This window comes from Paenibacillus xinjiangensis, assembly GCF_059686975.1.
This window is the reverse complement of the sequence record NZ_JCAALS010000027.1, coordinates 1-57,671: the sequence shown is the minus strand read 5'-3', so window position 1 is coordinate 57,671 and position 57,671 is coordinate 1. Positions and strand designations below refer to the sequence as shown.

Annotated in this window: 54 protein-coding genes and 1 pseudogene; 41 read left to right on the top strand and 14 right to left on the bottom strand. The window is 47.5% G+C overall.

Annotation, left to right across the window (positions count from 1 at the left end; translation table 11 throughout):
* The first annotated feature begins 10 nt into the window (after positions 1-10).
* Positions 11-775 (top strand): DUF4184 family protein, encoded by a 765-nt coding sequence (locus AC6ESP_RS23130; RefSeq protein ID WP_497099102.1) that lies wholly within the window; start codon positions 11-13, stop codon positions 773-775.
* A 154-nt stretch (positions 776-929) separates the two neighbouring features.
* Positions 930-1,460, top strand: coding sequence for a hypothetical protein (locus AC6ESP_RS23125; protein ID WP_497099101.1), 531 nt, complete (start codon positions 930-932; stop codon positions 1,458-1,460).
* Between the two features lie 392 nt (positions 1,461-1,852).
* On the opposite strand, the gene AC6ESP_RS23120 is transcribed toward AC6ESP_RS23125, so the two are convergent.
* Positions 1,853-2,773 carry a J domain-containing protein gene (locus AC6ESP_RS23120; RefSeq protein ID WP_497099100.1) on the bottom strand — a complete coding sequence of 307 codons (921 nt, stop codon included), beginning with the start codon at positions 2,771-2,773 and terminating at the stop codon, positions 1,853-1,855.
* A 207-nt stretch (positions 2,774-2,980) separates the two neighbouring features.
* Between AC6ESP_RS23120 and coaBC the strand changes: the two genes are divergently transcribed.
* From coaBC to spoVM, 12 genes are all read left to right on the top strand, one after another.
* Entirely contained in the window at positions 2,981-4,195 is a 1,215-nt protein-coding gene (gene coaBC, locus AC6ESP_RS23115; RefSeq protein ID WP_497099099.1) for a bifunctional phosphopantothenoylcysteine decarboxylase/phosphopantothenate--cysteine ligase CoaBC, read from the top strand.
* Entirely contained in the window at positions 4,192-6,687 is a 2,496-nt protein-coding gene (priA, locus tag AC6ESP_RS23110; protein WP_497099098.1) for a primosomal protein N', read from the top strand. The genes coaBC and priA overlap by 4 nt, the downstream gene beginning before the upstream one ends.
* Positions 6,688-6,720: 33 nt before the next feature.
* On the top strand, positions 6,721-7,206 hold the full coding sequence (gene def / locus AC6ESP_RS23105) for a peptide deformylase (RefSeq protein ID WP_497099097.1): 486 nt from the start codon (positions 6,721-6,723) through the stop codon (positions 7,204-7,206).
* A gap of 4 nt (positions 7,207-7,210) precedes the next feature.
* Positions 7,211-8,161, top strand: a complete 951-nt coding sequence (gene fmt / locus AC6ESP_RS23100; RefSeq protein WP_497099096.1) for a methionyl-tRNA formyltransferase — start codon at positions 7,211-7,213, stop codon at positions 8,159-8,161.
* On the top strand, positions 8,158-9,684 hold the full coding sequence (gene rsmB, locus AC6ESP_RS23095; protein WP_497099095.1) for a 16S rRNA (cytosine(967)-C(5))-methyltransferase RsmB: 1,527 nt from the start codon (positions 8,158-8,160) through the stop codon (positions 9,682-9,684). The genes fmt and rsmB overlap by 4 nt, the downstream gene beginning before the upstream one ends.
* A gap of 99 nt (positions 9,685-9,783) precedes the next feature.
* Positions 9,784-10,830 carry a dual-specificity RNA methyltransferase RlmN gene (gene rlmN / locus AC6ESP_RS23090; RefSeq protein ID WP_497099094.1) on the top strand — a complete coding sequence of 349 codons (1,047 nt, stop codon included), beginning with the start codon at positions 9,784-9,786 and terminating at the stop codon, positions 10,828-10,830.
* A gap of 6 nt (positions 10,831-10,836) precedes the next feature.
* Positions 10,837-11,607 (top strand): Stp1/IreP family PP2C-type Ser/Thr phosphatase, encoded by a 771-nt coding sequence (locus tag AC6ESP_RS23085; RefSeq protein ID WP_497099093.1) that lies wholly within the window; start codon positions 10,837-10,839, stop codon positions 11,605-11,607.
* Entirely contained in the window at positions 11,604-13,730 is a 2,127-nt protein-coding gene (gene pknB, locus AC6ESP_RS23080; RefSeq protein ID WP_497099092.1) for a Stk1 family PASTA domain-containing Ser/Thr kinase, read from the top strand. The genes AC6ESP_RS23085 and pknB overlap by 4 nt, the downstream gene beginning before the upstream one ends.
* Positions 13,720-14,643, top strand: a complete 924-nt coding sequence (gene rsgA / locus AC6ESP_RS23075) for a ribosome small subunit-dependent GTPase A (protein WP_497099091.1) — start codon at positions 13,720-13,722, stop codon at positions 14,641-14,643. Before pknB ends, rsgA begins: the two co-directional genes overlap by 11 nt.
* 5 nt (positions 14,644-14,648) lie before the next feature.
* Complete coding sequence (gene rpe / locus AC6ESP_RS23070; protein ID WP_497099090.1) at positions 14,649-15,293, top strand: ribulose-phosphate 3-epimerase; 645 nt, start codon at positions 14,649-14,651, stop codon at positions 15,291-15,293.
* A gap of 4 nt (positions 15,294-15,297) precedes the next feature.
* Positions 15,298-15,585 carry a hypothetical protein gene (locus AC6ESP_RS23065; protein ID WP_497099089.1) on the top strand — a complete coding sequence of 96 codons (288 nt, stop codon included), beginning with the start codon at positions 15,298-15,300 and terminating at the stop codon, positions 15,583-15,585.
* A 298-nt stretch (positions 15,586-15,883) separates the two neighbouring features.
* Entirely contained in the window at positions 15,884-15,964 is an 81-nt protein-coding gene (gene spoVM, locus AC6ESP_RS23060) for a stage V sporulation protein SpoVM (protein WP_010345573.1), read from the top strand.
* A 97-nt stretch (positions 15,965-16,061) separates the two neighbouring features.
* Here spoVM and rpmB read toward each other — a convergent pair whose 3' ends face one another.
* On the bottom strand, positions 16,062-16,250 hold the full coding sequence (gene rpmB / locus AC6ESP_RS23055) for a 50S ribosomal protein L28 (RefSeq protein ID WP_497099087.1): 189 nt from the start codon (positions 16,248-16,250) through the stop codon (positions 16,062-16,064).
* 128 nt (positions 16,251-16,378) lie between these two features.
* Here rpmB and AC6ESP_RS23050 point away from each other — a divergent pair, with 128 nt between their 5' ends.
* The 6 genes from AC6ESP_RS23050 to AC6ESP_RS23025 all read left to right on the top strand — a co-directional run bounded on the left by AC6ESP_RS23050 (position 16,379) and on the right by AC6ESP_RS23025 (position 22,163).
* Positions 16,379-16,576 (top strand): hypothetical protein, encoded by a 198-nt coding sequence (locus tag AC6ESP_RS23050; RefSeq protein ID WP_497099086.1) that lies wholly within the window; start codon positions 16,379-16,381, stop codon positions 16,574-16,576.
* Positions 16,577-16,679: 103 nt separating this feature from the next.
* Positions 16,680-17,039: an Asp23/Gls24 family envelope stress response protein gene (locus tag AC6ESP_RS23045; RefSeq protein WP_497099085.1), complete on the top strand. Its 360-nt coding sequence runs from the start codon at positions 16,680-16,682 to the stop codon at positions 17,037-17,039.
* An 18-nt stretch (positions 17,040-17,057) separates the two neighbouring features.
* Positions 17,058-18,848, top strand: coding sequence for a DAK2 domain-containing protein (locus tag AC6ESP_RS23040; protein WP_497099084.1), 1,791 nt, complete (start codon positions 17,058-17,060; stop codon positions 18,846-18,848).
* Between the two features lie 35 nt (positions 18,849-18,883).
* Positions 18,884-19,738, top strand: coding sequence for a DegV family protein (locus AC6ESP_RS23035; RefSeq protein ID WP_497099083.1), 855 nt, complete (start codon positions 18,884-18,886; stop codon positions 19,736-19,738).
* A gap of 11 nt (positions 19,739-19,749) precedes the next feature.
* A complete protein-coding gene (recG, locus tag AC6ESP_RS23030) occupies positions 19,750-21,801 on the top strand; it encodes an ATP-dependent DNA helicase RecG (RefSeq protein ID WP_497099082.1) in 2,052 nt (683 codons plus the stop codon).
* A gap of 74 nt (positions 21,802-21,875) precedes the next feature.
* The gene (locus AC6ESP_RS23025) at positions 21,876-22,163 is read left to right on the top strand and encodes a stage VI sporulation protein F (protein WP_497099081.1); all 288 of its coding nucleotides are present in this window, start codon (positions 21,876-21,878) and stop codon (positions 22,161-22,163) included.
* A 270-nt stretch (positions 22,164-22,433) separates the two neighbouring features.
* On the opposite strand, the gene AC6ESP_RS23020 is transcribed toward AC6ESP_RS23025, so the two are convergent.
* Positions 22,434-23,129, bottom strand: a complete 696-nt coding sequence (locus AC6ESP_RS23020) for an SOS response-associated peptidase (protein ID WP_497099080.1) — start codon at positions 23,127-23,129, stop codon at positions 22,434-22,436.
* Between the two features lie 131 nt (positions 23,130-23,260).
* Here AC6ESP_RS23020 and AC6ESP_RS23015 point away from each other — a divergent pair, with 131 nt between their 5' ends.
* From AC6ESP_RS23015 to AC6ESP_RS22985, 7 genes are all read left to right on the top strand, one after another.
* Entirely contained in the window at positions 23,261-24,730 is a 1,470-nt protein-coding gene (locus AC6ESP_RS23015) for a DUF2515 domain-containing protein (RefSeq protein ID WP_497099079.1), read from the top strand.
* Between the two features lie 69 nt (positions 24,731-24,799).
* Entirely contained in the window at positions 24,800-25,264 is a 465-nt protein-coding gene (locus tag AC6ESP_RS23010) for a RidA family protein (RefSeq protein ID WP_497099078.1), read from the top strand.
* 224 nt (positions 25,265-25,488) lie between these two features.
* On the top strand, positions 25,489-26,994 hold the full coding sequence (locus tag AC6ESP_RS23005) for an alpha/beta hydrolase family protein (RefSeq protein ID WP_497099077.1): 1,506 nt from the start codon (positions 25,489-25,491) through the stop codon (positions 26,992-26,994).
* A gap of 365 nt (positions 26,995-27,359) precedes the next feature.
* Positions 27,360-29,453 carry a GMC family oxidoreductase gene (locus AC6ESP_RS23000; RefSeq protein WP_497099076.1) on the top strand — a complete coding sequence of 698 codons (2,094 nt, stop codon included), beginning with the start codon at positions 27,360-27,362 and terminating at the stop codon, positions 29,451-29,453.
* 118 nt (positions 29,454-29,571) lie between these two features.
* Positions 29,572-30,063: an HIT family protein gene (locus tag AC6ESP_RS22995; protein WP_497099075.1), complete on the top strand. Its 492-nt coding sequence runs from the start codon at positions 29,572-29,574 to the stop codon at positions 30,061-30,063.
* Between the two features lie 235 nt (positions 30,064-30,298).
* Entirely contained in the window at positions 30,299-30,688 is a 390-nt protein-coding gene (locus AC6ESP_RS22990) for a MarR family winged helix-turn-helix transcriptional regulator (protein WP_497099074.1), read from the top strand.
* Between the two features lie 84 nt (positions 30,689-30,772).
* Positions 30,773-31,141, top strand: a complete 369-nt coding sequence (locus AC6ESP_RS22985; RefSeq protein WP_497099073.1) for a VOC family protein — start codon at positions 30,773-30,775, stop codon at positions 31,139-31,141.
* 341 nt (positions 31,142-31,482) lie between these two features.
* Here AC6ESP_RS22985 and hmpA read toward each other — a convergent pair whose 3' ends face one another.
* Together hmpA and AC6ESP_RS22975 are read right to left on the bottom strand one after the other, a co-directional pair.
* Positions 31,483-32,718, bottom strand: coding sequence for an NO-inducible flavohemoprotein (hmpA, locus tag AC6ESP_RS22980; protein WP_497099072.1), 1,236 nt, complete (start codon positions 32,716-32,718; stop codon positions 31,483-31,485).
* A 309-nt stretch (positions 32,719-33,027) separates the two neighbouring features.
* The gene (locus tag AC6ESP_RS22975) at positions 33,028-33,510 is read right to left on the bottom strand and encodes a hypothetical protein (RefSeq protein WP_497099071.1); all 483 of its coding nucleotides are present in this window, start codon (positions 33,508-33,510) and stop codon (positions 33,028-33,030) included.
* Between the two features lie 153 nt (positions 33,511-33,663).
* On the opposite strand from AC6ESP_RS22975, the gene AC6ESP_RS22970 reads away from it, so the two are divergent.
* On the top strand, positions 33,664-34,170 hold the full coding sequence (locus tag AC6ESP_RS22970) for a Crp/Fnr family transcriptional regulator (RefSeq protein WP_497099070.1): 507 nt from the start codon (positions 33,664-33,666) through the stop codon (positions 34,168-34,170).
* A 349-nt stretch (positions 34,171-34,519) separates the two neighbouring features.
* Here the strand turns inward: AC6ESP_RS22970 and AC6ESP_RS22965 are convergent, their stop codons facing one another.
* The 4 genes from AC6ESP_RS22965 to AC6ESP_RS22950 form a co-directional block, all read right to left on the bottom strand.
* On the bottom strand, positions 34,520-35,224 hold the full coding sequence (locus AC6ESP_RS22965) for a DUF4386 domain-containing protein (protein ID WP_497099069.1): 705 nt from the start codon (positions 35,222-35,224) through the stop codon (positions 34,520-34,522).
* Between the two features lie 2 nt (positions 35,225-35,226).
* The gene (locus tag AC6ESP_RS22960) at positions 35,227-35,466 is read right to left on the bottom strand and encodes a helix-turn-helix transcriptional regulator (RefSeq protein ID WP_497099068.1); all 240 of its coding nucleotides are present in this window, start codon (positions 35,464-35,466) and stop codon (positions 35,227-35,229) included.
* Position 35,467: 1 nt separating this feature from the next.
* Positions 35,468-35,914: a hypothetical protein gene (locus tag AC6ESP_RS22955; protein ID WP_497099067.1), complete on the bottom strand. Its 447-nt coding sequence runs from the start codon at positions 35,912-35,914 to the stop codon at positions 35,468-35,470.
* Positions 35,915-36,410: 496 nt separating this feature from the next.
* Positions 36,411-37,424 (bottom strand): zinc-dependent alcohol dehydrogenase family protein, encoded by a 1,014-nt coding sequence (locus tag AC6ESP_RS22950; protein ID WP_497099066.1) that lies wholly within the window; start codon positions 37,422-37,424, stop codon positions 36,411-36,413.
* 116 nt (positions 37,425-37,540) lie between these two features.
* Here AC6ESP_RS22950 and AC6ESP_RS22945 point away from each other — a divergent pair, with 116 nt between their 5' ends.
* Complete coding sequence (locus AC6ESP_RS22945; protein WP_497099065.1) at positions 37,541-37,927, top strand: winged helix-turn-helix transcriptional regulator; 387 nt, start codon at positions 37,541-37,543, stop codon at positions 37,925-37,927.
* A gap of 301 nt (positions 37,928-38,228) precedes the next feature.
* On the opposite strand, the gene AC6ESP_RS22940 is transcribed toward AC6ESP_RS22945, so the two are convergent.
* Both AC6ESP_RS22940 and AC6ESP_RS22935 read right to left on the bottom strand, forming a co-directional pair.
* Complete coding sequence (locus tag AC6ESP_RS22940; protein ID WP_497099064.1) at positions 38,229-38,705, bottom strand: YhjD family protein; 477 nt, start codon at positions 38,703-38,705, stop codon at positions 38,229-38,231.
* On the bottom strand, positions 38,702-39,955 hold the full coding sequence (locus AC6ESP_RS22935) for a DNA polymerase IV (RefSeq protein ID WP_497099063.1): 1,254 nt from the start codon (positions 39,953-39,955) through the stop codon (positions 38,702-38,704). The genes AC6ESP_RS22940 and AC6ESP_RS22935 overlap by 4 nt, the downstream gene beginning before the upstream one ends.
* Positions 39,956-40,254: 299 nt before the next feature.
* Between AC6ESP_RS22935 and AC6ESP_RS22930 the strand changes: the two genes are divergently transcribed.
* The 9 genes and pseudogenes from AC6ESP_RS22930 (at position 40,255) to AC6ESP_RS22890 (ending at position 49,988) form a co-directional block, all read left to right on the top strand.
* Positions 40,255-40,833, top strand: a complete 579-nt coding sequence (locus tag AC6ESP_RS22930; RefSeq protein WP_497099062.1) for a TetR/AcrR family transcriptional regulator — start codon at positions 40,255-40,257, stop codon at positions 40,831-40,833.
* 466 nt (positions 40,834-41,299) lie between these two features.
* A pseudogene (locus tag AC6ESP_RS22925) lies at positions 41,300-42,040 on the top strand (SDR family oxidoreductase).
* A 94-nt stretch (positions 42,041-42,134) separates the two neighbouring features.
* Complete coding sequence (locus AC6ESP_RS22920) at positions 42,135-42,836, top strand: SDR family oxidoreductase (protein ID WP_497099061.1); 702 nt, start codon at positions 42,135-42,137, stop codon at positions 42,834-42,836.
* Between the two features lie 709 nt (positions 42,837-43,545).
* A complete protein-coding gene (locus tag AC6ESP_RS22915) occupies positions 43,546-45,396 on the top strand; it encodes an ABC transporter ATP-binding protein (protein WP_497099060.1) in 1,851 nt (616 codons plus the stop codon).
* Positions 45,397-45,710: 314 nt separating this feature from the next.
* Positions 45,711-47,213 carry an ABC transporter ATP-binding protein gene (locus tag AC6ESP_RS22910; RefSeq protein WP_497099059.1) on the top strand — a complete coding sequence of 501 codons (1,503 nt, stop codon included), beginning with the start codon at positions 45,711-45,713 and terminating at the stop codon, positions 47,211-47,213.
* 97 nt (positions 47,214-47,310) lie between these two features.
* Positions 47,311-47,787 (top strand): GNAT family N-acetyltransferase, encoded by a 477-nt coding sequence (locus AC6ESP_RS22905; protein ID WP_497099058.1) that lies wholly within the window; start codon positions 47,311-47,313, stop codon positions 47,785-47,787.
* 120 nt (positions 47,788-47,907) lie between these two features.
* Complete coding sequence (locus AC6ESP_RS22900) at positions 47,908-48,588, top strand: HAD family hydrolase (RefSeq protein WP_497099057.1); 681 nt, start codon at positions 47,908-47,910, stop codon at positions 48,586-48,588.
* Positions 48,589-48,599: 11 nt separating this feature from the next.
* Positions 48,600-48,917 carry an rRNA adenine N-6-methyltransferase family protein gene (locus tag AC6ESP_RS22895; RefSeq protein ID WP_497099056.1) on the top strand — a complete coding sequence of 106 codons (318 nt, stop codon included), beginning with the start codon at positions 48,600-48,602 and terminating at the stop codon, positions 48,915-48,917.
* 312 nt (positions 48,918-49,229) lie between these two features.
* The gene (locus AC6ESP_RS22890; protein ID WP_497099055.1) at positions 49,230-49,988 is read left to right on the top strand and encodes a helix-turn-helix domain-containing protein; all 759 of its coding nucleotides are present in this window, start codon (positions 49,230-49,232) and stop codon (positions 49,986-49,988) included.
* Positions 49,989-50,121: 133 nt separating this feature from the next.
* Here AC6ESP_RS22890 and AC6ESP_RS22885 read toward each other — a convergent pair whose 3' ends face one another.
* Both AC6ESP_RS22885 and AC6ESP_RS22880 read right to left on the bottom strand, forming a co-directional pair.
* On the bottom strand, positions 50,122-50,877 hold the full coding sequence (locus AC6ESP_RS22885) for a hypothetical protein (protein ID WP_497099054.1): 756 nt from the start codon (positions 50,875-50,877) through the stop codon (positions 50,122-50,124).
* Positions 50,874-51,767: an RNA polymerase sigma factor gene (locus AC6ESP_RS22880; RefSeq protein ID WP_497099053.1), complete on the bottom strand. Its 894-nt coding sequence runs from the start codon at positions 51,765-51,767 to the stop codon at positions 50,874-50,876. Before AC6ESP_RS22880 ends, AC6ESP_RS22885 begins: the two co-directional genes overlap by 4 nt.
* 270 nt (positions 51,768-52,037) lie before the next feature.
* Between AC6ESP_RS22880 and AC6ESP_RS22875 the strand changes: the two genes are divergently transcribed.
* Both AC6ESP_RS22875 and AC6ESP_RS22870 read left to right on the top strand, forming a co-directional pair.
* Complete coding sequence (locus tag AC6ESP_RS22875) at positions 52,038-52,823, top strand: class I SAM-dependent methyltransferase (protein WP_497099052.1); 786 nt, start codon at positions 52,038-52,040, stop codon at positions 52,821-52,823.
* A 28-nt stretch (positions 52,824-52,851) separates the two neighbouring features.
* Complete coding sequence (locus AC6ESP_RS22870; protein ID WP_497099051.1) at positions 52,852-53,502, top strand: hypothetical protein; 651 nt, start codon at positions 52,852-52,854, stop codon at positions 53,500-53,502.
* Between the two features lie 114 nt (positions 53,503-53,616).
* Here AC6ESP_RS22870 and AC6ESP_RS22865 read toward each other — a convergent pair whose 3' ends face one another.
* Positions 53,617-55,329, bottom strand: coding sequence for an RICIN domain-containing protein (locus AC6ESP_RS22865; protein WP_497099050.1), 1,713 nt, complete (start codon positions 55,327-55,329; stop codon positions 53,617-53,619).
* 467 nt (positions 55,330-55,796) lie between these two features.
* Here AC6ESP_RS22865 and AC6ESP_RS22860 point away from each other — a divergent pair, with 467 nt between their 5' ends.
* The gene (locus AC6ESP_RS22860) at positions 55,797-57,278 is read left to right on the top strand and encodes a glycoside hydrolase family 43 protein (protein ID WP_497099049.1); all 1,482 of its coding nucleotides are present in this window, start codon (positions 55,797-55,799) and stop codon (positions 57,276-57,278) included.
* The last annotated feature ends 393 nt before the right edge of the window (positions 57,279-57,671 follow it).

Below are 57,671 nucleotides of genomic sequence, written 5' to 3'. Positions count from 1 at the left end.
GGATCAGCCGATGCCTTTTACTTTTGCCCATCCGCTGTATGCTGCTCCACTTGCTCTAGTCCGACCTAGATATGTGAGTCTAACGGGCTTAATTCTCGGCAGCATGTCACCCGACTTCGAATATTTCATCTGGCTGGAGCCTTATCAGAGTATTGGACATACGACGAAGGGACTGTTTTTGCAGGCTATTCCACTCTGCATTTTATTTGCTTTTCTTTTTCACTATTGGATTAAGCAGGCTGTGGCCGATAATCTGCCAAGTTACGCTCAGCTTGATGCGAGAGCTCAGTCCCTTGTTGGTCGATGGGGGCTGAACAGCGAGCGATCATGGATCGTATTCCTGCTGTCTGTCATAATAGGCTTTTATTCGCATGTTCTAATAGATGGATTCACCCATGCGTCCGGTATGTCCGTAGGTAAGTTTGCTATGCTGAGGGAGGAGCTGCTAGGCATCCCTATATTCAAGTGGCTGCAGCACTCCTTGTCTTTGACGGGACTAGCCGTGCAAGCGGTATGGTTAGGACTGCTTCTGAAGAGGAGCCGCCCTGCGGTGGATGCTGTGCAGCTTCATTGGAAGCACAAATTCCGGTATTGGCTTATCGTTCTAGTAATTGCCGTGCTAACTGTCCTTCTGAAGCTCCTATTTACCTCAAGCACGAATATCATTGGCATTCTTGTCGTTTCATCTCTATCGGGCCTGCTGCTTGGAATCTGTCTCTCCTCGATTATTTATCGAATAGGAAGGACCCACATAGGTGGATTTGGTATAAAATAGGATTCCGGATGCTGCACAATTCTAATATAAAGAGGGTTGAATGAATGCCTGAACAGAGCACTAGGAAGGTAAAGTGGAGAGATGCTAGTGAATGGCTGGGGAGCACAATGAGGTATGGGCCTCATGACTAATAAATAATGAACGTGGTGATTACATGGAAGACAACACAGAGATAGCCAAGGAGCTGTTCATGCAGCATAAGGGCAGTGTCGTTCAGATGCACCGTGAAGGTGTGTTTGCGCAATATAAGAGTTATGAGATCGCACCAGATACAGAAGCGCAGTGGTATAACGAGATGATAGAACAGTATAGCAAAGAATTATCGATTATGAATTGGAATGCAGTAGTAGGCTTGGAAGCGATAGCGAAGTATCATCAGAATCCTCTCATTCTGGATAATATAATGGTATTTGCATCAAGGCATATTATGGGGGCAGACAGCTTGGTCAAGCTGATGTATGCGGAGTCGATGCTGAGCGTGATCACAATGTTCAAAAAAACGGCGTCTAGGGAGCTTTTGTACAGCTATCTCCAACAAACGCTGCAGCTGCTGGACAATATTATGATTAAGCCTCTCGTTCTCGATCCTGGTCATGAGCTGCAGCAATTCGAGCTGAGAGATAAAAAAGCACTGAACAACAGAGCTCGAAAAAGCATGGATGAGATTGAAGACTTCTTTAACTGAGCGGAGAGTGTATGTTAGCTTGTGTGAGAAGCGTTCGGTGGGATTGGATGAGCTGTCACTTAAGGATGATTGGTTCATTCGAGTGAAGTGCTATGCTGCATAAATTTCTCTATTAGAGAACCTGTTTTCCTTGTAGTTGGGTCTGGAGCTGTATAGTAGAGGGATTGGAGCGATAGCGCAATAATGTCAGGAGCAGCGGCAGCAGATTACCGTATAAGGAAAAAAAGGCCTTAAGACTTGCGGGCATTGCCCACATCTTGAATTCTCTTGGTGAATAAGGAATTAAAGTCCTTATTGAAGGGTCATTTTTTTCTGATACAGCATGACAAAAGCTCGCCCTGCTCGCAGACGCTTAGTGCGCTGCTTGCAGGGCGAGCTTGTTGGGTTATTGACTATTCATTTTGCAAAAATTTATCGATGAAATACAAGCCGTTGTCCACTTTCTCTGAAGTGACACGGATGCCTACAATGTAATTGTTCTTCGCAAGGGCAGGGAGCTTGCCGATAATTGAGCTTTTGGAAATATCAATGCCGTATACATGCTCAGTAGGATCATCCTCTGTCTTCTGCTTGAAGGCTTTGTCTGTGTCTATAGCTTCTTTCACTTTGCCTGTCGCAATATCATCAAGGCTCATTAGAACACCTTGTGGTGCGATCCAGTTAAACGTAGCCGTATCCAGAATATAGACATCCGGCTTCTCAGTAGCGAGAACAATCATTGCTTTTTGCTGGGAAGCCATATCCATCTGATCCTTGGTTTCGAGAGGCACATAGGTTAGATTAAGGTTAAACCGCTTCCATTCCGGGAATTGCTCGAGAAGCGCTGCTTCCAATAGCTCATTATCGCCAGTGCCGCCTTGACCGTCATCTATGAAATATTCTCCGAAATACATAACGGACAGATCAATGGGAGGAAGACTTGCAAGCCTTGCTTGTTCTGCGCGATGATCGATGAAGCTGTTGATGCCGTAAATGATGAGAGCCAAGACTAGAATGCCGCCAAATACATGCAGCTTATAGTACCGCCAGAAATGATCGAGCTTTGCGGCAGGACCCGCCATTTTTTTGTATTTTCCATATTCCTTTTGATTAAATTCCTCTACTGCGACGCGGTCCTCATATTCCAGGATGAACCGGTAAGCGCGAGTAACCTCATCGAAATCAGCTGCTGGATCACCTTGATCCTGTACGCTTGGCTGCTGCTGCCTTGACCTTGTCTGACGCATAAGAGTCGTATAGCGTTTGTCCAGTTCTTCCTTTGAAGCATTCTCCGGAAGGCCCATCCTTTTATAGGCTTGTTTTAAATCGTCCATGGATTCACCTCTGTTAGTATTAGGGAGAGCAAAGATTCCTATTCTCTAGTATACGTATTTAGTTGAGAGATTTCCAATCATTCAGGTTGTGAGCGCCGGATTGGGCTACAAATCAGATAATCGTATGGTATGATAGGAAAAAGTACGAATGGTATGGGACTAATCAGTCAATACATAGATTAACAGCATCATAACGGGGGACAACCAATGCTAACTGGTAAAATAATCATCTTAGGCATTACTGGCGGAATCGCAGCTTATAAGGGAGCAGCGCTGTGCAGCAAGCTTGTCCAGGCAGGGGCTGAGGTTCATGTCATCATGACAGAATCAGCTGCCAAGTTCATTACGCCCTTAACGCTTCAAATATTATCACGTCATCCGGTGCATATCGATACGTTCGATGAGAGGGACCCTGCGGTCGTATCTCATATTGACTTGGCAGATCGTGCAGATCTGATCGTCATCGCTCCTGCAACAGCTAATGCCATTGGCAAGATGGCAGCAGGGCTTGCAGATGACATGCTTACGACAACGCTGCTCGCTGCGACATCTCCTATTATAGTAGCTCCAGCGATGAATGTTCATATGTACGAGCACCCCGCGGTCGTTCACAATCTGGAGCTGCTCGCTTCACGCGGCGTCATGTTCGTTGAGCCGGGTACAGGACAGCTCGCCTGCGGCTACGTGGCCAAAGGCAGGCTTGCTGAGCCTGAGGACATTGTCATGGCGATTCACTCCTTCTTTAGTAGGCAGGGGAAGCTGTCTGGCAAGCGAGTGCTTGTTACGGCTGGAGGAACGGTAGAACGACTAGACCCTGTAAGATATTTGACGAATGATTCCTCGGGCAAAATGGGATTCGCTATCGCTGAAGCTGCTAAGGTAATGGGCGCAGAGGTAACGGTTATAGCCGGCAGAACGACGGTGGAGCCGCCTGCGGGTGTGACAGTCGTGCGAATTGAATCGGCACAGCAGATGCTGGAGGCTGTGACGGAGCGATTCGAGCAGTCGGATATCGTTATTAAGGCAGCGGCTGTTGCTGATTATCGGCCTGCGGTTAAGCATAGCCGGAAGCAGAAAAAGAACGGTGAGAGCCTTACTCTAGAGCTGGAGAAGACGACTGATATTCTGCAGACGCTGGGTGAGCGCAAAACACATCAGGTGCTGATCGGTTTTGCAGCAGAGACCGAGGATGTAGAGCGTTATGCGATGGATAAGCTGCATCGTAAGAACTGCGATTTCATCGTAGCTAATGATGTTAGCCAAGAGGGTGCAGGGTTCAACGGTGATACGAATATTGTGCAGCTGTACGGTCCAGCTGGATTGATTAAGGCGATGCCTATTCAGTCCAAGAGGGAGATTGCGAGGCGTATTCTTGAGCTTGCAGCAGGGCGAATGGCAGCAGTCGGAGGTCATGGCGAATGATAGCCAGAGTCATCGTCGACGTTCCGAGCCGCCAGACGGATCGGCCGTTTGATTATGAGGTTCCTGCCGAGATGGCCAGCTGGATTGAGGTCGGCAGCCGTGTCGGCGTACCCTTTGGCGGACGCGTGCTGCAGGGCTTTGTCACCGAGCTTGCCGAGACAGCTGCTATTGATCCGAAGCGACTCAAGAAGGTGTCCGAGCTGCTAGATCCCCTTCCTCCACTGCTGCCTGATCTCGTAGAGCTGGCAAGATGGATGAGCGACAAATATTGCTGCTCCTGGACGACAGCTCTTCAGGCGATGATCCCTGCGGCGCTTAAAGGCAAGGCAGAACGCAACATTAGCCTTAATACGGACAGTCCGGAAGCAGGAAGCGGGCTAACGGCGCTCCTGCCCCCAGAGCTAAGCGAATTTATCGGGAAGCAGAAGCAGGTTAAGCTGGATACGCTGCTGGAGCGCTATCCACAGTATTCCGCAGCAATGAAAGAGGCGCTGGAGGAGGGCATACTGCTCGAGCATACCTCAATTAAAGACCGGCATGGCGTTCGTAAGGTGATGACTGTATTCCCGCCTGACGATGTTGCTGCAGCTCGTGAAGCGCTTGATGCGTTCCCTGCTCGAGCAGGAAAGCAGCGTGAGCTGCTCGCGTTCATGCTGGAGCATGGCAAGCCGATTGCTCAGCAAGCGCTGTTCGCTGAAGCAGGAGGCTCTGCGGCAAGTGTGCGTGCCCTTGCTGACAAAGGGCTGCTGCTGCTGCAGGAGGTCGAGCAGCAGCGTGATCCTTATGCTGGGCGCGAATTCGTGCGGACGGAGCCGCTGCCGCTGACGGAAGAGCAGCAGGGTGTCTATGAACGGATTGCGGCGACGGTAAGCAGAGGAGAATCACAAGCGATGCTGCTGCATGGTGTGACGGGCAGCGGCAAAACCGAGGTCTATTTGCAGTCGATTCAGCATTGTCTAGAGCAAGGCAAGCAAGCGATAGTGCTGGTGCCCGAGATTTCATTGACCCCGCAAATGGTCGAAAGATTCAAAGGCCGCTTCGGTGACGCCGTCGCTGTGCTGCATAGCCGGCTGTCCAATGGCGAGCGCTATGATGAGTGGCGCAAAATCCGCCGTCGCCAGGTTCAGGTGGCGATCGGGGCAAGGTCAGCGATATTCGCTCCATTCGAACGGATCGGGCTCATTATTATTGATGAAGAGCATGAGTCTTCCTATAAGCAGGAAGAGAGTCCGAAGTATCACGCTCGTGATGTAGCTGTGAAGCGTGCAAGGCTTCACGGCGCAGCCGTTGTATTAGGCTCGGCGACACCTTCGCTGGAGTCGTTCGCTGCGGCTAGCCGGCCTCCTGCGCCGGGAAGGGAGTCCTCGCTCCTGCCGATGCCGCATCGGGTCGGCGGCCGTCCGCTGCCGCCGGTTGCTGTTATTGATATGCGAATCGAGCTGCTGGAGGGCAATCGATCGATGTTCAGCCGCAGGCTGCACGCGGCGCTTGCCGAGAGGCTGGAGCGCGGCGAGCAGTCGGTGCTCCTGCTCAATCGGAGAGGCTATTCGACATTCGTCATGTGCCGCTCCTGCGGGTATACAGCAGCTTGTCCGCACTGCGATATCTCGCTCACCTATCATCAGAAATCGCGTGCACTGCGCTGCCACTATTGCGGCCACGCAGAGCTGGCTCCGAAGGAATGCCCTTCCTGCGCTAGTGAGCATATCCGCTACTTCGGTACTGGAACGCAGCGGGTTGAGGAGGAGCTGGCGAAGCTGTTCCCGGGAATCCGCGTCATTCGGATGGATGTCGATACGACGACCGAGAAGAACTCGCATGAGAAGCTGCTCAAGCAGTTCGGCGACCGTCAGGCCGATGTGCTGCTCGGTACCCAGATGGTAGCGAAGGGACTGGATTTCCCCTTTGTTACCCTTGTCGGCGTCATCGCAGCCGATACCTCGCTGAACCTGCCGGACTTCCGGGCAGGCGAGCGCACCTTCCAGCTATTGACTCAAGTGGCCGGAAGGGCGGGCAGACATCATTTGCCGGGAGAGGTTGTTGTACAGACCTATTCGCCAGAGCATTATGCGGTGGTTACGGCACAGCATCATGATTATGCGGCTTTTGTTCGGGAAGAACTGAAGCATAGAGGGGTGATGGGATATCCGCCTTTCTGCAGACTGGTGCTCGTTACGATGTCGCATGAGCAGCTCCCGCTGCTATCCTCTGTTGGGGAGAAGTTCGCATTGCGGCTAAGAGAACTGGCTGCGGCAGAAGGTGTATTAGGCCCGCTAGATGGAGGTTTGCCAAGGGCGCTTGACGTGCTTGGACCGGTTGCATCGCCTATTTCAAGAATGAAAGATCGCTACCGTTTTCAATGTGTGATAAAATATCGTGGAAACATCGACGTACCGCTGCTGCTTCGCCAAGCGCTCGTACCTTTTACCGAAGGGCCTCCGCAGAAGCAGGTGCTGTTCAGTATCGATGTAGATCCGCAAGTTATTTTATAAATTAGATCTTGTATGTAAAGGAAGGGAACGGCAATGGCTATTCGTATAATTGTAAAAGATCCAGATCCCGTATTGCGGGAGCCTGCTAAAGAGGTAACTAAATTTAACTCTAACCTGCAGAAGCTGCTTAAAGATATGGCGGAGACGATGTATGATGCTGATGGAGTAGGTCTCGCAGCTCCACAGATTGGCATATCGAAGAGGGTTATTGTTGTTGATATTGGCGATGAGAGCGGCTTGATCGAGATGGTGAATCCGGTCATCGTGGAAGAGGAAGGCGAACAGCTTGGTCCAGAAGGCTGCCTTAGCATCCCGAACCTGAACGGAGATGTGCTTCGGGCAGAGCGAATCGTTGTGAATGGCCTGACGGCAGAAGGCACACCGTTCTCGGTTGAAGCGACAGGCTTCCTCGCGCGCGCTTTCCAGCATGAGGTTGATCACCTGAATGGCATTCTGTTCACGGATTTGGCCGAAAGCGTCTATGATATCTCGGAACGCTCCAAAAAAGGCGGCGAATAAAGCCATGCGCATTGTATTTATGGGAACACCTGAGTTCGCAGTCTCTTCGCTCCGGCTTCTGCTGGAGCAGGGCTATAATGTTGTTGCCGTTGTGAGCCAGCCGGATCGTCCGAAGGGCCGCAAGCGGACCCTTACGCCGCCTCCTGTTAAGGAAGCGGCGCTTTCCTTCGGACTTCCGGTCATTCAGCCTGAGCGGATGCGCAGCAGTGAAGCCATTGCTGCAGTAGCTGAGCTGAAGCCGGATCTGATCGTAACAGCTGCATATGGACAAATTCTGCCTAAGGCTGTGCTGGAGCTGGCACCGCTTGGCTGTATTAACGTACACGGCTCGCTTCTGCCGAAGTATCGCGGCGGAGCTCCGATACAGCGTGCCATTATCAATGGCGAGAAGGTGACGGGCGTTACGATCATGTATATGGCAGAGGGCTTGGACACAGGCGATATGATTAGCCGAGTGGAAGTACCGATTACGGATGAGGATACATCAGGTACCCTATTCGAGAAACTGAGCATCGCGGGCTCCGAGCTGCTCGGACGAACGCTGCCTGCTCTTATCGCTGGAGAGATTGAGGCTGTTCCTCAACAGGACGAGCTGGCCACTTATGCACCTAATCTTTCCCGCGAAGACGAACGGATTGATTGGAGTAAATCAGCGCTGCAGATCTACAATCAGGTTCGCGGACTATCGCCAATGGCAGGCGCCTTTACTTTACTGAATGATGAAGTGTTCAAGGTGTGGGCGTGCGAGAAGCCAGATGGCTCCGCAGGCAGAAGTGCTGTGGCTCCAGGAACCGTTCTTGCAGCAACGGACAAAGGCATTGAAGTACAGACTGGCGAGGGCGCTCTGCGCATTCTTGATATTCAGCCGGCAGGCAAGCGGGTTATGACTGTTGCTGATTGGCTGAAGGGCTCCAAGCTATCTGAGGGCACTGTGTTCGGCGGAGGACAGTCATGACGGATAGAGATCTGCAGAAGCAGCAATCGAAACCAGCAGCGACAGGTCAAGGCAGCGGCAGCAAGCAGTCTAACAAGCCAACTGCTGCTGGTGGATCTGGCGGACAGCAGTCCCGTAAGAACGGGAACAACAATGGAGCTCGTCAGGGACGCGCTCCGCGTACCCCCAGGGAGCTGGCGCTTGATACGCTAGTGAAAGTAGCAGAGACCGGAGCATACAGCAATCTGCAGCTCAATCGCGCCCTTCAAGAGGCACAGCTGCAGCGAGCAGATGCTGGACTTGTAACGGAGCTTGTGTACGGAACGATTCAGCGGCAGCTTACGCTCGATCATTGGCTGAGCAGGTTCGCCTCCAAAGGCTTGAAGAAGCTTGAGCCATGGGTTCACCAGCTGCTGCGGATGAGTGCTTATCAGCTGCTCTATTTGGACCGGATTCCTGCCCATGCTGCGGTTAATGAGGCAGTAACGATAGCCAAGAGACGTGGCCATCAAGGTATCTCAGGGATGGTTAACGGCATTCTTCGCAGCATAGACCGGAATCGTGCGGAGCTAACGATAGAAGCTATTCAGGACAAGAACCCAGTCGTAAGAATCGCTCTTCGGCATTCCTATCCCGAATGGCTTGTGAAACGATGGGTTGACAGCTATGGTGAGCAGACAGCCGAAGCGATCTGTGAAGCAGGGAACAGCGCTCCACATGCTAGCGTACGGATTAACCCGCTGCGCTCCACCCGTGAGCAGGCCTTGCAGCAGCTCATCTCTCACGATTACGCTGCTGAATTATCGGACATTGCTCCTGCGGGCATCGTTGTTCAGCGTGGCGGCAATCTTGCTGACACGGAAGGCTTCCGCGAAGGGCTGTGGACGGTTCAGGATGAGAGCTCGATGCTCGTTGCAGAGGTCGTTGCGCCACTGCCGGGTATGCAGGTGCTCGATTGCTGTGCAGCACCTGGGGGTAAGACGACGCATCTAGCCGAGCTGATGGGCGGCAAGGGCAAAGTGTGGGCCAATGATCTTCATGCCCATAAGCGTCCGCTCATTGAAGCGCAAGCGGAGCGATTGGGTCTTGCTAATATAGAGACCAATACAGAAGATGCTGGCAATCTGATGGACAGATTCGCACCGGCATCCATGGATGCCGTCCTGCTCGACGCGCCATGCTCCGGCTTCGGTGTTATCCGCCGCAAGCCTGAGATCAAATGGACGAAGACAGCTGGTGATGTGAGTGAGATTGCAGGCATTCAGCGCAGGCTGCTGCAAGCGGTATGCGGCTTGGTTAAGCCAGGCGGTGTGCTTGTATATAGCACTTGCACGATTGAACACGCAGAGAATGAGGATCAGGTTGCTGCGTTTCTATCGGAGCATCCGGAATTCGAGCTTGATGCTGATTGGCCGCAAGCGGTATTGGAGCAGCTTCGCAGGGTTGGTGCGATCGACGATACATTCGACGGACAAGCTCAGCTGCTCCCTCAGCATTTTGACAGCGACGGCTTCTATATTGCCCGTTTACGCAAGCGTCAATAGGCTGTTTGTGGCTGAGCATGGGCGTTTGTGGTAAAATAAATCATCAGCGGCAGCAGAGTTACTTGCTGCCGCGCTAATAATGAGTCAGGTGTGATAAAAATGAAACCGATTATTTATGATTATACGCTCGAGCAGCTTCAAGAATGGATGCAGGAGAATGATGAGCCGGTGTTTCGCGCAGGCCAATTGTTCGACTGGCTGTATGTGAAGCGTGTGAAGAGCTTCGAAGATATGTCGAACTTGTCCAAAGCGATGCGCCAGAAGCTGGAAGATAACTTCCAATTCGTAACTTTAACCGAGATTACGAAGTTTGAGTCGAAGGATGGTACGGTGAAGTTTCTATTCGGGCTTCATGACAACCATGCGATTGAAACGGTAATTATGCGTCACAACTATGGCAACAGCATTTGTGTAACAACTCAGGTTGGCTGCCGTATTGGCTGTACATTCTGTGCATCAACACTAGGCGGACTGAAACGGAACCTGACAGCGGGCGAGATTGTCGCGCAGGTTGTTACTGCTCAGCAGGTACTGGATGCAACAGGTGAACGCGTATCAAGTATCGTAATCATGGGCTCAGGCGAGCCATTCGAGAATTATGATGCAACGATGAATTTCTTGCGCATTATGATTCACGAGAAGGGTCTAAATATTGGTCAGCGCCATATTACCGTGTCGACAAGCGGAATTGTGCCAAGCATGTATAAATTCGCAGATGAGAATACACAGATTAATCTGGCTCTATCCATTCATGCGCCTAACGATGCACTGAGATCGAAGCTGATGCCGGTTAACCGCCGCTTCCCGTTCGTAGACGTAATGGAAGCAACCAAGTATTATATTGCGAAGACTGGCCGCCGTGTGACGTTCGAATACGCACTAATCGGAGGCGTGAACGATCGTCCTGAGCATGCGCAGGAGCTTGCAGAGGTTCTGAAGGGAATGCTGTGTCACGTCAACCTGATTCCTGTTAACCATGTACCTGAGCGGAATTATGTTCGGACGCCTCGGGAAGATATTTTTGAGTTCCAACGTATCCTTGACCGGAATAAAATAAGTGTAACGATTCGCAGAGAGCAAGGGCATGACATCGCTGCTGCATGCGGCCAGCTGCGAGCGAAACATATGGAGTCCACGACGAGGTGATGACGGTTGATTACGGCAAGCCGAAGTGATATCGGACGTATTCGTCAGATCAATGAAGACCGTGCTTGGGTAAGCACATTGAATAATGGCACTGTGCTTGGTATCGTTGCCGACGGCATGGGAGGCCATCAAGCAGGCGATGTAGCTAGTCAGCTTGCAGTCAATGCGTTCCGCGACATGCTGGAGCACAGTGCATCCAAGGAAGAGCTGACTGTGCAGGAGGGGAAGATGCTCATTCGCCAAGCAATCATTAGAGCGAATGATGTCGTATTCGACATGGCTTCCCGCAACGAGCAGTATTACAACATGGGCACGACGATTGTCGCTGCCTTGTATAAGGAACAGAACGTCATCATTGGGCATATCGGAGACAGCCGTGCTTATCTCGTAACAGCGGATCGGATCTTGCAGCTTACGATGGATCATACACTCGTCAATGAGCTGGTGAAATCAGGACAGATCAGTGTAGAGGAAGCTGCTCACCATCCCCGCCGGAATGTGCTTACACGTGCTGTCGGTACGGATGCGCAAGTAGAGGTAGATATTCAGACCGCAGTCTTGTCTCCTAATGATGTGCTGCTGCTATGCAGTGATGGGTTAACGAATATGATCACCGATGAACAGCTGCTGCAGACGATCCATGAGGAAGGTCTGGAGCTTGATGAGAAAGCAGAACGCCTCATTCAACTAGCGCTGCATGCGGGAGGGGACGACAATATTACTGTCGTGCTGCTCCAAGAGGCAGGCGGCACGAACCCAGGGGGTGAGAACGGATGATCGGACACGATTTAGGCGGACGCTATGAAATCTTGACCCGAATCGGCGGCGGCGGAATGGCGCTCGTGTACAAAGCACATGATATATTGCTTAACCGCAATGTCGCGGTGAAGGTGCTGCGTCAGCAATTCGTTCATGATGAAGAGTTTATACGCCGTTTCAGGCGTGAAGCGCAATCTGCTGCTTCGTTATCGCATCCCAATGTTGTCAGTGTGTACGATGTAGGGCAGGAAGAAGATACGCATTACATCGTAATGGAATATATTGAAGGCAATAATCTTAATGAAGTCATTCAGGAGCGTGCACCGCTGCAGGCAGATGAAGCGGTGCGGGTCGCCATGCAGATTTGTGATGCGCTTGATCATGCCCATCAGAATCATATCATTCATCGTGATATTAAACCGCACAACATTCTGATAGGCAAGAACGGAAGGGTGAAGGTAACGGACTTCGGGATTGCCCGTGCAGTTACTTCCTCCACCATTACACAGACAGGCTCTGTCATTGGCTCCGTGCATTATTTCTCGCCTGAGCATGCGAAGGGTGTAAGTACCGGAGAGAAATCAGATTTATATTCACTTGGCATCGTCTTATATCAAATGTTAACTGGCAAGCTGCCATTCATGGGTGAGAGCCCGATTAGCGTAGCATTGAAGCATTTGCAAGAGGAATTCGAGGAACCGAGAGCCGTTAATCCACATATTCCGCAGAGCGTTGAGAATGTCATACTGCGAGCTATGCGCAAAAATCCGGGTGAACGTTACAGCTCCGCGCGTGAAATGCTTCAGGATCTGGATACTTGTCTGAAGTCAGAGCGACTGAACGAGCCCAAGGCTGCTTTTATAACGAGCAACGACTTAGATGAGACTCGTGTTATGCCTGCGATACGCGACTTCAAACCATCTGCGTCAGCAAGCGGTGTGAAGAGTGAGCGCTTGGACGCAGCAGCTAGTTCGAATCACAAGGATGCGGAACGTACAGAGAAAGACATAACTTCGAAACCAAAAGGCTGGAAACGCCCTACGACAATTGTCGCTATTACCTTGGTCGTGCTGGCATTGATTATATGGGGATTTATTTCTGTTCTTGGTAAGCTTGATGTGCCGGAAGTGGACGTGCCTTATGTTGTCGGCTTACAGGAGGATAAAGCGCGTCTGAAGTTAGAGGAGTTTGGCCTTAATGTAGAAGAGCCCGTTACCCGCGAGTTCCGAAGCGATATTCCTGTGGGTGAGGTCTACGACCAGAGTCAGATTAATATGCGGGTGAAGCAAGGCAAATACGTTCACTTATCCGTAAGTAAAGGCGCAGAGCTTTCGTTAATGAAAGATTATCGGGGAAGCACGCTTCAATCTGCACAAGATGAGCTGGCTGCACTTGGCGTTGATGTCAAGGAGCAGATTAAAACTCAGGAAGTATTCAGCGATGAAGAGGCCGGGACGATTGTGAATCAAACGCCGGCAGCTAATGAAGAATTCGATCCTGCGACTGCGCAGTTCACATTCATGGTCAGCAAAGGCCGTGAGACAATTCCTATGCCGAATCTGATCGGGAAGACGATTGCTGAAGCGAAGGATATTGTTAATGCTAATGGGCTGAAGCTGGCAGATGAGGATATTATGTACGAGCCAAGCTATGAGATGGCGAATGGGCTGGTTATTGCTCAAGACCAATACAAGCCAAGCGACTTGGTGCCAATGGGGTCGGAAATATCAATAAGAGTAAGCTCTGGACCACCCAAGGATGCAAGAGAGCATACGTTTAACGTCGTCATCTCTCCTGCTGAGGCTGGCAAGACGAGTGAGATTCGAATCGTATATTCGGACGCAACAGGCAATGACAAGGAATGGGATAGACGTCAGATTACAGATACACAGACGTTCCCTGTCAAAGTCACTATTGCTCCAGATACGGCAGCGAAGATAACTGTGTATCGTGATGGTCAATTCGTTACCCTTGAGACGATTGAATATGATAAGGCCGCAGAAGGCCCGTCAACCGTGACGGTGCCTGGCCAGGAAGCAACGCCAACGCCAACACCACCGCCAATCGAAGAGCCTGCTCAAGGTGAGGCCCAAGAAGGCGATAATACTGACGAGGAAAGCGAGCCACAAGATGAGCAGTAGTCATTTAAAGGGTACGATCGTAAAGGCGCTAAGCGGCTACTATTATGTGCTGCCAGACAATGAAGCGCAGGTGCAGGCAACGGTTCAATGCCGAGGCCGTGGCGTCTTCAAGAACAAGGGCATTAATCCGCTCGTTGGTGACAATGTGCTATACAGCTTAACGGAGAACGGCGAGGGAACGGTGGAAGAAATATTGCCCCGTTCCTCCGAGCTCATTCGGCCTCCTGTATCCAACATAGACCTGGCGATTCTTGTATTCTCTGTGACGGAGCCTTCCTTGAATTTATTGCTACTGGACAAGTTCCTCGTTCATATCGAGCACACGGGGATCGAAGCCGTACTTTGCTTAAGCAAGCAGGATCTAGAGATCGATGGGCCCGATAAGGAAGAGGCGGCGGCGTCGGCCGCAGCTGTCAAACGGATATACTCGGCCATTGGCTATGAAGTATATGGAACCAGCTCTCAGCGTGGAGAAGGCATTGACAGCCTTCATGAGCGCTTGAAAGGACATCTGTCGGTATTTGCAGGACAGTCGGGTGTAGGGAAATCCTCACTGCTCAATGCGATTGTTCCTGGCCTTAAGCTGGAGACGAACGCGATTAGTAATCGGCTTGGCCGGGGCAAGCATACGACTAGGCATGTGGAGCTCATTGAGATTGGCGGCGGGTATGTGGCAGATACGCCAGGCTTCAGTCAGCTGGATTTCCAAGAGCTTGGCATTGAGGATCTCGGCTATTGCTTCCGTGAAATGCGCGAACTGGCACCGGATTGCAAGTTCCGAGGCTGCACGCATGTGCATGAGCCGGATTGCGCAGTGCGTAAAGCATTAGAGAATGGGACGATTGCGGAGAGCCGCCATCAGAATTACATGCAGTTTTTAGCAGAAATGAAAGATAAGAAGCGGAGGTACTAATCGATATGGCAATCATTGCACCCTCTATTCTGTCAGCTGATTTTTCCCGGCTTGGAGATGAGATTCGAGCAGCGGAGAAAGCAGGCGCAGACTGGATTCATGTAGACGTTATGGATGGACATTTTGTACCGAACCTTACCTTTGGACCTCCTGTTATTGCAGCGGTTCGCTCAGCAACGAAGCTGCCGTTCGATGTTCATCTGATGATTGAACAGCCTGAGCTGTCGATTCCAGCTTATGCAGCTGCAGGAGCGGATCGAATTACGGTTCATGCTGAAGCTAGTGTGCATTTGCACCGTACGATTCATCAGATCAAGGAGCTTGGTCTGCCAGCTGGGGTGGCGCTTAATCCGGCAACACCGGTAAGCGTACTTGAGCCGATCCTTGGTGATCTGGATCTTGTTCTTATTATGACGGTGAATCCGGGCTTTGGCGGTCAATCGTTCATTAAGCAATCGCTCGAGAAGCTGCGCCAGCTGCGTGCAATGCTGCAGGCTCAAGGACTTGAAGGCGTTCACGTTCAAGTGGATGGAGGCATTAACAGCGAAACGGCGAAGCTTGTTGTGGAAGCTGGCGCTAATGTCCTTGTCGCAGGCAATGCGATATTCGCAGAACAGGACCGCGCGGCAGCTATAGCGGCACTTAGGTAGAGCGATGGAGGAATACGATAACAGTAAGTGGAAAACCGTGCTGTGGATCGCATTATACTCTATTCTGATTGGTACGCTTCTGTCGGTGTTCGTACAGATTGAATCGATTGTTCGTTATGTTTTTTCGTTACTTGCCTTGTATTTAATAATACGATTCTTCAAACGCTTCGAAACGTGGGGACCTCGAATAGCCTTTATCGTATGCTCCCTCTTAGTGTTTTTCTTGGTTGCCATTATTATCGTGGCATATACAGTTATGCAGCAATATCCGCAGGGACTTCCAGCGTCTTAATGATCATGCTGGCAGCATCATGCAATGGAATAGGACGGCCGTGCGCCGCATAGGATGGTTACATGAACGAAGGTTCGTGTTGCCATCTTTTTTTGTGGATAAGACAGTCTATGGTTCGTGGTTCTAGCTTATGCAGCGACTGCTTATCTTTTACCATGTACGGTTCTCGCGGATCTCGTGGCTTCGCAGTTCTGTTAATGGCTGGGTGGAGGAACAAGCTTGAATGAGGGTGAAGAAGTGGCAGTTGAAAAAAATGGTTTACTTTACTGTCGATGAGCGTGTCTGAGGAGGGATGGGCATGAAATTTTACACGATCAAGCTGCCGAAATTTCTGGGCGGATTCGTAAAGGCAATACTGAATACCTTCCAAAAAAATTAGGTCCGATACAGCCGCCTTCGATTGATCGTGGTATGTGCGCAAAAAAAAGCACCTGAGAGTCAGGTGCTTTTTGTCTACCGCATTGGGATGCGATTGATTATACGCGAGTCACTTTGCCGGATTTAAGGGCACGTGCGCTGACATAAACGCGTTTAGGTTTACCATCAACCATGATGCGGACCTTTTGCACGTTTACTCCCCAAGAACGACGGTTTTTGTTATTCGCATGGGAAACGTTATTACCTGTACCAGGACTTTTTCCTGTAAGAAAACATTTGCGGGACATGAGTACACCTCCTTAAGGTTTTGCATGAGCAGTTTGCGAAGCAAAAAATGCTGCTTGGCAAGCTTGTACTTACGTTGTGCCAAAGGCGCAAGTGGAGTACATGGATAGCATAAGCTGTAAATTTTCGCATGAGCAAAACCGCATCGTGGGCAAGAGCTATGGTTTGCATTAGCAAAACCACTTCTAAGACGGATAAAGCCTTAGACAGCCTGCACATAAACATACTTGAACATCGTATCACAATTGTTGTGTATCAGCAACTTAAAAGTAAGGATTCCGGGCAGAAAATGAAGATCAGGGATATGGAAGAACCTGCTGCCGGGTAATGATAAATGTCATGGATTTCATGCGTGCCCTTCTATATAGAAGCTGTTTATAGTACAATGATACATAAGTCCATAATACATACGGTAAAGGAGTGCATTTCATATGCCACTACAGCTAAGCACCGAATTCGGCAAAATATTCGTAACCAATGAGTGCATTGCGGTAATAGCAGGTAATGCGGCCATTGATTGTTATGGACTCGTTGGTATGGCTTCCCGCAAACAGCTGAAAGATGGCATAGCCGAGCTGCTCGGCAGAGAAAACCTGTCAAGAGGCGTCGAAGTTCGCCAAGTAAATGAAAGGCTCCACATCGATCTGCATATTATTGTAAGCTACGGAACGAAAATTTCGGAGGTAGCTCATAATATTCAAACCAAAGTAAAGTATGTGCTTAACGACGTGATCGGTCTTCAAGTGGAACAAGTCCATATATTTGTTCAAGATGTTAGGGTATCTATGTAGCAGGAAGGGGAATTTTCGTTGAGTAAACGCTCCATTAACGGATCTGATTTTACCGCCATGGCACTACTCGGTGCGGAATATTTACAACGAAATGTAGACCGAGTGAATGCATTAAATGTATTTCCTGTGCCAGACGGAGATACGGGGACGAACATGAATCTGACGATTGTTTCCGGAGTTCGTGAGCTGCGAAGCAAGCCGTCTGCCCATTTGGGTAAAGCAGCTGAAGCTCTGTCCAAAGGCTTATTGATGGGAGCGAGAGGGAACTCTGGCGTTATTCTATCACAGCTTTTCCGCGGGTTTTCTAAAGCTCTTGCTCAATCTGAGGAGGCAGGCACCGTGCAGATCGCGGCTGCATTCCAACAGGGCGTTGATATGGCCTACAAAGCCGTTGTGAAGCCCGTAGAGGGAACTATTCTTACGGTAGCCAAGGAGGCTGCGAAGCATGCTGTGCAGTACGCCCGCAGAACGACTGATGTAGTCGAGCTGATGAGCGAGGTTCATGCCAAAGCGCATGAAGCATTGCAGCGAACGCCAGATCTTCTTCCGATATTGAAGCAGGTTGGTGTCGTAGATTCGGGTGGCCAAGGACTTGTGCTGATCTATGAGGGCTTCGTTCGCAGTCTGTCTGAGAGCGGAACTATTCAAGAGACGCTTGCCTTCCATTCGGAAGCAGCTGCGCCAGAGGAAGTGGCTACTGCACAGCCGGTTGTTGAGCCTAGGCTATTATCGCCTTCGTCTGCACAATCGAGGCTTTCTACAGAGGCCATTGAATATTTATATGATATGGAATTCTTTATAAATCGCAAGTTAAGCGGCAAAGCTCCGGCGTTTTTCGATGAATACGCTTTCAAGAAAGCGCTGGAGAAGGATGGAGATTCCATTCTTGTTATTGTTGAAGAGGATATTATTAAAGTTCATGTCCATTCACGTAAGCCAGGGGATGTACTGAACTTGGCTCTCCCGCATGGCGAGCTGACGGACCTGCATATTCTGAATATGCGTGAGCAGCATCGCGACTTGCTTGAGCATGAAGCTGCAGAGCCCTTCGCTCCGGTTGCGGAATACGCATTGTCTGGCGATATTTCATCAGCTGAGCTATTGGCTGGACCAGCCGCACAGGCTGTTCCACCCGGACAAGTATATGAGTGGGCTCCATTCGGTATTATTACAGTGGCACTAGGAGAAGGAATTAGCAATATTTTTCTAGGCAATGAGGTCGATATTGTCCTATCCGGTGGACAAACCATGAATCCGAGCACGGAGGATTTCGTCAAGGCGATTGAATCACTGCCTGCTGAGCATATCTATATCCTGCCGAACAACGGCAACATTATTCTCGCAGCGGAGCAAGCAGCGGAGCTGAGTGAGCGCCATGTTACGGTTATTCCGACGAAGACGATCCCTCAAGGGCTTGCAGCTCTTCTTGCCTTCAAGGAAGAGGAATCAGTGGAACGTAATAGCGCATGGATGAACAATGCAGCCGCGCAAGTATTGTCTGGACAAGTGACTATGGCCGTTCGCAACACCTCCATTGATGGTGTGGATATTCGCGAAGGTGATTATATTGGAATTAAAGAGAAGGCGATCGTCGCATCGGCCCCAGAGCTGCAAAAGACCTGTCAGCTGCTTCTTGCACAGTTGATGGAAGCAGGCGGAGACCTGCTGACTGTATTTGCCGGGGAAGATGCGCTTGATGACGATACAGATGCATTGATAGCCTGGGTGGAAGCTCAATATCCAGATGTAGAGATGGAAGTATTGGAAGGCGGACAGCCGCTCTATCCTTATCTGTTCGGGGTAGAGTAAGCGGAAATCATAGGATGATTGAGGGGTTGATCGTTATGGGTAAAATTCGTATATTAACGGACAGCACAGCAGATATTCCTGCAGAGCTGAGGAAAGAGCTTGGCATTGAGATGGTTCCGCTGAGGGTGCTGTTTGGTGAAGAGACGTTTCTGGATGCAGTTACGATCGACTCTGAACAGTTCTATGAGAAGCTGGCGGCAGCATCTGCGATGCCTACAACTTCACAGCCTACACCATCTGAATTCACAGAAGCCTATGAGCGAATTTTACAAGAGGACCCGGGTGCGACCATTATTTCTCTACATTTGGCATCCATTCTTAGCGGTACCTACCAGTCGGCTGTCATTGGCTCCTCTATGCTGGAGCAAGAGGCGGATATTACAGTCATAGACTCGAAGTCGGCTTCCTATGGCTTCGGTACGCGTGTAGTAACGGCAGCTAGAATGGCACTAGCAGGAGAATCGAAGGAAGCGATATTGGCGGAGATTGAACGATTAGAGAACGAGACGGGCCTATATTTCTTGGTCGATACGCTGGAGTTCTTGCAAAAAGGCGGCCGTATTGGCAAAGCCTCGGCTCTGATTGGTTCTATCCTCAACATTAAGCCGATCCTCTCCTTGGAGAAGGAAGGCTCCGTTTATTCTGTAGATAAAGTTCGCGGTACCAAGAAAGCGATGCAGCGCATCGCGGATCTGCTGGAGCAGAGGTATGGCAATGATCCGGTAGCGATTACGATTGCATGGACGCATGGCAATGAAACGGCCATGGAGCTGTACGAGCTTATCAAGAGCAGATTCAATGTTCAATCGGTTGATTATACGACAATCGGCGCTGTTATCGGGACGCATGTAGGTCCTGGCACATCCGCTGTGTTCATGTATAGAGTGTGAGGTAGATTATTATGACGCTGGAGCAAATTTCTGTCCGGCAAATCAAAGGCGTGAGCGCTCCTAAGGAACAAGAGCTTCACGCCTTTGGCGTTCAGACCGTCGCTGATTTGCTGGATTATTTTCCGTTTCGTTATGAGGATTATCGAATTCGTGAGCTGTCGGATGTGAAGGATGGCGAGAAGGTTACGGTGCAGGGGACGATTCGCGGCCTCCCCGTGCTGCAGCATTACGGGAAAAGCAAGTCGCGGCTAACCTGCAAGGTCGAGATCGAGCATCTGCTCGTTACAGCGGTATGGTTCAATCGTCATTTTCTCAAGGATCAGCTGTCACTAGGGCGAGAGATCGTGCTGACTGGCAAATGGGAGCAGGGACGGCTTCAACTGACAGTGTCTGATTCGGAATTTCCGGATGGAGCTGGCGCAGCGAAGTCAGGTACGCTGCAGCCTGTCTACTCTGTAGGCGGGGGCATCACACAGCCATGGATGCGCAAAACAATTCGTCAGGCCCTTACGCAGTATGGCGGTATGATCGAAGAGGTGCTGCCGCATGTACTGGTTGAGCGTCATCGCCTTATGCCGCGCCGGGACGCGGTCAACCGTATTCATCTGCCCGGAGATATCCGTGAAGGGCAGGAGGCTAGGCGGCGAATGGTGTATGAGGAGCTATTCCTCTTCCAGCTTAAGCTGCAGGCTTATCGCGCTCTCAATCGCAAGCGTGGCGATGGTCTGATCCATCAGGTTAATGGGGAAACCATCCGTCAATTCGCGGCGACGCTGCCATTCGAGCTGACGGATGGTCAGAAGAAGGTCGTTAATGAAATAATGGGCGATATGCGGCAGCCAGCTGCGATGAATCGGCTCCTGCAGGGTGATGTAGGCTCTGGTAAAACGGTCGTCGCGGCTATTGCGCTCTATTGTGCAGTGAAGGCCGGTCATCAGGGTGCGCTCATGGTGCCTACTGAAATATTGGCGGAGCAGCATATCCGGTCACTTCAGAAGCTGTTCGGGGATACCGGCATTGAGGTCGGTCTTCTGACGGGCAGCGTGAGTGAGAGAAAGCGGCGGGACCTGCTGGCTGGTCTGCAAATGGGGATGATCGATATTCTGGTAGGCACGCATGCGCTTATCCAGGATGATGTATTCTTCCGTAGTCTGGGACTTGTCGTAACGGATGAGCAGCATCGCTTCGGGGTGAATCAGCGCAGTATTCTCCGCCGCAAGGGAATGAATCCGGATGTGCTGACGATGACTGCAACGCCAATCCCGCGAACGCTTGCCATTACAGCATTCGGAGACATGGATGTGTCGACGATCCGGGAGCGTCCGCATGGAAGGAAGCCGATCAAGACCTACTGGGTGAAGCATGAGCTTATGGAGCGTGTGCTCGGGTTCATCCGCCGGGAAGTGAGTGAAGGGCGTCAAGCCTACATCATTTGTCCGCTTATTGAAGAATCGGAGAAGATCGATGTGCAGAATGCTATTGATCTGTATGTTCAGATGCAGCAAGCATTCCCTGATCTGAAGATTGGGCTGCTGCACGGGCGTCTATCCTCCTCAGAGAAGGATGAGGTAATGCGTGATTTCGGCGCGAATGAAACGCATGTGCTTGTGGCGACAACGGTCGTAGAGGTAGGTGTAGACGTACCGAATGCGACGTTAATGATTATAATGGATGCGGAGCGCTTCGGCCTGTCGCAGCTGCATCAGCTGCGCGGACGGGTCGGACGGGGCGCGCATCAATCGTTCTGTGTGCTCGTCGCCGATCCGAAGTCGGAGACCGGCCGTGAGCGAATGAAGGTTATGGCAGAGACAGATGATGGGTTCGAGGTGTCACGGCGCGATCTGGAGCTGCGGGGGCCGGGAGATTTCTTCGGCACGAAGCAGAGCGGGCTGCCGGAGTTCCGGATTGCCGATATGGCTGCCGACTATGAGGTGCTGGAAACCGCCCGCGACGATGCGGCTGACCTCACGGCGGAGCCTGATTTCTGGAGCAGCCCATCCTATGCCCGGGTGAGGGCTGTCCTTCAAAAAGATCAAATTTTTCAAGGGGAACAGCTAGACTAAGCAACATCTTCGCAACTCCGGCATATAGTTTAACGATGATAATGTTGGAATGCCGGATGGAGGTGTCTTAGCTAGTGAGTTACCAAAAGTACGGCATTCGGCCGCAATTGGTCGAACGCGTGAAGATCAAATTAAAAAATCCGGTCGTGAAGGACCGGATCCGTCTGCTGCTCGGGAATGTCACGAAATATGATCTGCAGGACCGTGTGAAGGTGAAGAAGCTTGTGAAATCTGCCGCTGTTATTCTACAGGAGCAGCTAACAGATACGCAGGAGGAACAGATCATTGCCTTTATTGTGGGACAAAAAATAGATCCCAACAATACGTTCCATTTACTTAAGCTCTGGGGCATGTTCCGCTGACCTTTATTGGTCAGCCTTTTTTTTGTCTGAATGCGCTTCTGTGGTGCTTCCATAATAGCTTAGGCTAGAAGCCTAGGGACGACCATCGCTTATTGATTTGGAATTTGGATGTATGATTAGTCGGGGGTTAAAGGACTGGGAGGCTCTTAAGTGACGACAATGTGGTGTGAAAGAGGAGTTAAAGGCCTGAGAGGCCTTTAACTAAGCAAGTGGTCGTAAATTAACAGGTTCACGCGCCGCTCAACTATATTGGATAGCTCGGTATGAGCATTACCACAAGCCAAGCTGTTCTTCTGGCACAATGGGCTCGATGCAGCTTGGCTCATCATGGCGGACATTGCCGACCTCCGGCGCAACGGCATACGCTTCAAGCTCTGATGCAGCATAGGGACGAAGCAGATGCTCCACAGCATGCGGGTCTTGAATGCTGCGATCCAGCCATAGCGGCTCATCATCGCGGCGGAGAATGACGGGCATCCGATCATGAATAGGTTCCATCAGCTCATTGGGCGTTGTCGTTAGAATGGTGCAGCTGTTGATTCTCGTACCATCCGGAGCTATCCAAGTCTCGTACAGTCCAGCCATGCTGAAGAGGGATCGGTTATTGAGCACGATACGCATCGGCTGCTTGCCGCTGTCGCTCTTCTTCCATTCATAGAAGCCGTCTGCTGGAATGAGGCAGCGCTTGCGGCGCAGCGGAGCTTGGAATGCTGGCTTGGAGGCTGCTGTCTCTGAGCGGGCATTCAGCATTCGGTAGCCTGCCTTCGGACTGTCTGACCAAGGAGGGATGAGTCCCCACTGGAGCTCGCCAAGCCGGTTCTCAGTGCCGTCATTGATAATGGACATGACCTGCTGACCAGGTGCTACATTATATTTGGGCCGATGGTAGGGCACCTTCGTATCGCCAATTAGGTAGCGTATCATCAATTCTTCTAAGGACACCGTAATCGTATATCTCCCGCACATGGCAGTCCCACCTTTCTCGCTGCCTCTTAGGTGCAGCCGTGGTATTCATTAGTCTTATTATGCATGAACTAGGGGGCGGCGAGCAAATACTGGATTCATAAAAGTATGGGTAGGAAGGAGGGCGAGTGCGCTTGGAGCGAAATAGAAGGTCTCGCGGAGATGGAGCTATCGAGTGGCTGAGAAGGCTCATTCAGATGCCAGGCGCAGCGCTCTCCTATGCGATTGGCAAGTGGCATGGGTTGACTGATTCGCAGAAGATGGCTGCCGAGGCCTTGCCTTTGAAGCTGCACTCCGAGGCTGCCGCTGAGCTCATGGCTGCGTGGTCCATGCTGGAAAAGCAGGCGAAGAAGGGTAAGGCAGATACACAAGAGCTTGTGAAGGGGACATGGGGCGAAGGCTCGATGAAGCCTATGGTTGGTAGTGCTAAGACCAAGGATGTGACTGAGCATGAAGTTGAGGCGGCGCTGCCACTAGGAGAATCGACAGCCGGAGCAGAAGAGTGTATTAACGGTGGGATGCTTCTAGGCAGTGGGCTTAGCTCCGCAGCAGCGGGCTGGAGCGGAATTGAGCTTGCAATTGTCGAAGAGATTCGCGCGCAGACAGCAAGGCTCAATCGCAATAATGTCACTCGCACGGAGGCCTATCGGCTCGTCTATACTCGCCGAGAGGAGCTGCATTGGGCGATGCTCGCTCATCTTGTATCACGGAATGGCGGCTGGAATATGACCGATCTGCAGGGGGAGTGGCTGCCGCATTTGCTGTCTGGCGACAAGCGTGAGGTCGTATTTCAATTTCTAGAGCGTGCTAATTCGCTAATTTTTCAAGATGCCTATCCACAGCTTCTGCTCTATGAAGCGAGCCTCAGAGAAGGGCGTCCTTTGTTTCATTTGCTGCCGGCCTTCGGCGTATCACGGTTCATGCTGCCCGTGTGGCAGCAGTTCTGGCTGCGTCGTGATTCTGTGCCTCTAACGATAGCATTGATTGTGAATGAACAGCATTATATTGAACGAAGGATTGTGAAAAATAAGTTTTTCAGCGAAAAGGTGCTGCATACGTTGTTCTTCGGTATGCAATCGCTGCTGCAGCTCAATGCAGTTGTGTTTCCCTATGGAAACAATGATCATCAGGAGCTTCGGCTTGCTGGGCTTGTACTGGAGCGCTTCGAGAGCTTGCCTGAGCGGATTGAGTTCGGCAAGCGGCTGTACGCGGTGGTGTTCGGGGTCCCGCGTATTCGCGAGGGTGCGCTCGCCTTCGCCAGCATGGTGCGTCATAGCGGGTCTCGAGCGGATTATGCACCGCAGCTGTTCGCGCGTATCCGGCGTGAGCTGCCGAAGGCGATATACAAGGAAAGGCTTAGTGGTGGACAGCTATCGCCAGGGGCAGCGCCGCTCTATAGTCCTGAGCTTGGCGCGGCATGGCCAGATCGCGAGGTCACGCCGCCTGAGCCTGGAGACTGGTATCATAAGGCGGCCGATATCGCTTCGTACTTCCGGAAGCTGCCGCTTCCGCATTCTTTTGAAATGACGAATGAGTACGGCCTGCTGCTCAACAAGATTGAGCTTGCGGTATTGGCAGCCCAGCAGCTTAAGCGTGAGGAATAAAGGGGATTGACCAAGCCTGCTGGACGGGAGTATACTTTTCCAATATTTAATAGATATGGGGGAGTATACATGACAATCATTAATTCTATCGAAGCTAGACTGCAAGAGCTTGATATTGAATTGCCACAGGCAAGTGATCCTGCTGCGAAGTATGCTAATTATGTGATCGCGGGAGGGCTGATGTTCGTATCCGGGAAAGCCCCCGCGGGCGGGCCTAAAGGGAAGCTGGGCAGTGAGTATACGACGGAGCAGGGCTATCAATATGCACGTGAAGCGGGGCTAGAGGTGCTAGCAGTCGTGAAGGAAGCGTTAGGCTCGCTCGATAAAGTGATCAGAGTGGTTAAGCTTCAAGGGTTCGTCAATGCAACGGCTGCATTCGAGGAGCATCATATCGTGCTCAATGGCTGCTCCGATCTGATGCTGGAGGTATTCGGCGACGATAAGGGCGTGCATGCACGCTCCGTATTCGGCGCTATGTCTGTGAGAAACAATCTGCCGATTATTATAGATTCGGTATTTCAGGTTGAGGAATAGGCTAGGCAAACAAACAAAGGGCCGGGACGCCCTCCGTTACGGTGATGCATGCCCCGGCCTGACGTTCGTAAGCGGCTCTGAACCAACCACAGTCCATACCGTTCTCTGCGTCATTGTCGCGCAGCCTTACAACAATGTAAGGCGGTTGTCATCTAGATCAATGGTATTAACCTAGTTGCCCTGTAATAATTCGTAAATAGGATTATTTATTAGGGGGAGTTAGTGTGAGGCTTTTTGAAATGCTGCTATTCTTTTCAAGTACTTGTTTGTTGGCGATCCTGTTCATTTTCAATCAACGTATCCGAAAATTAGCTTTGCTCCTGACAAGCGGTGCGGGCTCCATTATAGTAGTGATACATTTGCTTGTCGAAGGTTATAGGGTTCAGCTTTTATTTTTATACGGATTGACGATCCTGATATTTATGCTTTCGCTTATAGACGTTGCCATAACGCCGAAAGCCGTTCGGACTGTCTCAAAAATCCGTAGGGTGCTGGGACGAATTTGTATCGTGATTGGGCTAATCGCAACGGCGTTCTTCCTCTATGTGTTTCCCGTATTCGACCTTCCGGCGCCAACCGGCGAGTTGAAAGTAGGCACGCAAGTCTTTCATTTCGTCGATCCAAGCCGGGAGGAGACATTCGGCCAAACCCCGACAGGCAAGAGGGAATTGATGGTTCAAGTATGGTACCCGGCTCAAGCTGGCACCGGCAAGCACGCTCCCCTTATCCCGGACACCCGGATTATACGTCATATGGCGGCGAACTATGGCCTTCCCGGGTTTACTTTTCAACACCTGAATTACGTATCCGGTCATGCGTATTCGGGGGCCGAGGTCTCTTCGGCACAGACTTCATACCCGCTGATCCTTGCGAATCCCGGCAACGGCTCTTCCAGGTTCCTCCACACGTCGCAAGCCGAAAATCTCGCGAGTCACGGATATATCGTGGCAGTGATCGACCACACCTACAATACATTTGCAACCGAGTTTCCGGACGGTCGAATTACAACCAGCACAACCAACGACTTATTCTCGCCCGACCATGACTACCGGACGGAAAGCGGAAACCGCGATAAGTTGGGAGAAGTTTTAACCGGTGATGTGGCGTTTACGCTGGATCAATTCGAGCTCATTCAATCGGGGCAGATTCCAAGTCATCTAAAAGGGAGGATTGATCTCGGTCATGTCGGGGTGTTTGGTCATTCCATCGGCGGAGCGACGGCCTATGACGCTTCTTATGATCCACGAATTTCGGTTGGAATAGACTTGGATGGAGGGCTTTATCGACTGCGTGACAGAGAGGCTCTGCAAAAGCCGTTTTTGTTCATCAACTCGGAAAGCTATTTTGAAAAACTAAAAATGGTGATGGATAAACGTGTCTACACGGATGCAGAGCTTAACCGTATGGGATCAACAAGAGAGTGGGAGGATCAAGTAACGGAAGATAAAAAGCTGGAGCTTGAACGGATGCGCGAAACGGTCGACGAAGGAGGACAAGTCCTCTATATCGAAAATACGGAGCATTTGAATTTTGCCGATGTACAGTTCATTTCTCCGATATTCAAAATGTTGGGCATTACAGGAAAGATTTCGCCCGATAGAGCGAACTCTGTTATCAATGCCTATATGCTTGATTTCTTCGATATATATCTCAAAAATCAAGGCGGGAGCTTAATGAAAGGACCGGATAGCCGCTTTCCGGAGGCGAAGCTCGTAACCTCGCTATTATAATTAAAGAACAGGTTGCCGCAACATCGGCAGCCTGTTCTCTTGTCACAGTTGAACGATCGTGTGTACGGCAAATAGCGAACCTAGCAGAATGAGCCCTTCAGCATCTGGCTATCCAAGCCATAATCCCTCCTTACTATTGCATTGCAAATTACTTGTGCTATAAAGCAGATGCTATATTGCAATGCAAGGTAGCGAATCTGTATGGTTTATTGAACAGTTTGCTCAAACTTGTTTCAGTAGTGGTTTTGGGGGTCGGTGAAAATGAATCCGTCTATGCATCACGAAGAAAGTAACATCTTGAACAACTTATGGAAAAGGGGGTACTATGGAGATAGAGCTATAACTAGGAAGGGGCGTGGAGGAGAATGAGTTTATATGATGCTTCGCTAGTTTTGAAAGCGGTTTCTGACCGCATGATCCCGAAGGATGATTGGCCGTCAGCGACAGATGGGGGAGTACTTACCTATTTGGAGCGTTATAAAGTTCAGGATGTCGCTACATGGACGAATGTAATAGAGACTGGTCTTCAAGCCTTGCACGCGGAAGCATTAGCTCTACATGAGCAGCCATTCTGGGAGCTATCGGCTCATGAGCAAGATAAACTATTGCATGACGCAGAGCTCGATTCCTTCCGGAATTGGCTTGTTTCCTCCAAACGTTTCTTTGACACGCTACTCAGTCTAGTTGTCGAAGGCTACTATGGAAGCCCAGAAGCAGGCGGCAATGCAGATGGGGAATCATGGGAGATGATCGGCTTTCGTCCTGGCTCCATACCTGCAGCGGATGCACCGTCCACTGAAGTGGATTTGCCGCAACAATCGCTTGAGCAGCTGCGAGACCGATACGATGCTATCGTAATAGGAGCGGGTGCTGGAGGTTCGGTAGCGGCGGCGGTATTGGCTGAAGCCGGACTACAGGTACTTGTTGTGGAGCGTGGCAGCTGGCTTCGTTACAGTGAGGTTGGCAGAGATCATTTGCGTAATCATCGATTTAGCAAATACGGGCACAACACGGGACCGGAGCTGGAGGGCAACCCTCGCACCATTCTATTCGCAGGCGGGAATGAGAGAATCACATCGCCTTTTGAAGGGGATTATCACAATAATGCGATGACATTAGGTGGAGGAACGCGGATCTATGGGGCACAGGCATGGCGGTTCCATCCGGATGACTTCCGTATGGCCAGTCGTTATGGAATACCGGATGGGAGTTCACTCAGTGACTGGCCGATTCGGTATGAGGATCTTGAGCCCTATTACACTCGTGCAGAGTGGGAGGTCGGCGTATCAGGGGATGGCAATGCCCACACTGGACGGGGGAAGCGTGAGCAGCCTTATCCAATGCCAGCCTTGCCGCTTACGCTGGAGGCAGAACGCTTAGCTCACGCAGCCAAGAAGCTAGGATGGGAAGCAGGGCCAGTGCCGCTCCTCATTAACTCCGTTGAGAGGGATGGGCGGCCGGCTTGTATTAGATGCGGCCAATGTGTCGGCTTCGCCTGCCCGACCAATAGCAAGAATGGCGGGCATAATACGATGTTGGTAAGAGCTATGGCTACCGGCAATTGTGATCTGATCTGCGATACGATGGTGGAGCACATCGATACCGAAGGAGGAAGGCATGCCACCGGGGTTCGACTTGTACAGCAATTGGAGGGATCCATCGAGCGACGACAAGTGCGGGCTGGGCATATCGTTGTTGCTGCAGGGGCTATCGAAAGCGCGCGACTGCTTCTCAACTCTGCAAGTGATTCGGAGCCGGATGGAATAGGCAATCGGCATGGGCAAGTTGGGAGAAATCTGCAAGGCCATGTCTATGCCGGGGCATACGGTCTATTTGACGAACCGGTTCAAGATAATCTTGGCCCTGGTGTGAGTATCGCCACCTTCCGCTTCGACCATAGTAACGAAGGCGGGATTATTGGTGGAGGGCTGCTTGCTAACGAGTTCACACGGCTGCCGCTCATTCATTGGTATCGAGCACTTGCGCCGGATGCGCCGCGATGGGGGAGCAAAGGCAAGGAAACGATGCGCGAGAGCTACTTGCGTACTAGCCAGATTCAAGGTCCCATTCAAGAGATCCCGAGTGCCGAGTCCAGAGTTCGTCTATCGAAGTCGGTTAAGGATCGGTTTGGCTTATCTGTAGCAAGCCTTTCTGGGAGCGTTCATCCCGAGTCTCTTCGAGCTGCGGCTATGCTGGGAGAGCAGGCGGAGAAGTGGCTGTGGGCCGCTGGTGCGCGTGAAGTGTGGCGTACTTCGCCAGGTGGTGGGCTAAGCGCGGGGCAGCATCAGGCGGGTACACTGCGCATGGGGAATGATCCTGTGACATCTGTCACTGATCCATTAGGTCGTGTCCATGGGTACGACAATCTCTGGGTTTGCGACGGCTCTGTACACGTGACCAATGGCGGCGTTAACCCCGTGTTGACTATTTCTTGCATTAGCTTTTCGCACCGCAGATAACCTAGTGAAACAAGGCTAGCAGAATGGGTAGAAACATGGTTTGCATGTCCGTATTGCGGAGCACCCTGCAAGGCCTATGATGAGGAGAAAAAATTATTCCAGAAAAGGAGCGAGGCAAATGAGTGGATCTATCCAAGCAGTAACCGACTGTTTTATTTGCAAAAAGCATCGAGGTGAAATCAAAGTTCACGGTGGAGCCATATATGAAGATGAACTCCTTTATGTAGGCCATATTTCCTCGAATGACCACAGCACATATTTAGGATATTTAATTATTGATGTGAAACGGCACATCCCTGGGCTGGCTGAGTTGACTGTTCAGGAGGCTCAGTCGGTAGGTTTAATGCTTTCCCGTGTAAGTAAGGCACTTAAAGAGTGCGAAGGGGCAGAACATATTTATTCCGTTGTGCTTGGAGATCATGTGCCTCATTTCCACATTCATATTATTCCCCGTTACCGGGACACGCCACCTTCTTACTGGGGTATACATGTCCGGGAATGGGAAGATGCCCCGCGGGGAGGGCAAGATCTCATCGAGCAGGTGTGCCAACGGATCAGCAGTTTCTTGAAGGAAGACCGCGAGGCGAGGTCGACGTATTGGGATAGATAAACTCGAGCAGCACGTTAGCGGAAGCACTGCTTAAGGATTCGATAAGAACGAAGATTAAAAATACTTGTAATTTTTTTCAAAAAATAGTTGCAATAGCATTCTATATGTCATACGATGAAATTAGTTGCAATAACATCCTATTTAAGGAGCGAGTAAACTGAGTGAACAATGGAAACTTGCTGACAAGAATGAAACCGAATCTCACGGGCAATACATCTCTGCCATCTATCGTCACATGCAAATCTTAATCTCTGCTGAGCTGGCACCCTATCGGATCGGGAGCGGGCAGTATATTTTCCTAATGGCGATAGCATTTCATCAGCCAATTACGCAAAAAGCCTTAAGCGAGAATCTTCTCATTGACAAGACGACTACCGCCAAGGCAATCGCTAAGCTTGAAGCGGAAGGATATGTGAGAAGGGAGGTTGATCCCACCGATAACCGCTACCAGCAGCTTTATTTGACAGAATCGGCACGGGATGTTGTACCGAAAGTGCAGGAGGGGTTGGATCGGGTCAAGATTAGAACCAGGAAGGGTATTGCTGACGAGGAATATGATCTGTTAATAAGCCTGTTGAAGATCGTGCTTCGCAATCTAAGCAGGCAGGATGAAATGCCGGATTGATTTGGTGATTGGAGGAATTAGTTGGCTTCCGAACGGCTTACATTATCAAAGGATGACCATATGAACCTTAGGAGGATGTAAAGGATGATAGCGTATCCGTTTATCGTTGTTGATAACTGTAAAGACGAAATTAAGTATTATCAAAGCGTTTTTGGCGGTGAGATTGTCATTCTACGCAAGCAAGGGGAAGAGGTGCTGAATGCGGACCTGAATGTGGACAATGCAGTCCTTAAGTTTGCTGATACCCAAGCGGCGAAGCCTGCACTGAAGGGTGATTATGTGAGAGTTTTTCTGAAAATCGAGAAGGAGGAAGTATTCCGAAAGATTTACGGTGAATTTTCAGCCAGCGGGACAATAAATACGGAAATGTACGAAGCTCCGTTTAACGGTCTACTAGCCATCGTTACTGACCGGAATGGCGTGTGCTGGGTGTTGTCCTTTTATCGGAACTGATGCGCTACCGTTTCCACAAATGTAATCTGTAGGATAGCAGTGTTCGTGTGCCATTGATTTTGTCAGGCTCCTACATGAAGGAGGATAAGCGTGGTACAGAGGATGAACGGCCAGCTCGGCGATCAGGAGCACTGAAAGACGGAGCTGCTCATGTAACTTGCTGTGGCATGGTGCAAAGGACTTTTTTACGATAAAGGCGGCTTAAGGCGTTGGAATAAAGCTTCCGAGTGAATGCAAAAGCACCCTCGGTATGATTTTTACAGTCGCTATGAGGGTGCTTTTTGCATAGATTATGGGTTCACAGGAAAGTGTTTCTTCTTAGGGTTCCGAATACTGTAGGGCTAGACAACCTCAGCCGCTGGAGTCAAGCTAGCCGCCGGTCCAAAGAATTCATAATGGATGTCCGCTTGAGGAGCACCAAGCTCCAGCAGAAGACGATTGACCGTCTGCATGAACGGAATCGGGCCGCAGAAATAATATTCGGCAGCTGGATGAGAGGTGATGCTCTGCAGCCATGGCAGATCGATGTACCCTTCCTTATCGAACGCCTTTTTCTCCCGATCTGCCTCTGTCGGCTGCTGGTAGCAGGAGTAAGCTTCTACTTGCGGATGGCTGCTCGCAAGTCTCGCTACATGCTCGCGGAAGGCGTGTGTTGTGCTATTCACCGCCGAGTGGATGAAGGTCACCTGGCGCTGAGGATAACGCTCGACCAGTGTGTTCAGCATGCTCAGCATGGGCGTAATGCCAACGCCGCCGCTAAGCAATACGACTGGCCGCTTATCCTGTACATTCAAGGTGAAATCCCCTGCGGGAGCAGAAAGCTCGACGATGCTGCCTTCATTAAGCTCTTGATGCAAGTAGGTGGAAATAATCCCATCGGGCTTCGTATTAGTAGCCGTCTCCTGCTTCACGGAAATACGGTAATAGGGCTTGCCTGACGAGTCGGACAGACTGTACTGGCGAATTTGCGTATACGATTGCCCCTCCGGCTGAAGCTTGACACTGACATACTGTCCAGGCTGGAAGTCGGCAATTGCACCTCCATCCTCGGCAGCCAGATAGAAGGATGTGATGACCTCGCTCTCTTCTACCTTGCGGATGATACGGAATCGGCGGAACCCTTCCCAGCCGCCAGTCTGTTCGGTGGCTTCCTTGTACATATCCGCCTCCACTCCGATGAACGCATCGGCAATGACGCCGTAGGCTTCGGCCCATGCGCCCAGAATTTCCTCCGTCGCTGCGTCGATCAGCACATCCTTGATTGCGCCTAATAAATAGTTGCCGACGATTGGGTAATGCTCAGGCAGAATGCCCAGACTGCGATGCTTATGGGCAATTTGCTTGACGGCCGGCAGAATCGCCGCCAGATTGTCGATGTGAACGGCTGCCGCATAGACAGCGTTGGCGAGCGCAGTCTGCTGTCTGCCCTGCTTCTGATTGGCATGGTTGAAAATATTCAGGAGCTCCGGGTGGTCGGCGAACAACGTCTCGTAGAAACGCCGAGTAATGGTTACGCCATGAACCTCAAGCACGGGTACAGTTGACTTAATAATTTGAATGGTTTGCGGATTTAACATTAGAATCCCTCCAATTGATTGACCAGATAAGCTCAGTATAGAGTGTTCCCTAATAATTCCTTGTGATTTCAGTCACAGTAAAGCGCAACTTTGTGTGACTCAGGCAGATATTATACAAGTCTCTACTTCTGATCATTTGGGAGATTTACAGTATTTTATTCAGATGATAAAGTGAAAATTAGAATGTGAATGAGTGAGTATCATAAAAGGGGATTGCGATGTGGGGGGGGACGTTCAATGCTCTAGGAGCTGACCGTCCCGCTAGATGTCGATCGAACGGACATAGGGAGCTGGCGTAAGACGCTTGCGCTACATCGACCGATCAGATCCGGTTTTGACCGTTCTTTTGAACAGGGTGAGGGTATGTCCGAATTTTTGTTCCAAAAAAGCAGCCGCCGAGAGTGTGAATAGCAGGCCGAACAAGGCGCCGCAGACGGATACGGGAATAACCCAGAACAGCGGAGGCTGCGTGAAGAATGGAATAAGCGACACAGCAAGAATCGGCGGGGCATTCCATTTGAAGATATTGATCAGCCAAATGACAAGCAGCAGGGTGAGCAGCAGTGACAGCACTCCTGAGCTCCAGTATACGAACAGGGAACCGACTGTTGAAGCAACAACTGCGCCGATGGCGATTTTGCTGAATGCGCTTCGCTCGTACGGACGGGAAATGAACAGCAGGCTGAAGGCGCCAAGCGTAGGGAAGAACAAAGTGTGCATATGCGGGATATGTATGGATATCCAGTAGACGAACACAATATATAAACAGATTGCACAGGTTTTGATGCTCATGGGTGATACAGCCTCTTTTCTGCGTTCTATCAGCTTGGGTGGAACCTTACTGACCATGTAATATTCTAACCTTGAAAAGAGAGAATCGTCAATATAGTCATTATTGAATTACAGAATATGATGAGCGATAGAGTAGGAATGAGGAGGTGGCGAATGCTGCTGCACAAGGGAGAGGTTCTATTCCATCAAGGGGATAGCGGCGGGCTATTTTATCTAAAAAGCGGTCTGCTCAAAATCGTTCGCGTACATGAAGACGGACATTCAATACTCGTCAACATCATTATACCAGATGAAATGATTCCGCATCATTCGCTCATTTCACCAATTCCTTATCATGGATCTGCGATTGCGCTGGTAACCTGTGAGGTAGAGCGGCTGTCCGCGTCTGAATGGTATGCCGAGCTGGAGCGAAATCCGCGGAAGGGTCTGGAGATCGCCCGCCTGCTGCAAACGAAGCTGAGATTAATGCAGCAGCGCATCGATCAGTTGACACAAGTAACACCAGCTGCCAAGCTGGACAAGCTCCAGCAGTGGTTCGCTGCCTACATCGCACCATCCGCGCTAACCGATGTGCTGACCCAAGATGAGATTGGTCAGCTCATTGGTCTGCGGCGTGAGACGGTCAACCGCTTGCTGCGCGGGAGCAAGGAGGGAGCGTGAGCGGTAGTGAAAATCATGAGTTACGCTTGTATGAGAAGATGCGGTGAAGCATCAATGGATGGCATGAATGGGTAAAAAGTTCTGTATACAACATAGAGTCACATCGGAATGATTCTGATGTGACTCTTCAACATTTAGAAAAACTGATCCGAAAGCTGCTCAATCGTATCACCAACGGCGAATGGATTGCGAAGTGAATTTTCTGGTTTCTTTGTTCCAGTCAGCAATAACATATTTCATAATAGCTCCGCTCCTTAAACTAGTGAAATCTTCAAGGCAGCAAAGTTATTCCTATAAACAATGGATTACTGGAATGATAGCATGGGCCTAGTATCTTTTAAAGCAGAGGCTATCGCTTTGCTGCGAATAAGTGTGCAACCGCAGACGCATTAAACCCTTTAACAATAAGCCATACTGCTAAAATCATCTCGTTCGCCGCTACAGTAAGCGACAATAGAGCGCCCCAGACGGAAAGCTGAGGAAATACGCCGAACATTTCGAACAACGCCGCGATGAAAACGAGAGCCGCCCCCGTCATGCCCAAGATGGGGATAAAACGCGGTACGAGCTTGGAGTGATAGAAGATATAACTGTACATCATCGTATTGATCCCCAGCATGAAGTTAGGTCCAAGCATGAATGTCCAGTCGTGAACGGCATGCAATACAGTGCCCGAAGCTTGGAACAAGGCCATGTCTGGGGCGCCTGCCGCCACATACTCCTGGCTCAAGGTTAACAGGGACAGCACGCTGATGATGCCGACGGTAATGATAACAGCTTCCAAAAACCGAAAGCAAACATGGCCGAGTGCGATGCTTTCATTGTACCTGCGCAAGTATGGAAACAGCGTAATGGATGTTCCAATCGCCGAAACGACAAGAATCAATTCCATCAGCGCTCCCAGGATCACCCGGTTGGCGTGCGCAGCACCACTAACTAAATAATCGGGATCATTGAGGATCGGGTCATACAGGATAAGCCCACTGATCGACGAAACCGCGGCAAGGATAAATAGCACGCCTATGACTTTTCCAGCAAATTTGTCTGATTTCATGTTTAACCTCCATCTTCTTCTTTACTGACCTGTTTCCCATAGAAAAACACTTCTTCCAAATGCAAGCTGAAGGCATGAGCGATGCGAAAAGCTAGCTCCAACGAAGGGGAGTAGTTGCCCTTTTCCAGCGCCACGATGGTTTGCCGGGTTACGCCCACCTTGTCAGCCAATTGCTGCTGGGTCATTTCGTCATGGTTGAATCGTAATTTGCGAATGTGATTGCCGACAAGATTTTTGCCCATCTTAGACTCCTCTCCGATAGTGATACAGCTTGGTCACAGAACTGCTGACATCAGAAATGAATCCCGAGACAATCAAGATGACAAACATCACCTGTACCGGCTGTTCGATGACCAGCGATCCCATGGCGAGAAGAAAGCCGAGAATAAATACGAAGAAACCGTTCCGATTCGCCTTTAATTCGATGTGTCTATCCAGTTCATCCGCGAACGTCGGTTCCTTCTCCCCGGTTGTGATTCGAAAAACGATGTTGAAAATGATGCTGATGACGATATGAGCGAAGATGGAAACCAAAGTCAGGACGAGGACGAAGGAGCCCCAATAGCGAAAGATTTCCGTCGACCCAAGTCCTTCCTCCGGATACTGCACGTACTTGTACGCGCTAAATGAAACGAAAATGAGGATAGCGCTGATGATGGATACAATGCTCTTCTTTTCTTGATAGGTCATGCCGTACACCTCCTGTTGGATGAATTCCCCAAGTTAAGTTTTATATACTAAATGTATGCAAAAACATTCATGATGTCAAGTTTATTTTACATCATTGAGCGAAATGATTCCCAAATAGGCGATGTTCCGGCCAATCTGCACTCTAAGTTGTTATCAAGCAGCATATTCTACAATGCTACTGAAATGAATAAGAGAGCCCATAGGCTCTCCTTCGTACTCATTAGGTATATGTTTAATACTACTCTTCTTATCATTTACTAGGACAACTTTCTTTTGGTGATAAATCCATAAACCACTGGAAAAGTAGTGGCTAGTCTGTTTTTGAAGCTCCCATGAATTCCCTGGCTCTTTCGCACCTCATATTCTGTGGGAATTTAATTTAAACTAACGGATTTAGAATAGGTCAATATTGGAATTGTACATTTTCAGCAATAGTATAGAGTGCGCGGATTAAACCGGTTTAAAGTATGCTGCATCTGAGGGGAACTCGGACAAATTAGAACACAATACAAATCTTCCCGAAATACGAGCCGTTGGCCAAATACTGAAGAGCTTGCACGGCTTGCGAGAATGGAAATACGCTATCGACGATTGGACGCATACGATTATGTGTAATAGCGGCATTCATATGCTCAAACATTGTACGACTTCCGACGTTAATTGCCTGCAGTCTTGCCTTTCTGATGATAGCTGGGATAATGGCTAATTCCTCCACGCTGGCTCCTGATAGAATACCGACCATACTGATTTGTCCACCCACCTTTAATGCAGCAAGCGAACGGTTAAGGGTAGCACCACCTCCCAGATCGACGATGTGATCAGCCCCGCGCCCTTCGGTGTAATCTAAAATGGCCTGATCCCAATCCGTCGTGTGCCTGTAATTGATGCCGAAGTCTCCGCCAAGCGTTTTTGCTCGTTCGAGCTTCTGGTCACTACTGGAAGTTACGATAACCCGGGCACCCTGAAGCTTGGCGAATTGAAGGGCAAACAAGGAAACACCACCCGTGCCTTGAACGACCACGGTATCTCCTGCTTTTACTTTGCCTTCTTCTACGATGGCATGCCATGCTGTTACGCCGGCGCAAGGAAGGGTTGCGGCCTCGGCATCGGTCAGATGCTCGGGAACACGAACCAGCCCTTCCTCAGGCAGCACGACGTATTCCGCAAGCAAACCGTCAAGAGGGCTGCCCAGAGTAGTGACCCAGTTGTCTTGTGTCGCTTCTCCCGTTGTCCAGCTCTGCGTAAAAATCCCGCTCACTCTTTCTCCTAGTCGAAACTTTGTCGCTTCTTCTCCTAAGGAGACAACTTCACCCACTCCGTCGGAAACAGGAACAAGAGGCGTATTCAAATTCGGATTATAGAACCCATCAATAACCCCAAGATCCCGCGAATTAAGCGACACGGCTTTCATTCGAATAAGCACTTCTTTCCGAGCAGGGCTCGGAATCGCACGATTGACTTCTACAATATGATCAAGACCAAAGCCACCTTGAATAACATATGCTTTCATAATTTATCTCTCCTTATTGAGGAATAGACATATCATAATGCATGATTTAATATCTAGTAAGACGGCACTTTTAGGTGGTTTACGAACCCAAAGGTGCGTAAGGAGGACGGATAAATATGAAAGCCACGGATATTTCCTTGTCGATTTGCAGTTATTCGCATGTGCTTGAAATTATTTCGAATAAGTGGACGGCATTGGTTATTTACGCCCTGGAGGATGGTACGATAAGGTACGGAGAGATCAAAGCGAGGATAGAAGGCATATCGCAAAAAATGCTGACGCAAACCTTGAAACAGCTTGAAAGGGATGGATTAGTCAGTCGAAAATTGACTCCGGCAGTTCCGCCGATCGTAGAATATACGTTAACATCAGTGGGAGAATCGTTGATTCCTCATCTAAGGATGTTAAAAGAATGGGCTAGGATATACTATCCCGAGGTCAAGACAGCTAGAGAAGAATATGACATTAGAGAATATGGAGATGTCGTATTGAATAACTCTTGAACGACGATTGTCGCTCAAACATACTGACAGATGCAATAAGGCTGGTAGCCCTCCTCTTGCGAGTGGCTTACCGGTCCATTGAGGGAGATATTGACCTCGTTGGTTTTTTTGATAAATCGGATGTCCGTCCGGGCTACTCTGATATCGATATACATTCCATAACTAAACCAATTCGTCAAAAGAAAAGGTGGAGGAATTTGTACGATTTGTGGAGAGCAAATGCCCGGTTGGAGATACGAATCCAGCCCAAGACTAGGATAAGGGGATTACCGTCTCCTATCAGCAGCTTGGGCTGGTTCACTTATTCGAACGACTTGAACACCCGCGAAATATACTTCGATATGCGTACACTGATCTCCGCTCGTGCGACGTCCCGAATCATCCAGAAGCTGTCCTCGTAGCCTCGGCAGAGGAAGCGGTAATGAATGGCGCCGCTCGCATGCTCCTCCTCGAACACTTTGATGCTGCGCGACTTCAATTCCTTCCGTACAGCAGCCAGATCATTATGAATATGGGTCATCAACACATGGGAAGCCTTCACGAACAGCTTCTTCATGGAATAGGAAGAGAGCTCGATTTGTTTGCAGTTCTTTTCCACAATCGTAAGCATCATGGGCAGCAGTACATAATCTCGAATGAGCTCCAGCTCCTCTCTGGCCGGAATCGGAGCGGGTATTCCGTTCTTCGCTTCACGTCGCTGCAAATATTGTTCCCTATGCTCTGGCAGCATCATGCGGCTGGATTCCCAGCGGCCGTTTCCTTCCAACTTCTTGCTCATATATAATGCCCTCCAATTTTGACACTGCGCTCACGGGCCTGGGCAGCCTCCAAGAGAGAAGAGGCCCGCAGAATGGAGGTCATCCCGAACCGATGCTTGATGGCATCCGTGACACGCTCCAAGCTTCTTGTCTTCTCTCTGTTGCCGAACATGGTGAGCTGGTATTGATTATCCGGAACGAGTCTGGATAATGTAACACCGAGCTTGCGTACCGGGAGTCCGTCCCAGTGTCTGTAAAATAACATCCGTGCGCTCTCGTACACTTCCTTCGTAATATTGGTCGGATCGGGCATCGTGATCTGTCGGAAGAAGCCTGTCGGCTGATCGAAATCCGCACCTTGTGCGCCAGCAGAGACGACATGACCCATATAGCCCTTCATCCGACTGCGGCGGCATACCTCTTCACTTAATTCGAGCAGCACGACGTCGATTTCATTCCGCTTTACATAGTCACGGGGGAGTGTCATCTGATGCCCGACGGCTTGCTGTACATCATGCGTGCCCGGCTTGACCGGGCTTGGATCGATTCCATTGGCCGTCTGCCAGAAGAGCTCGGCTTGGATATTACTGTTCCTGCCCATTCTCAGCCGCATCTTACGCTTCAAGTCGGGAAGGGGTAAGCAGCCAAGCTCGCCGATTGTGGTGATGCCCATGCGCTGGAAGTGAGCTGTCATCCGCGAGCCGACACCGAACATCTTGTTAATGGGCAAGGGCCATAGCTTCAATTGAATGTCAGATTTCTGCAGCGTAAATACGCCGTCTGTGTTCTTTTTGGCCCAAATATCCGTTGCCATCTTGGCAAGGATTTTGTTGGGGCCGATTCCGACCCGTGCCCATACACCGGTGAACATTAGAATCTTGGCCTGAATCTGGGCGGCGATCTGTTCCGGTGTGCCAAAGTAAGCTAACGAGCCTGTTATATCGAGAAACTGCTCATCGATGGAGAACGGCTCGACCAGATCAGTAAAGGTGTTGAAAACATCGGTAATCATGAGAGATACGTCAATGTAAGCCTGCATGCGCGGCCGGATGATGACCAGATGTGGACATTTGCCCAGCGCTTGGCCTAATGTCTCCGCCGTTGTAACGCCGTACTGCTTCGCGATCGGACACGCTGCAAGTATAATGCCTGACCGGCGGGAGGGATCACCGGCAACGACAACGGGATCATCCTTATATTCAGGATGAGTCGCTTTCTCGACCGATGCGTAGAACGATTGGCAATCCACAAGCATAATGACACGCGCCATATTCTCCACTCCAATACGAAAGTATGTTCGTATTCTTATTATATACCGAATGTATGTTCCCTATGCAATAGGTGAGTGAAGGTAATTTTAAACAGTTGTTACAACACTACTGTGTGGTGTCATAATTAATGAGAAAGCTTTCAAGATAAATGAGAAAAAGTTTTCAGAAATACTACTGAGGTAGGGGACTTATTGAATTATGCTGAGTAAAAGGATTTGATTTAGAAAACCTGACCCGCGCGTTATTTTATTTACTGATCGTTCCCGATGTGTTACATTAATTTTGGGAGGGAATTTATATGGCTAGAAGCAAAGAGTTTGAAGTGAACGAAGTATTGGATAAAGCAATGAAGATCTTTTGGGAACAAGGTTACGAGAAGACATCGATGAGTGACCTGGTCGAGCATATGGGAATTCATCGCAGAAGTATATATGATACATTCGATGACAAACATTCGCTGTTTCTGCAGGCTATGGATCGATACTGCAGCAAAGTTAACGCCACATTGCTCGCAGAAGTCAAAACGTCCAAGACTGCAGTGGAAGCACTGCATAAAATTTTTGATTTTATGATCAGGGAATCAGAGGATATGCCATCTGGTTGCTTAATCGTGAATTCGGCGGTGGAGCTGGCCGGACGTGATACTGATGTGGATACCAGGTCAATTGAACTGTTTACGGTAGCAGAGCAGATGTTCGAGCAGATTATTCTTTGGGGACAGAGGGATGGAGAATTCTCCTCTGATCACGATGCCAAGGAAATGGCAGAGTACCTGCACAATATCTCCGTTGGCACAAGAGCTATGGCAAGAACTTCGACGGATAAAGAAAAATTAAACCGGATTGTCAATGTATCGATAAAACTTTTAGTAAATTGATGCATTGATTTTTTGCATATAATAGAATGATTATTCCTGTATTCATTTAGTTACATTTCAGTATCGTTCGCATTCATTATGTCATGGCTAACTTCCCGCCCGCCAGCTTCTTTTGTGTATGTATGTTAAAAAAATGAAGAGACCTACCTATGAACCCTATGTAGTAAATGAGAAGCATAGAAGAAAGGTGAGAAACTCTAATATTTTTCTTTACTGATCGTTCCCAATATGTTACCTTAGTTTTGGGAGTGAATTTTATGGCTAGAAGCAAGGAGTTTGTAGAACCTCGGTTGGTAAAATAAAACGATGTCATATAGTCAACGTTTTTTTTGGCAATTAATAGAATGATTGTTCCCAAATGCGCAGTAATAAATTTTTTGAGTTCAGAGCTTACGAAGGCTAAGAGTAACAACTTGGGTTCAACAGAGAAAGCAATAGATACGCTATAAATTAAGGAGGATTTAACATGAAATTAACAGGAAACACGATTTTTATTACAGGCGGCGGTTCGGGTATTGGACGGGGATTAGCTGAGGCATTACACAAACTTGGAAACAAGGTTATCATCTCAGGACGAAGTAAAGAGCGTCTGGAGGAGACCTTCCAAGCGAATCCTGGCATGTCTGCAGTGGAGTTGAATATACAGGACCCTGCAAGTGTAAATTCAGTTGCCTAGCAGTTAATTGAAGAATACCCGGATCTTAATGTATTGTTTAACAATGCTGGTATTTATACGCCTGAAGATTCGTCTGGGTTGGTTGACGAAGATATTTTGGTTCAGACAGTCACCACAAACCTGCTTGGTCCGATCCGTATGACTGCTGCGTTACAGGGTCATTTGAAATCCAAAGAAGATGCTTATATTATCAATACGACTTCGATACTCGGATTCGTACCGGTGGCACAGGGGGCTATATATTCTGCGACGAAAGCAGCGCTTCATTCCTATACACTGACCCAGCGCTACATCCTGAAAGACACTTCGGTTAAAGTACTAGAAATTGCGCCGCCATTGGTTCAAACGCAAATGATCAATTATGATCCGAATGCAATGCCACTTGCAGCATTTATTGAAGAAACGATAAATGTACTTGGTACAGATACGGATGAGGTTCTGGTGGAGTCAGCAATCATGTATCGTAATAATCCGGGACCGAACGAAAGCGTTCTTGTGAACCAAGTTAACGATATGATGTCTGGTCAGTAATTCGCTTTTATGATAAAGCACACTATAGAGACAAAATGGATGGATGCATTCCAATTTAAGAACGATAATTCTAAAAAAAAAGGAGTAATAAAAAATGAATATTTCTAAACAAGTTGCTATTGTCAGTGGTTCTAATCGGGGTTTAGGCAAGGAGTTGGCTCTTGAGCTTCTAGCTAGGGGAGCTAAAGTGTACGCTGGAGCGAGAAACCCTGAATCAATTAATCTGCCCGGTGCTATTCCACTGCAGCTCGATATTACAGATCCGAAATCCGTCATGGCTGCGGCTGAGGCTGCTGATGATGCAACCCTTCTAATCAACAATGCCGGTTCCGCCACTGGCGCTTCTCTCCTCACAGGTGAGTTAGACGATATTCATTTAGAATTCGACACTCATGTCTTCGGCACACTTTCGATGATTCGCACTTTTGCACCCGTTATTGAAAAAAATGGAGGAGGTTCGATACTGAATATCCTGTCCGCATTATCTTGGATCAATATCGGTAACTCAGGTGCGTATTCAGCTGCAAAATCCGCTCAATGGGGAATAACGAACGCATTACGTTTAGAGTTAGCCCCTAAGAACATTAAGCTTGCCGGATTGCACGTAGCGTTCATGGACACCGATATGACAGCTGGCATCGAAGCACCTAAGGCATCTCCAAGGGACATCGCCAAAATCGCCATCGATGGAATCGAATCCGATCTTTATGAGATTGTTGCTGATGATACAAGTCGAAATGTACAACAGGGCCTTTCCGCAGGAATTTCTTCTCTGTACCCACAATTGTTTCAATAAAAGGAGGAGTGTACATGCGTTTTCTCGTTCATGTCAAAATCAAACCAACGACTACTGAGAAAGAAATTGCGGAACTGTTACCAGCGGAACAAGCATGATTTGCTGAATTAGTGGAACAGGGGCTGATCAAATCCTTTTACCTTCCCCACACAAGGGACGAGCATTGGTCCATTTGTATTGGAGACAGCTTAGAAGAGGTCCGAGTTGCTGTGGAGTCATTGCCATTTTATAAATTCATGGCAGTAAAATACACCGCTCTAGTCGACGATAAGCGTTAGTGGGTGTGAGCGCTGTTGCGGTTATATGCTTCCTTTGGCGCTCAACTATGTGCTGAAGCCTAGTCCACCATCATTAGCCGTTTCATCGCAGGTGCCGGGATTTGGAAAGAGATGATGCGCAGAGGCCTGCCAGTGCAATTGTATATTGAGTATAATTTAAACAGTGCTTAACATTGATCTTGGATTGTCAATGTAAAGCGCTGTTTTTTGTTATTAGGCATTTTCAGAAATAGCTTTCTCAATATGCCCGTAAATATTAGCGGCCGTCTGCAAAAAAATCTCTTCGGGATATTAATGACCGTGCAATACATAGAATTTGTCGGGTTGTTTCCTATTCAGCTCTGTAGTAAATTTTAAATTACCAATTATTAGGTAGTTTCACTAGAGGCTGATTAAACCGCTCTTAATGATACAGAGGGGAAGGAACGACCTTGGGGAAAATAAACCTTACATTGCACCATACAAAAGCTAATATTGCCAACAACTTATTTGTGTTCAAGTTAGCATGGAGTATGCATCCTCAGAGAGTACTGGCTGATTTTGCTGTTCAAGCGGGCAGACTATTTTCTAATGTGTTTTTTTCTGTATATTTCATGAAGTACCTCATTGAGTCTATTTCAATTGAACGGGACTTCCAGCAAATTATTTATTTTATAATCATGACTTTAGTTTTGATACTTGCTTTAATCTTACTGGACAATTGGTATGAACTTCGCTTCAGACCTTTAAGTGATCTTAAGCTATATGAGAAGCTGTATCTCATTCTTTTCCGTAAGGCTGCATCCGTAGAACTGAAATGTTTTGAGGATCATAAGTTTTATGATAAATATACAAAAGCAATTCAAGAAGCGGATCAACGAGTCAGTGCTGTTCTTGACAATCTCACCAGAATTATATTCGTCTCAATCGCAACGATTAGTATATTTGCCGTGATGTACGCCATAGATCCATGGGTTGTATGGTTTGCCTTGTTACCGATTATAGGTAATTTTTATTTTGGAAAAAAGCTTAACCACATTCAGTTCCAGCAAAATGAAGAGAGGGTACCTTACCAAAGAAAAATGGACTATGTAAACCGTGTCATCTATTTATCCCACTTTGCCAAGGAAATTCGTTTGTCCCGCATATTTTCTGTTCTGAGGAACACGTATTTAGAAGGGTATGATGGCGTCATTTCTGTCATTCATAAGTATCGAGTAAAAGCAGGGGTTATTTCCTTTTTTAAGTTATTTACAACCTTTACGCTGCTATTCCAAGGGGTACTGCTGTATGGTGCGTATTTGGCTATTGTCAAGCAATCGATTTCTATCAGCTCCTTTATCGTTCTTGGAAGCGCAATGGTCGGTGGTGCGTGGTCGCTCATCCGATTGTCCGATAGCATTGTAGAGATTAACAAAAACGGTATATACATCGAAAATTTAAAAACTTTTTTAAGCTATGTCTCTGAAATCGAGGAGCATGCTGATCCAATTAAACCAAGTGCACCGCAATTGCAGCAATTAACATTTCGGAACCTACACTTTACTTATGATGGGGCAGCTGAGGCTTCCATTCGCAATATTACGCTGGAAATTAATAAGAATGAAAAAATTGCTCTTGTCGGACACAATGGAGCTGGCAAATCAACATTAATCAAGCTCATGATGCGTTTGTACGATCCTACTGAAGGCGAAATATTATTTAACGGCCGCAATATTAAAGAGTTTGATCTTATGTCCTATCGCTCATTGTATGGAACCGTTTTTCAGGATTTTAAGATTTTTTCGATGACTATAGCGGAAAATGTACTTATGCGTGAGGCGGATACCGACGCGGATCGTCAGCTCGTCATAAATGCACTCAAGAAAAGCAGAGTATACGATAAGGTAGCCACTTTGCCGAATGGAATAGATACGATGCTTACGAAGGAGTTTGATGATGACGGTGTTGTTTTATCAGGCGGTGAGTTTCAAAAGATTGCCATCGCACGCATATTTGCACAAGAGGCCGAAATTCTCGTGCTTGATGAGCCAACGAGCGCATTGGATCCAATTGCAGAATTTGAAATTTTTGAAAGTATGATGGAAGCTTGCGAGGATAAAGCCGTTGTCATTATTTCTCATCGCATGTCATCTGCTATGCTGGCTGATCGAATCTATTACATGGAGGATGGACAAATCCTAGAGTCGGGTTCACACAAGGAATTGATGCAGCTGCAGGGGAAATATCCGGAGCTGTTTTTAAAGCAAGCAGAAAAGTATGTTGATTTGGAAGAGTTGGCAGTATGGGGGGAATCTATATGAAGCCCAATAAGCATAGCTTTACTAGGGTCCTCAATAATAATTGGTTTATTGTGAAATACGCGCTGCGCTATTCCCGCAGATACATAATCTTTACTTGCTTGTATGCATGCCTGCAGGAGGTCGAAATTTTTCTTGAGCATGTCATTTTGATTAAGTTTGTTTTCGATAGCGTTCAGTATGGAACTTCCTTCTCTACCGTAGCCTTATATTTCGGACTAATGGTTTTATTTATAGCAGTCTGTTTTGTGCTGGACAGCATCTACTATCAAAGTGTTGAACCGAAAGGAAAAGAATTGCTGTATCAAAAACTAAGGATGGATCTTTATGGAAAAGCAATTAGTACCGATTTGGCCAATTATGACGATCCTGTTTATTATAATGATTATGTGTGGAGCGCTAATGATGCTCATAATCGAATTAATGCAACAATAAACAACATTACAAAGATATGCAGATCCGTCACGGTTATTATGACCTCAATAAGTTATTTCTGGTTCGTTGACAAGGTTGGTCTGCTATTTGTTCTCGTTGCCTTCATCTTAACATTAATCGTCAGCATGATCGCCAATAAAATAAGATACAAAATGAGCATGGAGCTTAATGAAAAGGATCGTAAACGAATCTATTTGAAGAGGTTGTTTTACTTAGCTGATTATGCGAAGGAATTAAGACTTTATTCCATCAAGGAGAAATTTTTTAGAGATTTCACCGATACACATAAAGAAATGCATGGAATCGTTCAAAAGCATTCAAAAAAGCAGTTCTGGTTAAACTTCTCCTCTGAGTATTTCTTCAATGAGTTGATTTTGAGCGGGATGTACGTCATTTATGTTGTTTTTATGACGTTAGTGAAAGGAACGTTAAGCTATGGAAGCGCGGTTACATTACTGAATTCATCATGGCGTCTAAAAGGCAATATGCAATATATGACGACGCTCATCAGCGAGATGCAAGAAAACAGCCTGTATATTGAGAAGTTAAGAAGCTTCCTGGAGCAAGAGAACGCTCTGAAAGAAGTTGACGATCCCATACCTGTACCTGATAACTTTAATGGATTAATGCTAAAAGAGCTATCGTTCCAATATGGTCAGTCTGGGCCGCGAATTCTTCATAACGTTAATTTAAGTATCAGGCCTGGCGAAAAAATTGCAATCGTTGGGTACAATGGTGCAGGAAAAACGACGTTGACGAAGCTGATCATGCGTCTATACGATGCAAGTTCGGGAGAGATTCGTCTGAATGGGATACAAATCGATCAGTTTAAGCTGGATGAATACCGTATGAAGATCAGCTCAGTATTTCAGGATCATCAGTTGTTCGCTGCTACGCTGTCTCAAAATGTCGTCATGAATCATTTTACTTCCGGCGATTCCTTAAGGGTAAGAGAAGCGCTGGAGAAGAGCGGTTTTGGCAACAAGCTGCAGTCTTTGCGATTGGGAACGGATACTTCCGTTACTAAGGAATTTGATGACGCAGGGATAGAGTTATCTGGTGGAGAGGCCCAGAAAGTCGCAATCGCAAGGGTATTCGCCAAGCCGACTCTTCTCATCCTATTAGACGAGCCTTCCAGCGCATTGGATCCAATGAGTGAATACCATTTGAACCAAGTCATGCTCGAGAAGACAGAAGATCGAGCTATCATTTTCATTTCCCATCGCTTATCGACTACCAAAATGGCGGATCGCATTCTCATGATGGAAAATGGTCAAATTATTGAGCAAGGTTCACACGAAGAGCTTATGAGACTGGACGGGAAATACGCTCAAATGTTTAACCTTCAGGCCTCACGATACCGCGTGGTCGTTGGAGCTTCTTAAACCAAATTGCCGAAGGCAGCTGCACCAATTTGATTATGCGATACGGGTAGAATAGTTCTAATATATAGTACTGGTAGAAACAAAAAGGGGTGATTTCATGGAACTAATTAAGGTGACTTCTGAAAAGAAAGTGATATTACGCAACCTTATGGAATTATATCAGTACGATACGAGTGATTTCGAAGCGGACGGCAAAAATGATGTGAATGAGTATGGTCTCTTTGACTATATGTACTTAGATCACTACTGGACAGAAGAAGGTCGGTTCCCCTTCTTTATAATTCAATATGGTAAGTTGGTAGGCTTTGTATTAGTCCGGAAAATTGCAGATTGTGAAACACCGAAATTTTCAATAGCAGAATTTTTCATATTAAGAAAATACCGAAGGCAAGGGATCGGTAAAGAAGCAGCGTATAAAGTATTTGATATGTTTAGAGGCAATTGGAGCGTTTTATGGCTGGAGAGGAACTTGCCTGCCAAGACCTTTTGGACGAAGACTATTCTACAATACTCGAAAGGCAGTTGTTCTAAATCCACACAGAAAGGAGAGCCATCGCTAGAATTCAGCTCATGATTCATTAAACTACGCTTAAAGGCATACTAGAAATCGACGAAGCCTGCGTTCTTCAAAGCGACAAAGGAAAAAAGCGAATTACATATCGTAAATCGAGACTATATTTCATAAAAGGAGTTGGTGATTCTGTATATAAAAGCTGTATTTTTTGATCTATTTGAAACTTTAGTAACTGAATTCTCTAACGGGAAAAGAGTAGCAAATAGGTCAATTAATTATTTCGAATTATTTGGGATGAGCAATGATGATTTTAAGAGAGAATGGGGAAGCCGACAAGAAGCAAGAATGACGGGAGTATTTCCGAATTATTCTTTGGTAATTAAGGACATTTTGGAAAAACGAAATTTGAATTACAACGATGAAGCAGCGGAGTGTTTATATCAGGAAAGAATTCGAGAGAAAATCATTCCATTTCTAAATATTCGAACGGATGTTATTAGTTTGTTAGCAAGCTTACGAAAGAGGAATCTAAAGCTGGGACTTATTAGTAATTGTACAGAAGAAGAAGTAAGACAATGGCATGAAAGTGAGCTTGCAAATTATTTTGATGATGTTATCTTTTCATACGAAGTAGGCTTAGCCAAACCAGACAACAGGATATATGCATTAGCATGTGAGAGATTGGGTGTAAAGCCAGAGAATTCAGTATTTGTGGGTGACGGTGGCTCAAATGAATTAGATGGTGCATGTAATGCTGGTATACACCCCTACCATGCCATTTGGTTCAATACATTTATAAAAAGTAATTATAAGAAGCTGACTAGTCCTGAAGAAATGCTTCAAGAACTTGAAACCCATTAGGGGAGCAGTATGTGACGGTGGCACCCCGTTATCGTGCAAGGGAATACGACAAGTACAGACCCCAATATCCAGAACAATTATTTACTGATATCTTGGGGTTGACGGATCTCAAGCAGGGAGATTCCATACTTGAGATCGGCTGTGGCACAGGTCAGGCAACGAGAGGTTTTGTTGATTTAGGCTTTGATAATGTGACTTGCATTGAATTAGGTCAAAATTTAGTAGAATTTACTCGTGAAAAATTTAAAAACAAACCAAATGTTAACATAATCAATTCCCCATTTGAATCTTCAAGGTTTTCGACTTACTCAACGACGAAGGCTCTATAGTATTCTTTTGGACCGTCCATATTCCGTCTTATGATGAGGTCTCTAATCGGATCCGAGAAAGTTATAGACTACTTCCCGACAATGTACGATTTGAATTGTTTGGAGAAATCAAAGAAGTAATTGAAGAAGATGGTGGAATTCTTAATAAGCCTCAAGCGGTGGTGTTGTATCATGCAAAGAAAAATCTAAAGTGAATACCCAACCGCTGATACAGAAATTCAACCAGTGGTTTAGTTGTAAAGTACACCTCCATACACTCGAAATTTAGATACGATTATAATTAATTTATAAAATCATGGAGGTGCAATAAATATGCCAGTGAGTGCTACACATTTTGGTGAAAGAATCAATCAGCTTTGTCATAGCAAGAGTATGACACAAGAACAATTAGGGCTGTTACTTAATGTTTCCGCACAGGCCGTGTCCAAATGGGAAAAAGGGGACTCCTTACCCGATATTTCCCTTATAACGGAGTTGGCAACCGTTTTTGATTGTACAACAGACTTTTTGCTCGGAATAGCTAGCAATTTGCCAGCCATGCTGCCTCAAATTAGAATGGAACTTCGGATGATGACACAAGAGCAAAAAATTAATTTCCTGGGCGAGGTGATTGCTGCAACATCTCACAATGAACAGACACCAGTATCAAATCCAGCACTAACTCAAATCCAGCTAGGTCCAACGGGATTAGGTTTGTGGGCGAAAGACAGATTAGTATGCATTGCTACATCCCTTTTTTTAAACGAAGCAACTGAAGCGATGAATGACTCAGTAGAATTTCCAATGAATATTTTACCTGTGGATATTATAACAGTGCTATATGAGTTATTGCTCAATAATGAAAATTTACAGCCAGACTTCACCCCAGTAGATGAGCTGATCCTTCGCTCACGTCTGCCTGTGGACATGAATTTTGATAAAGTAATAATAGATTGCATTGAACTCGGCTTTGTAGATAGAGTTCGAGGTGGGTATAAGCTTAATGTTAAAGGTGATATTGCAACTCGTTTGTTTTCAGTCGTTCATAGGGTTGTATCTAGACCTAGTTCGTTTTCATTTGATTTTTCGTAAAATTCTCTTTTTAAGGAACAATAAGAAGCTGCCGACATGATCGGCAGCTTCATTACGTTAACTGAGCAGAGGGGTTTCCAATTTAAAATTGACTGTTTCCCAAGGTTGTTAATCAATGTAGTTATCACGATTTTTATTTTTCAACAATCATCCAAGTACCTTCTGCACAGACCGGGTTCTTGGGTACATGCAGCGTTCCATTTTCTATACATTGTTCAATTACTCCATTAACTAATCCACTGGTCGTATGCAGAACGAATTGATGATACTCATGAATGAGGTGCCGTGGTACATATTTTTTAATGTAATCATGCATCGCATCTGCTACGGGTTGAACATATTCGCTAATCTCTTCAGAGAAGTCATCAGCTAATGCGCGAAAAGCCTTTTCATCTGATGCGTTCATCACTAGAATTTTCGGAACTAGCTTTGCTTCTTCCAGTTTTAGATATTCAACCTCTATTGCTTTTGTTGCAAATTCTTTTTCATTCTCTGTCAGCTCATTCACATCTAATCCAGTAATGGCTTTTAAGGTAATCATCATGAGGGGGTCTTGTGAAATATTATGCCCGCAGTCAAAATGCTTCGTCAGTCGATGTCCGTAAATATTAGCGGCCTTCACTCTTCGAAAACCGCATAGATTAGAAGCAGCAATTCCATCACAGCCATATATCCCTAATGCAGTATGATCGTATTCGTTAATAGCAAATCCAAATGCGAAAAATTCCCTGTGTAATTTTTCAATACCCGCAAAGTAATTGTCAGATAATCTTTTGTTAACCTGTTCCTCGAAAGACCACACCATTCGGGAAATTAATGACCATGCGATAAAGCGAACATCAGTTTGCTTATTAAGAAAGGGGAAACTTAGAATCCTATTTTTATTCATAGTAAATATCTCTCAACTTCTTCAGCTAATACAGTTGTATATTTTTTATAGAATTCATTCACTCTTTTATATACAGCAGTATCTATTAGGATGAAATTTGAGATGTACTTATTGTTGTCCAGCTTTTGCAGCAGACCGTAGTGCCCGTTCTCCCCGCGGCATTGAATTTCCAGTTCTTCTTCGACATAAGGCATAGCAACATGCAGTAGCTCCGACAGTTCTTTCGCACTGCGTGCTGTATCTTTGCATAAATAAATCAAATTTTGCGAGAAAGTTCTTTCTGCTTTAATTCTAGGGTCATTCCCTAAAGGACTGCCATTTCCAGAAAAAATAAGTTTGATAGGTTTTAAAGTTAAAGGGGTGTTGTCCATCTTATTGACCTCTCTTCTAATTGTATTTCGAGCTGAAAATAATCGTTGTTTGACGGTCGTTTCTAATAGGTTAAGTGCCGCAGCAATCTCAGAAGTTTTCATCTCATCCAAGTAATACATGATCATGACATCGCGATACATTTTAGATAAAAAGGCGATTTCTCGTTTTATAAGATGAATAGCTTGTTTGTCGTGATCTGTGTTAATGAATTCATTAATAGGATCGAAATGATTATGTACATACCCAGAGGAGTCAACTGCTGCGATGCTGGTCTGATTACTATGTTGTTTACGTTTATGACAGAAATCAGCATACACTCTATGAGCAATCGTCCAGGCGAAACCATAGAAATGATCAATGTTCGTCTGCTTATTAATACCGCTGAGCAGTGTCACAATGATGTCTGAGCACAAATCCTCTGCTTGATGTGAATTGCTGCAGCGTTTGTAAGCAAAGGCATACAATCTCTCAAGAAATGTTTTGTTACTTAGATATTGAATGGCTTCTTCAATTTTCATGTTTGTCACCTATTTTCTGTGATTGCATTCGCGAATGATCTCAAATACATAGTCGTAGGAAATCTCGATTGGTTAGGGAAAATAACTAAAAAAGTATTCATCATCAAATAGGTAACATGAATATGTAGAAAAGGGAAGTAGAGAAAGTGAAAAGCTGCAATTTCTAAGGTGAATTACCAATGCATAGACAGGTTGTTTGAAGGATGGTGTAGGATACAATTAATTACGCAATATTCCATTTGTTAGAATCTCGCTGGAGGTGTTATTAATATGTTTCCTGATTTAACCAAGCATCCTGAATATCTGAGAGGACAAACGCTAGAATGGTGCGAGCAACTGGCTAAAAGGTCGGGTAAGTACGAATTTCCTTGGAAAAGCATAATTGAAGGGCAATCAGCAGAAGCTGTCCTAAATCAAAAGTTGTCTAGCATAATACACGGCAAAGTATTAGATGTTGGCTGCGGTCATGGAGATTATACAGTCAAGTGGACAAACCTTGCGGAAGAAGTTGTAGGGTATGATATGACGAAAGGTTTCATCGAAACAGCTAATCAGAATCGAGAACCAAATGTCCGATTTGTAGTAGGGCGCACGCATGATGGTTTGCCATTTGATGATGATTATTTTGATATTGCCTATACCAAAAAGGGCCCGGGCAGCTGGTATAAAGAAGGAAACCGAGTTGTTCGATCTAATGGAACAATCCTATTGTTTCATCCCGGTGACAGCAATGGTAATGGAGAGGAACTTGGATCTTACTTCCCAGGTTTATTCGGTAAGCCGACAATGGGTACTCCGATACTAGATGTTATTCAAGAGAGGTTAGAAAAAAGTGGTTTAGTTGATATTGAATTATCTTTATTGAAAGAAACCGTCTGGATTCCAACACCAGAAGATGTGCTTGAGATGGCTTGCTTCGGACAAAGTGAGGGGTTCCGGACATACGTAGAAGATAGCTGCTTCAAACAGATTCATTCAAGCTTTGAGAAACATTCAACAGACAAGGGAATAAGAACAACAGGGTTTTACTATCTGATTCAAGCAAGGGCTAAGTAATATAGAACGGATAAGGAGAGTGTCAACCATGGAAATAAAGATTGAAAAAGAAGATATGCTGGCAATCCTACATATAGACTCCTTTCAAGAAGAGAATGATATCGATAATATGATTCGAGAATTAAAACCTGGTATGGGTAAGGGGATATATATTGCCAAGGAGAGAAAGATCAGTCAGCAAACCAATTACGAAGCTGTGAAATGGCTGGATAGTCTCGATGAATTAAAGACAAAAGCTCCTTTGTGGGAACCAGTGTTCCCTGTTAATACAGAAGTAATGGATATTCGGGTTTACTATGGATTTGATAATTTGACGCAAGAAGAGATTGATGAGATAGCTGCTGAAAGCGGAAGAACAGGAAGTAACGTTGTGCGTGACCTTAAGCCTAATGATACGTTCGTTGGTGTAAGTTTGTTTTGCTGTAAGGATGATATCTCATTCGAATTTCGGATTTTTGGAACGACAAAAAGTCGGATTCATGTGCCTGATATAGAGCAACAAACGATTGAGAACTTAACTATTCGGTCAAATGAGGCAGTTTATATCGGAGACAGAGAGAAACAACATTTAATTTGGGCAGAAGTGGGCCCAATTTGGGGTAAGGCATTACAGTATGAATTATTGGCTCTACGCAGCAACCGTGAATGGCTAATTGCAATTGCTGAATCTTTATTGTAAGCCCAGTGTAAAAGACAACTGTTCAACCTAATGAAACAACAAGCTACTTCCCACTAACAAAGGAGTAGCTTGTTGCTTCAGTCTAACTACTAATCTGGAACAAAATACAATTAATTAATTAATTACTACCAATTGCCATTGCTGGTGAAGATCGCCCCGGTACATATTTTGCTGGATTTTCGCGGCATCCGCCGTAGAGGCTCCAGTGACCTCAACTGCCTTGTTGCTGTTAACGTTCAGAATACAATAATAACCGTTGCTTAGCTTGATAAGCCTGAACTGTTGCGCGCTATTCGATAAATCACTCATGAGTTGAATCGCTTCACCGTTGTTTTTCGTTGCGTTCCGAACATCCATAACTTTGTTGTCTGATGAGCTTACACTCCTCAATTTGTAATAGTTATTGTATGTGCCCATATCGCTGATGACCCATTGCTGCGCTGTCGCGTTATTATCCGTCCACTGCTGGAGCTGCAATGCGCTGGTGTTCTGGCCGCCAGGGACCTCAAGCACTTTGCCCGATGCCCGATTCACGAGCTTGTACGTAGAGCCGGATGAGACTCCGTTCCATACGCCGTTCCAAGGGTTAAACTGGGCGCGCTCATAATACCATTCGAAAATAAAGCGGGCCATACCGTCTCTAGCTGTATTGCCATCGTACAGCAAGCCAGCTGTGGGGTCTGCGAATGAGCTGCGTGTTCCGGACTGAAGCAAGAATCCGTTCATATGGACGGCAATGCTGACATTCCCAGCTGCCGTGAAGATTGCTTTCGTATTTTTGCCGAAGCCTTCATTCGAGCCGTTAAATAGTTCCCAATACGAGGAGTCTCCTGGGAGGGTCTTAAACCAGGTTGTCTCCGTTATGTTGATGGGATAACTATCGGCGCAAGGCTTAATGTTAGTATCCCACTGCTGCTGTAAAGTAGCGTAATCATCCTGAGCGCCATAGCCTGGATACCAGTGGACGGAATAGCCGATATTGTTCAATGGATCCGTCAGCGGATATTGTGCGCATAGCTGATAGTATTGATCCCAGCCAAGCCCTGCTGCCCAAATGACATTATCAGCGCCTTTACTACGTATAGTCGATATCATAGAGTTCTGAAAGTTTTTCAGAGAGTTCCAGTAATCGACGAAATTGGATTGGGAAGGATGTCCGCCCCAGACTCCGTTTACATCTGACAGTACCGGTTCGTTAACAAGCTCGAACATGACATTGTCCGCACTTTTGATGTCCGGCTGCTCAGCGAGGTAACCCCAGATTTGATTGAACTTGGCGAGATTGGCCGGGGTTGTCGCTTGGTTGTTACTCAACGTGAAATCGAGCCCGAGTGTGACATAAAGGCCTTTCGTTTTGGCGTAGTTGATATACGGAATGATGACGTTTTGAGTAACGGCCTGCAAACCGGCAAAATTGTATGTGCCCGCCGCAACGTCGCCCATGTCTTCCTTGTCAATGAATAGGCGAACTTGATTCATGTACCATCCATGGTTGTTGCCGTACTTGGCAGAGGTGCTCGTAAAGGTATCGGTAATATCCTTCAAATAAGCCAATATTGCCGCATGCCGATTGCCGCCGTTCTGATTCAGATAATAGCTGCTGTTCTGATACGTCCAGTAAGAGCCCGAAGGCTGATGCCAACCGCTTAGCAGTACCGGCTGTCCGCTGCTATTCACCAGTTGATTGCCGTTTACATGGAGCTTGGGCGTAGACATACCCGCCCAAGCATCTGCCGGCTTGCCGCTGAGCAGCATCGGTGATACCACCAGCGCCATAAGCAGCAGAAACTTAACTGCCAGGCTAACTTTCTTTTTGATCATTAACATGAATACTCATCTCCTTTTTTTTGTTTGATTTATGTGAAATCATGGTAGTTCGTAGACAGGGCGAAGCATGCTGCTGATGGCGAACTTACAGTCCCAATAGTGGGAGCGTTCTACCGAGAATATTTGTATGCGCTTACAAAATTGAGTGTACTACTAGAAACTCACCGTCGACAACCTGTCTAATTATGGATTTATGAACGGGCAAGCTCTACTTTCTTATTGCTGCAGAGAGCAAATCCCTATCATTTGCCCGGTAATGAGTCATAGATTAGCAGGTTGCCCGCGCTAACGGCAGAAGCTACACTTGCTAATATATAGGAAAAGGAGGCGGGAAAGGGGGAGTATGTCTGGTATTTCGAAATAAAAAGTTGTTGCTGACAGTCGCTGCTATGCTAGCCATAGTGGCCGTTCTCATCCTAATGATGATTACTATTCTAATAAAACCTGATCAGGAGTTGACAAGGACAATGAGTGAAGAAATAACAGTGAATAGCCCGGATCTTAATTCTAACGAAGTGGAATTGGCTAGTGCGATTGGCAAGCTGCCGCCTAATGGCAACCCGCTAGTCTCTCATAAGTTTGGAGCAGATCCTTATGCGTTGGTATTCGAGGGTCGCGTCTACCTGTATATGACTAACGATATATTGGAATATGATGCAGATGGGAGCGTCAAGGATAACACCTATGGCAATATCAACAAAATAACGGTGATCTCCTCTGACGATCTGGTCAATTGGACAGATCATGGCGTTATTGCTGCTGCAGGCCCGCAGGGCGCGGCCAAGTGGGCAACCCAATCATGGGCACCTGCCATTACACATAAGGTCATCGGCGATAAGGACAAGTTCTTCCTTTATTTTGCTAACAATGCCAGCGGTATTGGAGTATTGACCAGTGATAGTCCAACGGGTCCTTGGATCGATCCTATTGGACGACCGCTTATCTTAAGATCGACGCCTGGCGTTGAGGATGTAACCTGGCTATTTGATCCTGCCGTACTGGTTGACGATGATGGGAAGGCGTATATTTATTTCGGAGGTGGAGTACCAGAGGGCGAGCACGAGATGCCGAATACGGCTCGTGTGATGCAGCTCGGTGAGGATATGGTTAGCGTGCTTGATCGAGCCACGACGATACCAGCCCCCTATATGTTCGAGAATGCGGGTATTAATAAATACAATAATAAATATTACTACACCTACTGCTCGAATTTCTACGATGGTGAACGTCCAGAGGGCAGTCCTGCTGCCGGACAGATTGCGTACATGGTTAGTGACAACCCGATGGGACCTTGGACGTACGAAGGAACGATTCTGAAAAACCCTAGTCATTTCTTCGGAATTGGCGGCAATAATCATCATGCCATATTCCAGTTCCAAGACGCTTGGTATATTGCTTACCATGCCCAGACGTTGTCCAAAGCGATGGGTGTACCGAAGGGCTACCGTTCGACACATCTGAATCAGGTATTCTTTCAGGAGGATGGATCTATTCAAGAGATCGTTGCTGACTATGAGGGTGTCGAGCAGGTGAAGACGCTTAATCCTTATGCTCGTGTTCAGGCGGAGACGATGGCGTGGAATGCAGGCGTTCATGTGGAGCCGCAGCAAAAGAATGGTGTCGAGCAGTCACAGCCTTACCCAATGGCTGTGACGGATATTCACAATGGCGATTGGATAGCTGTATCTAATGTTGAATTTGGTGAGGGTGCCGCTTCATTCTCTGCTTCGGTATCCAGCGCTGCCTATGGAGGCAGCATTGAGCTTCATCTGGATAGTCCTGATGGCAAGCTGATTGGCACACTGGCGGTAGCTGCGACTACCGATCATTGGAACGAGGTAAGCACGGAGATAACTGGGGCAGAGGGAACTCACTCCTTATATCTAGTGTTCAGAGGCGAGTCGGATCAGAAGCTGTTCGATCTTGACTACTGGCAATTCATTAAGTAATCATTCCGTTGTCGAGATTATGACAAATGGCGGTGCTAGGGGCTATCCCTGCACCGCCATTTGTGCTTTTTTGTCTATTGCCGCCTTCTTGAGCCAATTATGGGCGAGCAAAAGCCACCCGACGTCTAGGCTCACTTTTGGCAGGCCTCGAAGCAGAAAAAGCCGATGTCTAACGTCAAATTTTTCCTTCGTTAAGCCCAATATTTCTGTATTTTCTGCTCCGAATGGATTACCCGAGTGGATAAGGAAGAAATGGCAGGAACAGCAGAACTTAGTTTCCTAACAAGGAAAAACCAGCTAATACTTGTCAAGCTATTAGTATTGGACTGCAACAGGTAAATTGGTATACTAATTTCTAGGCACAACAAATAACCTTCATTGGCGTGAAGGTTA

Coding starts and splice junctions, on each gene's coding strand:
- AC6ESP_RS23130 (WP_497099102.1), top strand. CDS start 11: ATGCCTTTTACTTTTGCCCATCCGCTGTATGCTGCTCCACTTGCTCTA.
- AC6ESP_RS23125 (WP_497099101.1), top strand. CDS start 930: ATGGAAGACAACACAGAGATAGCCAAGGAGCTGTTCATGCAGCATAAG.
- AC6ESP_RS23120 (WP_497099100.1), bottom strand. CDS start 2,773: ATGGACGATTTAAAACAAGCCTATAAAAGGATGGGCCTTCCGGAGAAT.
- coaBC (WP_497099099.1), top strand. CDS start 2,981: ATGCTAACTGGTAAAATAATCATCTTAGGCATTACTGGCGGAATCGCA.
- priA (WP_497099098.1), top strand. CDS start 4,192: ATGATAGCCAGAGTCATCGTCGACGTTCCGAGCCGCCAGACGGATCGG.
- def (WP_497099097.1), top strand. CDS start 6,721: ATGGCTATTCGTATAATTGTAAAAGATCCAGATCCCGTATTGCGGGAG.
- fmt (WP_497099096.1), top strand. CDS start 7,211: ATGCGCATTGTATTTATGGGAACACCTGAGTTCGCAGTCTCTTCGCTC.
- rsmB (WP_497099095.1), top strand. CDS start 8,158: ATGACGGATAGAGATCTGCAGAAGCAGCAATCGAAACCAGCAGCGACA.
- rlmN (WP_497099094.1), top strand. CDS start 9,784: ATGAAACCGATTATTTATGATTATACGCTCGAGCAGCTTCAAGAATGG.
- pknB (WP_497099092.1), top strand. CDS start 11,604: ATGATCGGACACGATTTAGGCGGACGCTATGAAATCTTGACCCGAATC.
- rsgA (WP_497099091.1), top strand. CDS start 13,720: ATGAGCAGTAGTCATTTAAAGGGTACGATCGTAAAGGCGCTAAGCGGC.
- rpe (WP_497099090.1), top strand. CDS start 14,649: ATGGCAATCATTGCACCCTCTATTCTGTCAGCTGATTTTTCCCGGCTT.
- AC6ESP_RS23065 (WP_497099089.1), top strand. CDS start 15,298: ATGGAGGAATACGATAACAGTAAGTGGAAAACCGTGCTGTGGATCGCA.
- spoVM (WP_010345573.1), top strand. CDS start 15,884: ATGAAATTTTACACGATCAAGCTGCCGAAATTTCTGGGCGGATTCGTA.
- rpmB (WP_497099087.1), bottom strand. CDS start 16,250: ATGTCCCGCAAATGTTTTCTTACAGGAAAAAGTCCTGGTACAGGTAAT.
- AC6ESP_RS23050 (WP_497099086.1), top strand. CDS start 16,379: ATGAGCAAAACCGCATCGTGGGCAAGAGCTATGGTTTGCATTAGCAAA.
- AC6ESP_RS23045 (WP_497099085.1), top strand. CDS start 16,680: ATGCCACTACAGCTAAGCACCGAATTCGGCAAAATATTCGTAACCAAT.
- AC6ESP_RS23035 (WP_497099083.1), top strand. CDS start 18,884: ATGGGTAAAATTCGTATATTAACGGACAGCACAGCAGATATTCCTGCA.
- recG (WP_497099082.1), top strand. CDS start 19,750: ATGACGCTGGAGCAAATTTCTGTCCGGCAAATCAAAGGCGTGAGCGCT.
- AC6ESP_RS23020 (WP_497099080.1), bottom strand. CDS start 23,129: ATGTGCGGGAGATATACGATTACGGTGTCCTTAGAAGAATTGATGATA.
- AC6ESP_RS23010 (WP_497099078.1), top strand. CDS start 24,800: ATGACAATCATTAATTCTATCGAAGCTAGACTGCAAGAGCTTGATATT.
- AC6ESP_RS23000 (WP_497099076.1), top strand. CDS start 27,360: ATGAGTTTATATGATGCTTCGCTAGTTTTGAAAGCGGTTTCTGACCGC.
- AC6ESP_RS22995 (WP_497099075.1), top strand. CDS start 29,572: ATGAGTGGATCTATCCAAGCAGTAACCGACTGTTTTATTTGCAAAAAG.
- AC6ESP_RS22990 (WP_497099074.1), top strand. CDS start 30,299: ATGCAAATCTTAATCTCTGCTGAGCTGGCACCCTATCGGATCGGGAGC.
- AC6ESP_RS22985 (WP_497099073.1), top strand. CDS start 30,773: ATGATAGCGTATCCGTTTATCGTTGTTGATAACTGTAAAGACGAAATT.
- hmpA (WP_497099072.1), bottom strand. CDS start 32,718: ATGTTAAATCCGCAAACCATTCAAATTATTAAGTCAACTGTACCCGTG.
- AC6ESP_RS22975 (WP_497099071.1), bottom strand. CDS start 33,510: ATGAGCATCAAAACCTGTGCAATCTGTTTATATATTGTGTTCGTCTAC.
- AC6ESP_RS22970 (WP_497099070.1), top strand. CDS start 33,664: ATGCTGCTGCACAAGGGAGAGGTTCTATTCCATCAAGGGGATAGCGGC.
- AC6ESP_RS22965 (WP_497099069.1), bottom strand. CDS start 35,224: ATGAAATCAGACAAATTTGCTGGAAAAGTCATAGGCGTGCTATTTATC.
- AC6ESP_RS22960 (WP_497099068.1), bottom strand. CDS start 35,466: ATGGGCAAAAATCTTGTCGGCAATCACATTCGCAAATTACGATTCAAC.
- AC6ESP_RS22955 (WP_497099067.1), bottom strand. CDS start 35,914: ATGACCTATCAAGAAAAGAAGAGCATTGTATCCATCATCAGCGCTATC.
- AC6ESP_RS22950 (WP_497099066.1), bottom strand. CDS start 37,424: ATGAAAGCATATGTTATTCAAGGTGGCTTTGGTCTTGATCATATTGTA.
- AC6ESP_RS22945 (WP_497099065.1), top strand. CDS start 37,541: ATGAAAGCCACGGATATTTCCTTGTCGATTTGCAGTTATTCGCATGTG.
- AC6ESP_RS22940 (WP_497099064.1), bottom strand. CDS start 38,705: ATGAGCAAGAAGTTGGAAGGAAACGGCCGCTGGGAATCCAGCCGCATG.
- AC6ESP_RS22935 (WP_497099063.1), bottom strand. CDS start 39,955: ATGGCGCGTGTCATTATGCTTGTGGATTGCCAATCGTTCTACGCATCG.
- AC6ESP_RS22930 (WP_497099062.1), top strand. CDS start 40,255: ATGGCTAGAAGCAAAGAGTTTGAAGTGAACGAAGTATTGGATAAAGCA.
- AC6ESP_RS22920 (WP_497099061.1), top strand. CDS start 42,135: ATGAATATTTCTAAACAAGTTGCTATTGTCAGTGGTTCTAATCGGGGT.
- AC6ESP_RS22910 (WP_497099059.1), top strand. CDS start 45,711: ATGGATCTTTATGGAAAAGCAATTAGTACCGATTTGGCCAATTATGAC.
- AC6ESP_RS22905 (WP_497099058.1), top strand. CDS start 47,311: ATGGAACTAATTAAGGTGACTTCTGAAAAGAAAGTGATATTACGCAAC.
- AC6ESP_RS22890 (WP_497099055.1), top strand. CDS start 49,230: ATGCCAGTGAGTGCTACACATTTTGGTGAAAGAATCAATCAGCTTTGT.
- AC6ESP_RS22885 (WP_497099054.1), bottom strand. CDS start 50,877: ATGAATAAAAATAGGATTCTAAGTTTCCCCTTTCTTAATAAGCAAACT.
- AC6ESP_RS22880 (WP_497099053.1), bottom strand. CDS start 51,767: ATGAAAATTGAAGAAGCCATTCAATATCTAAGTAACAAAACATTTCTT.
- AC6ESP_RS22875 (WP_497099052.1), top strand. CDS start 52,038: ATGTTTCCTGATTTAACCAAGCATCCTGAATATCTGAGAGGACAAACG.
- AC6ESP_RS22870 (WP_497099051.1), top strand. CDS start 52,852: ATGGAAATAAAGATTGAAAAAGAAGATATGCTGGCAATCCTACATATA.
- AC6ESP_RS22865 (WP_497099050.1), bottom strand. CDS start 55,329: ATGTTAATGATCAAAAAGAAAGTTAGCCTGGCAGTTAAGTTTCTGCTG.
- AC6ESP_RS22860 (WP_497099049.1), top strand. CDS start 55,797: ATGAGTGAAGAAATAACAGTGAATAGCCCGGATCTTAATTCTAACGAA.